We start from the raw sequence: 54,139 nt of genomic DNA on the forward strand, positions 1-54,139 counted from the left end.
TGCGGCCTCAACCACGGTGATCTCGCTGCGATATACTCGTTGAATTATGTCTAGTCGTTTCTCGTCTTTCATTGTCAGGGTTGTCATCCTTCCACCCTGACATAATTACGTTGCCGTTAACCCCTGACATAATCACTTTGCTACAACAGTTAGCAAAACCTTACGTTGACCCCCTGTGGTTAGCGTGTTAGATTTTGCCACGATGAGTACAGGCATTTTACGGACAGTCGGCTTGCTTACGGTGCTGTCCGGCTGCGCTACGGCGGTGCCTGAGCTTGTCGTTCCTCCCGACGGTATCTCCTGGTCTCCCAACGCGCCGTTCCGCGATCAGCCTAAGGCTGAAATATCCGCCGAAGCGCGCGCCTTCAACCATTTTCTCCGCGGCCATCAACTGATCAGCGAGGGCAACTTCGACGGCGCGCTCAAAGAACTCGAAGCGGCGGCGGCGGCGAACCCGGACGAGGCTTTTTTGCAGTTCCGTCTGGCGTCGTTTTATCTCCGTCGCGGCGAGATGAAAAAGGCGCTGGTGGCGGCTGAAGCGGCTGCCAAGCTTGAGCCCAAGAGCGCCGAGCATCATCTGCTTTTGGCCGGTCTCTATTCCTCCCTTGGCGAGACCCAAAAGGGGCTGAGCGAATATAACGAAGTGCTCAAGCTCGACGACAAGAATCAGGAAGCACGCCTGTACTTGGGGGCGTTGTACTTGCAAATCGAGGACTATGCCCGGGCCACTCAGAGGTTGGAGGAGCTGTTAAAGCTCGATCCCGATTCGGCGCTGGGCCACTATTATCTCGGCCGGGTGCGCGCTAAGAGCAAGCTTTATCTAGCTGCCGAGCAGAGCTTTCGCAAGGCGCTGGAGTTCAATCCCAAATCCGAAGCGGTTTTGATGGACTTGGCGTTGGTTTACGAATTGGAAGGCAAAACCGAGGACGCGATTCAGACCTATCAGCGCTTGCTGCAGGTGAATGCGCAGAACGGCTGGGCGCGCAAACGGTTGGGTGAGCTGTACGTTGGGCAAAATAAACTCGACGACGCCATGCGCCAGTTCGAAACCCTTCAAGGTTCCGAGAGCGATCCGCGCGAAACCCGCATTAAAATCGGTCTGATCTCTTTTGAGAAGGGCGATTTCGAGCGCGCCGCCACCGAATTCAATCTTGTCCTCGCCGGTGACCCCGACAACGACCGGGCGCGCTATTATCTCGGCGCCACCTACATTGAATTGAAATCCGACGACAAGGCGCTGGAGGCCTTTGAGCGGGTGCCGGAAAAAAGCGAGCTCTACGCCGACTCCCGTCTGCAAGCCGCTTATCTGTACGACCGCAAAGAGCAGATTCAAAAAGCCATCGAAGTATTGCAGCCGGCGCTCAAGAAACGCAACGACCGCAAGGAGCTATACGCTTTTCTGAGCGCGCTCTATCGTAAGTCGAAGGACTTTCCGAAAGCGATTCAATCCATGGAACGGGTCGTGGTGCTCGATCCCAAAAGCGATGAAGCGCATTTTCAGTTGGGCGCGCTTTACGACGAAGTAAAAAATAAAGACAAGTCGATCGCCGCGATGAAAAAAGCCATCGAGATCAATCCTAAAAACGCCCCGGCGCTGAATTACTTGGGCTACACCTGGGCCGAGATGGGCGTGCAGCTCGATGAGGCCGAAGACTTGATCCAGCGGGCGCTCAAGATTCAGCCCGACGACGGTTTTTACATCGACAGTCTGGGCTGGGTGTACTACCAGCGCGGCGATTATCCCAAGGCGGTGGAGCAGTTGGAGCGCGCCGTAGAATTGACTGCCGACGATCCGACCATCATCGAGCATCTCGCCGATGCCTACGATAAAGCCGGCAAGTCCGATCGCGCGCTGACGCGCTATCGTGACGCGCTCAAACGCACCAAGGAAGCCGAGCAGAGCAAGCGCATCCGCGACAAGATTTCCCGCCTGGAGAAAAAGGCTTGATCCCGTTTCACCGGCACGGGGCCGCGATTTCACTTCGCACCCGGCCAATTTTTTTATCCATCACGTTCGCGGTTTTATTTTCAGCGTGCACCACTACCGTGGCGCCGCCGATCATGCCGCAATTGCCGGCGCCGCGCTGGGAATCGGCGAAACTGATCGAAGCCCTCGGCCAGCGCCGCGCGCAGTTCAGCTCGCTGCGTTCTTTAGCGCGCATCAACTACGTCGGTCCCGAAGGCAAGCATGGCTTCGACGAAGCGGTGCTCGTGCAGCGCCCGGACCGATTGCGTTTGGAAACCTTGTCGATGTTGGGCGCGATCTTGATCGTCACCGCCAACGATAAAGAAATGATCGGTTATCATCCGCGCGAAGGCGTGCTGGTGCGCGGCCAGAGTTCGAAAGCGAACCTGCTGCGCTACACGCAAATCCCGCTGGAGTTGGACGAAATCACCGCCTTGCTCGCCGGCTTGCCGCCGGTGGACGGCGCGCTGGCGTGGCGCCAAGAGGGCAACGCGTTGATATTCTCCGCCAACGGGCTGCGCAAAGATAGCGTAGCTTTTGAATCCCAGTTGCTGGTGCCGACCCAGTGGCAGCGCTTCGACGGCAACGGCGCGGTGGAATTGACCGCGCTTTTTTCCGACTACATTTCCACGCCGGCCGGTTTGTTTCCGTCGAAGATTAATTTGGATGCGCCGCTGCAAAGTAAGAAGCTGGAAATCCGCTTTCAGGAGCCGGAACTCAATCCGACGATTCCGGCCGACTCCTTTTCCCAACAAAAGCCGGCTCATGTGCAAGAAATCCCCATCGAGATGATCGGTAGTTAAAAATGTTTGCGCGACGTTGGTGTTTCATTCTTGCAATTCTGTTTGTCACCGGCTGCGGCGACAAGAGCGAAGTCAAAGTCGCCGACGCGCCGACCACCGCGAGCGCGAAAGAAACCGGCAAGCCGGTCACGGGAGATTGGCTGGTCGCTCATAGTCTTAGCGATCCTGAACAATTGAATCCACTGACCAGTAACGATGCCTCTTCCAACGAGGTGTTGGGATTTATTTTAGAGAGCCTGCTGACTCGAAATCCGCGAACCTTAGAGATCAAACCTCTGATCGCCGAAGCGCGCCCGGAAATCGCACAAGATAAACTGACTTACACTTTTCGCATTCGGCAAGACGCCCGCTTTCAAGATGGACGCCCGCTTACCGGCGAAGACATCTTGTTTAGCGTCAAGGCTATCAAGTGCCCTTTTGTCAATGCGCCGTTTCTGCGCGTCTACTTCAATTCTCTGGTCGACGCTCAACTGATCGATCCCTATACGATTCGCTTCATCACCAAGGAACCCTACTTTCTGAACGAAAGCGTGCTCGGCGGAGTCACGGTGTTGCCGCGCCACTACTACGATCCGGAAAATCTCTTGCAGCGGGTGGCGGTGCGCGATCTCGGCCAAGATCCAGCCAAGTTGCCCGGCGAGGTAAAAAGATTCGCCGATCAGTTCAACAAAAACTATAGCCGCAACCCCATGGGGAGCGGGCCGTATAAGTTTAACCTCTGGAAAACCGGCCGCGAGCTTGGATTGCAGCGCGACAAAAATTATTGGGGCAACGGCAAGGCGGGGATAGATCAACCCCATTTGGATCGCCTCAAGTTTCGCGTGGTGAACAATTTTGATGCTGCTTTGGTCAGACTCAAAAGCGGCAGCATCGATTTTATGGAGGCGCTGCAACCGGTCCAAGTGATGCGCGGCACTGACAGTGAAAGATTCAAGCGCGAGTTCAAAAAGTACGAGTACTACGCGCCGACCTATTCCTACATCGGCTGGAACAACGACCATCCGATCTTTCGCGATAAGCGGGTTCGCCAGGCGATGACCTATTTGACCAATCGCGAACAAATCGTCAAAAGCGTTTTGTTCGGCCTCGGCGAAGTCGTCAACAGCCATATTTATCTATTCCGACCGGAGTACGACAAAACCCTGCCGAGTTATCCCTTTGATCCGGCCAAGGGGATGGCGTTACTTGCCGAAGCGGGCTGGAAGGACACCGACGGCGATGGCATTCTGGATAAAGTCATTGATGGCAAAAAAGTTCCATTTAGTTTCGAGATCAAAATCAATTCAGGTAATGCGGTGCGTAAAAGTGTTGCCTTGGTGCTCTTGGACGAGTTAAGAAAACACGGCATCGATGCGAGAGTTCGTGAGTTGGACTGGACGATATTTCTAAATGACGTCAAGAACCACCAATTCGATGCGATGGTGCTCGGTTGGCAGATGTCGACCACCGAGCCCGATGCCTATCAGGTTTGGCACTCGTCGCAAGCAGCTAACAAAGGCTCCAACGCGATCAGTTATAAGAACTCGCGGGTGGACGAAATTTTGGAATTGTATCGGCGCGAGTTCGACGCGCAAAAACGAATTAAGCTATACAATGAGTTTCAGAAAATTATCAGCGACGAACAGCCCTACACGTTTTTATATCTGCCGAAGCGGGTCTCAGCGCTGCAGCGCCGTTTCGCCGGCGTCGAGATTTTCCCCGACGGACTTCGACCGGTCGACTGGTGGGTTCCCTTGGCAGGACAAAAGTACGCGACGACGGCTACCGCCAATTAAGCGAACATGGGTCATTATTTAATTCAACGCACCCTATTGATGATTCCGACCTTCATCGGCATCACTTTGATCGGTTTTTTGATCATGCGGTTAGCGCCGGGCGATCCGGCCGAGTTGCGCGCCGCGGGCGGTCTTGGCGCCGCGGCGGGCGGCGGTATCTCGGTCGAGAAACGCGGCTCGGTGGATGAGGCCGTTGCGCAATGGCGCGCCCAGTACGGGCTCGATAAGCCGCTCCACGTTCAATATGCGGTGTGGCTCAAAAATCTTTTCACCTTGAATTTTGGCGAGTCGTTCAAGGACAATCAATCGGTCTGGGGAAAGATTCTTGAAAGACTTCCGGTCACCGTCAAATTAAATCTTTGGTCGATTCTGGTGGTTTACTTGGTCGCAATCCCGTTGGGTGTTTATTCGGCAACCCATCCAAATTCATTCGGCGATCAGGTCACGACATTGGCGGCGTTTGTGCTGTTTGCGGTGCCGCTGGTTTGGGCGGCGACGATGGCGATTGTGTTTATCTGCGGCGGCGATTTTTACTACTTGTTTCCGCCCGGCGGGTTGGAGTCGCTCGATTTTACCGATGATTGGCCTGTTTGGAAGCAGCTTAAAGACCACGCCTGGCATCTCTTTCTGCCGGTGGTGTTACTGTCATATGACGGTTTTGCCGGTATGTCGCGCTACATGAGATCAAGCATGCTCGAAGTGTTGGGCCAAGATTACGTTCAAGTCGCCAGAGCTAAAGGCTTGCCCGAGGGCATTGTCATTGCGAAACATGTGCTGCGTAATTCGCTGATCCCGCAGGTGACGATTCTGGCGTCGATCCTACCGGGAGTGATTGGCGGCAGCGTCATCATTGAAACGATTTTTTCCATCCCTGGTTTGGGACAGCTCGGTTTCGAATCGGTGCTGGCGCGCGACTATCCAACCGTGCTGGCGCTGTTCACGGTGAGCGCGGTTTTAACTCTTTTTGGTATTTTGCTTTCCGATATCCTATTGGCGGCCGTGGACCCGCGCATCGCTTTCGGACGTCGCCAACAATGAGCGCTACGCAATCGAACAACGCCGCGGAAACGGCTCAGGGGTTGTGGTCGGACGTTTGGAAACGCTTCAAGCGCAATCCCATCGCGCTGGCGGGTTTCTGCGTCGTTTGCATCCTCGCGCTCATGGCTTTGTTTGCCGATTTTCTTGCCAACGACAAGCCTTACTATACGGTATACAAAAGCAAGGCGTACTTTCCGATCCTGCGCGACTATCTTGTCGAAACCAAGCTTAGCCAGTGGCCCGCGGAGCTTTTGAACGTTGAATTTAGAAAACTTGAAGGCGCCAAATCATTTTTTCCGCCGATTCCGTACCGTCCGAGCAACATCAACCTGCTCGAACCGCTGGAGCCGCCATCGGCGAAACATTGGTTTGGCACTGACAAGCTCGGCCGCGATGTCATGGCAGGCATGATTCACGGTTCGCGAGTCTCGTTGTCCATCGGTTTCGTCGCTGTCGGCATCGCGGTCGCCATCGGCGTGGTTCTCGGCGCCATCGCCGGTTATTTCGGTTCATGGATCGACTTGATTGTTTCTCGGTTATTCGAGGTAATGCTGTCGATCCCGACATTTTTTCTGCTGATAACGATCGCGGCGCTGCTGCCGCCGAGCATTTTTTTGACTATGGCGATCATCGGCCTGACCAGTTGGGTCGGCATCGCGCGCTTCACGCGTAACGAATTTCTGAAAATTAGGAACCTGGATTACGTCACCTCGGCGATTGCGCTCGGCGCTTCCGACCGCAAAGTCATGTTCCGCCACATTCTTCCCAACGCCCTGGCGCCGGTGATCGTCTCGGTCGTGCTCGGCATCGCCGGCGCGATTCTGGTCGAATCGAGTTTGAGTTTTCTCGGCATCGGCGTCCCTGCGGAATTGGTGACCTGGGGCTCGATTCTCCACGAGGCCAGTAGCACGACCTTCGCCTGGTGGCTGGCGGTGTTTCCCGGCTTCGCCATCTTCATCACGGTGCTGGCCTACTATTTGGTCGGCGAAGGTTTGCGCGAAGTGCTCGATCCCCGTCTACGCGGCTTGCGTTAGTCCGGCGCTTTCTGTTAATTCGAATATCCACTATTTGTCGTCGGAGAATTCTCTATGATGCGCAGTCGCATGATCGCCGCGTTGCTGGCGCTGTTGCTCAATCCCAATTCGCTGTGGGCGCAAATCACCAAACCGATCTACGTTTCCTTGCCCGGCCCCGGCAATGTCCAGCATCTCGCTTACGCCGTCGCCAAGGAGAAAAAATTCTACGAAGAGATGGGCTTGAGCAACGTCAACATCGTCGTGCTGCGCGGCAACGCCATGAACGTGCAGGCGTTGATGTCGGGCAGCGTGCACTATTCGTCCGCTTTCGGGCCGTCCATGCAGGCGATGTTCAAGGGCGAGCAGATTCGCGTGCTGCTGCAAATCTTCAGTCAGATCCCCTTCGGCTTGATCGTCAACCCGGAGATCAAGCGGCTCGAAGATTTGAAAGGCAAAAAGCTCGCCGTCACCTTCGGCGGTTCCACGTATAGCGTCTTGCAGGCGCTGTTGGCCAAACATGGCTTCAACGAAAAGTTCGCCGAGTATTTGAACATCCCCGACAACGAAGGCAAGGCGGTGGCGCTGGTGCAGGGCCGGGCGGCGGGCGCTTTGTTCGCGCCGCCGACCGATCGGCCGTTGTTAAAAGCCAGCTTCAAGCGGCTGCTCTACATGGGCGACGAGTTCAAAAATATTCCCTTCAGCGCGCTGCAAGCGATGAACAAGCAAGTGCAGGACGAACCGGAGATGACCCAGCGCATGGTCAACGCGGTGCTGAAAGCGCTCTACTGGATTCGCGCCAATCGCGAGGGCGCCATGGACATCATTATGAAAACCGGCCGCTTGAACGAGCGCGAGATCGCCGCGTCGCTCTACGATCTGATGCGCGATGCCTATATTCCCTCGCTCAGCCCCGAAGGACTTTATAAGCGCGCCGAATTGGAATTTGCCGTGCTTAAAGAAAATCCGAATTTCAAGCCGGAACAGTTTGTCGACGACCGCTTCTACAAAGCGGCAGTGAAACTTTTGGCCAAGGAAGCCGGCGTGAAATTGTAGGAGCAAAAAATGGCGGAAAAAACTCTCGACGAAATCAAAGCGGAAATTTTTCATCGCGCCGGACGGATCAATCCGTTCGAGCGGGTGAAAAAAGCTGACGTCGAGCAAGTGATGAAGAGTTTGAGCAGCCTCGATTCAGATCTCTGGGGGCGCGAGTGGGGCAAGTTCGGCGCGCAGTACGAAGCCCAAGGCGACGAACAAGAGAAGCAAGGCAACAAGAAAGAAGCCGGCGAAACATTTTACTTGGCCTACGAATATTACCGCATCGGCCGTTATCCGGTGCCGAGCAGTCCGGAGAAAATGACTTGCTACAAAGGCGCGCTGCGGACGTTTCTCAAGGCCGCGCCATACATGGACCCGCCGTTGGAGCGCTGCGAGATCCCCTTCGAAGGAAAAAAAGTTGTCGGTTATCTGCAAGTGCCCAAAGGCGTGAGCCGTCCGCCGGTGGTGATGCACTGGGGCGGCGTGGATGGCTGGAAAGAAGATCGGCGCACCAACAGCGACGTGCTGCTCGATAAGGGGTTGGCTTGCTTCACCATCGACATGCCCGGCGCCGGCGAAAATCCTTGCCTTGGGAATGACCCCCACGCCGAGCGGACATTTTCCGCGGCGATGGATTATCTCGAAAGCCGCGCCGACATCGACGGCAAGCGCATCGCTTGCATGGGCGGCAGCTTCGGCGGCTACTGGGCCGCCAAGCTCGCGCATACCGAACCCAAACGTCTGCGCGGCGCAGTTAACTGGGGCGCTGGCATACATCGGACGTTTCAAGAAGAGTGGCTGCGGCCGGCGTTGACGCTGACGGCGTCGCAATATTTGATGGGGCCGGCGAGTCTTTTGGATGCGCGCTCCTACATTTTTGGTGTAAAGTCGCTGGAAGAAGTGCTCAAGATCGCGCCGACGCTTTCGCTGGTGGCGCAGGGTTTGATCGACCAGCCCTGCGCGCCGCTTCTCTGCATCAATGGCAAAGAAGACGACCAGCATCCGATCAGCGATCTGTATCTGCTCGCCGAGCACGGCAGTCCGAAGGATCTGCGCATCATCCCGGCGCCGGCCACATGGGACGCAAGAAGGGCGAATCGAACGACGAAGTGGTGCGCATCGTAACCACTTGGCTAAAAGAAAAACTAGCGTAGTGTATTTGAAATCTGAAATCTGGAATTTGAAATTCCGAACAAAGTGAGGATGACATGGCACGTATCGCAACGATTACAAAAAAAGAGCAACTCGACGAGGCTGGGCAGAAAGTTTATGACGCCATCGCGCAAAGCCGCGGCGTGGTCGGCGGGCCGTGGCTGGCGCTGCTGCATAGTCCGGAGATGGCGCAGCGGACCATGCATCTTGGCGCCTATGTGCGCTTCGAGTCGACTCTGGATCACAAGGTTCTTGAGTTCACGGCGTTGGTCGCGGCGCGGGAGCTTGATTGCAAACATGAATGGGCGGCGCATATTAATCACGGCACCAAGGCGGGCATTGCCATGGAAACCATCCGCTTGGTCCATGCCAAGAAAGGCGCGGAGAGTTTTTTCTCCGAAGACGCCCAGATCGTCAGCTTCGTGCGCGAGATGATTCATAACCATCGAGTCAGCGAGCCGACCTTTCAGGCAATCTATAATCGCTTCGGCGAGAAAAGCATGGTCGAGTTGACCGCCACCGTCGGCTACTACGCGATGCTCGCCTGCACGCTCAATACTTTCGACGTTTACACGGCTACGCCACCCGATGATCTCAAGATTTAAGCTGGAGAATTTCCGTGCGTGTTGTCGGTCTTGAAGATTGTAGTCAGACAAATTAATTACCTGACTCAATCGAAGAGTCGTCTCAAAAATCGACCAGGGACAATGCACCGAGCGGTAGAACCAGCGTCAGGCGACGCATCTGGTCTAGGCACCAATGTCCGCACTAGACAGGTGTTGAACTTTTCGCATTGAGCCAAGCGAGTTCCAAAACGCCTCGTCAACGACCACCGCCATCTTCTTACCCCAACGGCGGAGGGTTGGAACTTTGATTTGAAGCTGTGGCATCAAGCGTTTTGGACCAGACGAGCGGAAATCGGGTCGCCTGTGAACGGCAGGGAAAGGCAAGCCAGGTCCGCTCCAGTTACGCATTATGCGAAAATCGTTCTCCATACTCTTGCCGGAGAAATACACCGCTTGCATCTCCAAGGCACACCACTCAAGGCGCTGACTCGCTGTGTTAACGAGCACACTATCAATACGCCCCACTTCATTTTCCGTCGAGCTTTCTTTGCTACCCGAATCGGCCATCAGGAAAGACACTTCGTTGACCACTACGGGCGATTTGGTTCCAATTAAAGTTTCACCAACCCAGCTATGGACTATTCCCGCCTCATAGAAGCGGGTGGGGCACGTGGTTACCGGCTTCGCCGAAATATTCACAGCACCACCTACTTCTCTTTCGAACTCTACCAGCGAGCAAACTCCCCATTTTTTGTGGCATGAAGTTCCCTTGCTTTTGTAAGGACAACCGATGGTTTTGTGGTCTGCGCTCGCCGCCTGACGCAAAGCTGAAGTCGTCATTTGCTGAATCGCGCGTCCAAAAATCTCGGCGGCGCCGTATCGCATCGTTGCTGGCATTGCGGCAATCTAGCCGAAAATCATTCACGAGGAAAGGCAGACTACAGATTCGAGATTGGCTCATGGCCGTTGACAGGGCGTGCGCGGGACGGATAGTCTCGGGCACAAATTGATTCGGCAGGAAGGGATTCGGACAATGAAACTTAAAGATCAAGTGGCGCTGATCACCGGCGCGGGCAGAAACATCGGCAAGGCGATGGCAAAGCTTTTCGCTTCGGAAGGGGCGAAGATCGTCGTCGCCGAGATGCATGAAGGGCGCGGCCAAGCGGTGGTCGATGAGATCAACAAATCCGCCGGCCAAGCGGCGCTGGTGCTGGGCGATGTTTCCAAGTCGGCTGACGTGCAGCGCTTGGTGAAAGAAGCGGCGAGCAAGTTCGGCGGCATCGATATCCTGGTCAATAACGCGGCGCTCACCGATCACGCCAATATTTTCGATAGCACCGAAGAAGAGTTCGACAAGATTATCGCCGTGAGTTTGAAGGGACCCTATCTGGTAACCAAATACGTCGCGGTGCAGATGAGGGACCAGGGACGTGGCGGCAAGGTTTTGAACTTCGGTTCAACCTCGGGCTTAGTCGGCCGCTTCGACGGTATCGCTTACGCGGCAGCCAAAGCCGGCGTCATCAACATGACCCGCGCCATGGCGGTGCAGCTGGCGGAGTACAACATTCGGGTCAATTGCATCGTTCCCAACCGTTCCGGTTCGCCGGTGGGTTATGACGACGACGTGGCCGGCAGCCGGACCTTTCAAAACCTCGCCGGACGGCTCGGCACCGCCGACGATCAAGCCAAGGCGGCATTATTTCTAGTTAGCGACGATTCCAGTTTCATCATCGGTCATCCGCTGATCGTCGACGGCGGCGTGATGGCGACGGCTAATTTCCCGCGCGAACAGTTTCAGAAGTAAATCTGAATTCGTTCGAACCGTTCCAATCGTTCAAAACGATTGAGTAGGATGCCGACTATGCGCAAGCTTGTTTCAGCCTGGTTGACGATCATTCTCGCGTTGGCGATTAGCTCCGATTCCCATTCGGCAACCCCGCCGCGCAGAGCGGTTATCGGCCACGCGGCGCTCAATGCCCGCTTGGCGCCGCTGTGGGTGGCGGAGGATTTCGGTTTTTTCGTTAAGTATGGCGTCAACGCCAACGCGATCTTCATCCGCCAAGCGCCGGTGTTAGTCGCGGCGCTCACCGCCGGCGATGTCCACGCCGCCTACACCGGCGGGACTACCGTGCTAACCGCGGTGACCGGCGGCGCCGATCTGAAAACCGTCGCGACGCTGACCAATAAAATTGGCTACGACGTGGTGGCGGCGCCGAGCATCAAGACGGCGAAAGATTTGCGCGGCAAAAAAGTCGGTGTGCAGACCCTGGCCGGTACCGTCTGGATGGGCGCGATGCTCGGGTTGGAATACTTGGGGTTAGATCCCGAGCGCGACAAAATAACTTTTCTCGTCATCGGCGATCAGACCGTGGCGACCCAGGCTCTCGAAGCGGGGCAGATCGACATGACCGTGCTCGACGGCGTGTTCAGCCGGCGGCTCAAGCAAAAAGGATTTAATATTCTCGCCGAGCTCGGCAAGGCGAACATTCCATTTTCCTCCCAAGGTTTGGTGGCGCGCGGCGCGACCTTGCGCGATCAGCGCGATTTGATCGAAAGCCTCCTCAAGGGACTGCTCGAAGGCATGGTTTTTTGTTTGTCGCCGCGAAACAAGCCAGCGGTGGTGGCGACGATCATGAAGCGGTTGAAGCTCAACGACACCGCCTCCGCTGAAGAAGGTTATCTCGACGTGATCAACGGCGTCGAGCGCAAACCGTTTCCGACGCTAGATGGCCTGCGCAACATTCAGCGCTTGATGAAGCTGCGCAATCCAGCCATCGAGAAATTCAAAGTCGAAGAGATGATCGACGATCGGATATTGCGCCAGTTGGACGCCAGCGGGTTCATCGACGGTTTGACGAAAATTTACCCAGCAAAATAGTTTTTAAGGAATCTGTTTCCCCTGCCGTCATACCGGCGCAGGCCGGTATCTATCCTCAACCGCCCAACCTGGATACCGTTCTCCAACGGTATGACGGATTCTGTCCGTCACCTGGATGCCGGCCTGCGCCGGCATGACGGCATTTTTTATTGTGACGCATAACCAGGTACCGTCGCTTTTCTATCGAGAGATCAAGCGTCGCTAGCGAAACAGCGGTAAGGCGGCGATGCGTCGGTCGATGTCGGCCATGATCTTTTTGTATTCCTTGCTCTCCACGCTGTCGAAGCGGCGCTTGAAGTCTTCCGCCGACAGGAACGGCGGCAGGTCGGCGGTGGCGGGCAGGATATCTTGTTCGCGTAATCCATTGCCGAGCTTTTCTTGCAATTTTTTCGCGCTGGCGCCGTAGGCGCCAAATCTTTTGCCGGCGCGATCGGCGGCAAAATTTTTGATCGCGATGCCGTTCTCGGCGCGGGCGTCTTCGATTTCTTTGTACACGCCGACCGCTTGCGCGAAAGCGCCGCCGGCGTTGGCGGCCAAGGATGCGGCGGTGATGAAGTGGCGGGGGAATTCTTCCGGGGTGTCGAGCACGACGCGATGTTTGGCCGGTGCCGGCCAACTTTTCGCGTCGGGGAGGATAGCGTCCAACGGTTTGGCGGTGACGTAGTGCATGAGAATAAATAATGCGGCGCGATTTTCCACTGCCGCGTCGCCGCTCGCCGAACGCTCAGCGGCGAGTTTTAACATCGCCACGAGCAAATCGGTCAACGGCAAATCAGCTTTTTTCGCTGATTGGACAACCTCCGCCAAGCGTTCTTGATAGGCGCGCAGCTGCTCTTGATTCTTGCGCGGGATGAGCACGGCGCGCAGTTGATCGCCTAGATTAGCTTGCCACTGATAGGTCACCGCCATCCGGGCTTCGTTAATACTGACTTTTTTCACCGCGTCGATGAACGCCTGGTAATCAAGATCCGGTTGAAACCACGACAAGATTCGCGGCGCGACCCAGCGCGCCAGCCACGCCGGCACCGTCAGCTGGCCGATGCGCAGAGACTCCAAGTCGGCGCTGGGATCGTTTTCCGCCAGCGCCGCGTCGACATTCACAAATAGTGGAATCGGGATCAGCGGCAGGCGCAGACTCGCGCCGGCGTTAAAGTTGGCGCGGCGCAATTCGACGCGCGCGCTGCCATGGGCAAACTGCTGCGCCAAGTAGTTGGCGGCGAGGTCGAGGTCGGCGGCGCTGGTGGCTACAGTTCTCGTCTCACCGGACTTGAGTTTGCGCGGATCGTTGTTATCGAGAATGCGCTTGGCGCGCTCGACGCTCGCCGGCGTGACCGACGCCGCGCGCTCGATGGTCGGATGACCGTCGACGGCGAGATAGAGCGCGAAGGCGAGGGCCACCGGGGTTAGAAAAATCAGCAGGAAGATCAGCTTGAAGAAAAATCGCATCTTGTTGCCTCGGCTGAAATTAGGCGATCTGAAGAAAATTTGCCAGAAAAAAACTGGCTCAGTGGATTGCTTGAGTCCGTTCTTCAACCAATGGCTATCCTGCCGGTTATGATCTAATCAGACGGCGCGCAAGGAGAGACGGAAAATCTCGACGGCCATCGGCGATTAGATAGATGTAGACTTGTTTCTCGATAACTCGGTAGATGATTCGATAGGGTTTGAAGAATAATTACCGATATTCCCGTATCCCGAGCGCGGAAAGCTCCTTTGGGTAAGAGCCTCGGTCCAGGCGGTTATTCAGGCTCTCGATAACATCGGCGATGCGGTTAAGTAGGTTTTCGGCTCTGCCTGGAATGTCGTGTTCGACTACGTACCTGTAGATTTCTTCGAGATCGACATTTGCATCGTCGGTGAGCAGCACTTCGAAGCTCATCAGTCACGCGCCTTCAGTGTCCTCAGCCGCTTGATCGCGGCCTGCGCTGATATCACCTTGCCGTCCTCGATCTGCCGGTTTCCCAGGGCGAGAATTTTCAGCAGCGCCATGGTGTCTTGGGTTTGTTCGTAGGACGCAACGTCCTGGATGACCGCCGTGGCGACGCCGTTCTGAGTGATCACCAGCGGCTCGCGCCGTTCGGTCATCTGGCGAATCACTGCCGCGGTATTGGCTTTCAAATAACTGATGGGTTTAATTTGATCGGACAATTTCATCGAAAGTACCTCATTGCGATAAACCAAATATAGACTGAATTCAGTCTGATCTCAATCTTTCTTCCGCTCAAGCCAGCTCAGACTTCAACCAATTGACGATGGTCGGAAAGGTCTGCGGCGTTTGGCCCATGTGGCCGCCGGGGAAGACCCGCGCTGATTTTGGTGTGCCGTATTCCAACAAAATGTAGAGATCGGCGATCGGCGTTTGCAGGTCGTCTTTGCCGTTGACGATGAGCATGGGGCAGGACGGTTTGTCGAGCCAGCCTTGATCTTTCAATCTAATATTCTCCGCTGCTTGCGGCGGGCACAACTAAATGGGGTTTCCAAAGGGGGCGAGCATCCCCTTTGGTCGCGAGCGGGGTTCATACCCCGATCGCGAAATGCCGAGTTGATAACTCGGACCAGGGTTTGAACAGGTCGGTGAATTTTTCCACGCCGAACAGGCGGCAGCGGGCGATGTCGTGGTCCATCAAATAACTTTCCGCGTTGGTCGATTCGCGCAGCCATTCTTCTTGGAAAAAATAATGCACGCCGCCGCCCCAGACGATCGCCGCGCGCAACCGTTTGGCTTCGACGTGGGCCATCTTGGCCGACCAGTAGCCGCCGAAGCTGCGGCCCATGATGGCGATTCTTTTCGCATCGACATCAGGCCGCGTTTCCAAAAAATCGATCACGGCGCTGAAGATCGACTCGGCGGTGGGCGAGGCTTTGATCGGACACTCGCCGACACCGGGCATGTCGACGGCGCAACTCGCTATTCCCGTCTGCTGCAAGCCTTCGTCGTATTCGTAGCTTTCCGCTTTGAACGAATCGATGCCGCCGAAGTTGATCACGATCGCATGTTGCTTGCCGTCTTTCGGCACGCGCACGTAGATGGGAATCTTGCCGACCTTCGAGTCGATTTCGATTCTTTCCAACACCGGCTCGAAATATTTGCCGGCCTTTTCATAAACTTCTAAACTTTTGCGGAAGCACTCCATTTTTCCCGGCGTGTGCGGCGTCGGGTAGCGGCCGGTGGCGTAGTAAGCGTAAGCTTGTACATAGGCTTCGCGGGCTTCTTTGAACCTGCCTTCCTTCTCGAACTGAATGCCCTGTGCTTCGTAGGGCCGAGCGACGCGCGACCACTCCTTGGCCCAGAGTTCGGGATCTTTGCTGGTGAGATTGGCGAGCACCGATTCGACGTCGGCGCCTTTGGCGTGACGAAAAGTGTTGCGCTTGCCGGTGCGCGAGCGGATCATCGCTTTGATTTCGTCGAGATTTTTGCCCCGGCCCATGAATGCCTCCTTGGCGGTCGTTCAATAAACTAAGTCACTTCGCGGCCGGGGTATGGATCCTGGCCTTGATGTGTAATCTCCTTTGGATAGCCCATTTGATGATTCCACCCTGCTACCAGCGTAGTCGATAACAAAATGGTTCGAACCGTTCAAACTGTTTATGTTGGCAGTTTGACGATTTAATGCTATGGGAGATGCAATTCGTGAAATTTCGCCTCCACACAGGTTGAATCAAGTGTGCGGAGGCCGTAAAACGTGAAGAGCAAGCAGCGGCGACATTGCCACCATGGCTGATCTAATCCAAGTCAAAAATCTCCAGACCTCTTTTTTCACCCCCGAGGGCGAAGTGCGCGCCATCGACGGGGTGAGCTTCGAGATCGCCGAAGGCAAGACCCTCGGTCTGGTCGGCGAGTCGGGCTGCGGCAAGAGCGTGACTTCGCTGTCGATTATGCGCTTGATTCAGTCGCCGCCGGGGAAAATCGTCGGCGGCGAGATTTTTTACCGCGGCAAGGATCTGCTTAAGCTCGGTAACGAGGAGATGCGCAAGATCCGCGGCAACGAGATCTCGATGATCTTCCAAGAGCCGATGACTTCGCTCAACCCGGTGTTTACCGTCGGCAATCAGATCGGCGAAGCGATCAAGCTCCATCAAGGTCTCAACAAGCGCGACACCCGGGCAAAAACCATCGAAATGCTGCGCTTGGTCAATATCGCCGACCCGGAGTCGCGCGTCGATTCCTATCCGCACCAATTAAGCGGCGGCATGCGCCAGCGGGTCATGATCGCCATGGCGTTATCGTGCAATCCGGCTCTGTTGATCGCCGACGAGCCGACCACGGCGCTCGACGTGACGATTCAAGCGCAGATTCTCGAATTGATGAAGGCGCTGCAGCAAAAGATCGGCATGGCGCTGCTCTTGATCACCCACGATCTCGGCGTGGTCGCCGAGCAGGCCGACGAAGTGGCGATCATGTACGCCGGCAAGATCGTCGAACGGGCGAACACCGCGGCGATCTTCAACCGGCCGTTTCATCCATACACCGTTGGCTTGTTGAACTCCTTGCCGAGCGTCGGCGGCGCCAAGAAAAAACGGCTCGACGCGATTCCCGGTGTGGTGCCCAATCCGCTCAAGTTGCCGAGCGGCTGCCGCTTCCGCGATCGCTGTCCGAAAGCGGCCGACGCCTGCGCCCAGAGCGAGCCGCAACTGGTGGAGAAAGAGCCGGGCCATTCGGTAGCGTGTCATTTTCCGCACACGGAGCTGAGACAGAGTTAGAAATGATAACAATGCATATTGCAGATTGCAGAATGGAGAATGCAAAATTGGGGAGCGGGGATTCGGATTTTGCCTTATGCATTCTGCAATCTGCATTTTGAGTTGAGTTTATCGATGAGCCTATTAGAGATTCGCAACCTGAAAAAGCATTTTCCCGTCGGCGAAGGTTTGTTCTCGCGCGGCAAGGGCGCGGTCAAGGCGGTGGACGGCGTTAATTTGACGATCAACGAAGGCGAGACCGTCGGCTTGGTCGGCGAATCGGGCTGCGGCAAGTCGACTTTGGGCCGGGCGATTCTGCGCTTGATCGAGCCGACCAGCGGCGAAGTGTTGTTCCAGGGTAAAAATATTTTAGCCATGGGGCCGCGCGAGCTGCGCAACATGCGCCGCGAGATGCAGATCATCTTTCAAGATCCCTACGCTTCGCTCAATCCGCGCATGCGTGTCGGCGATATCGTCGGCGAGGGTTTGGAGATCCACAAACTCGCCAAGGGCAAAGCCAAGCGCGACCGGGTCATGGAACTGCTCGGGCAGGTCGGCTTGCGCGAAGATCACTTCGACCGCTATCCGCACGAGTTCAGCGGCGGCCAGCGCCAGCGCATCGGCATCGCCCGCGCCCTGGCCGTCAGTCCCAAGTTCATCGTCTGCGACGAACCGGTGTCGTCGCTCGACGTATCGATTCAAGCGCAGATCATCAATTTGCTGCAAGAGTTGCAGGAGAAGATGCATCTGACCTATCTGTTCATCTCCCACGATCTGCGCGTGGTCGAGCATATCAGTCACCGTGTCGCGATCATGTATCTCGGCAAGGTCGTCGAGATCGCCCAGGGCGACAAAATTTATCACGGCGCCAAACATCCCTACACCAAGGCGCTGTTGTCCGCCGTGCCGCTGCCCAATACCAGCCAGAAAAAAGAGCGCGTGGTGCTGGAGGGCGACGTGCCCAGTCCGGTAAACCCGCCATCAGGTTGCGCCTTTCATCCGCGTTGTTCTTTTCGCGAAGCGCTGTGCAGCCAGAGCGAACCGCCATTAGATTTCGCCGCCGATGGCCACGGCGCGGCCTGCCATGTGTTTGGGCCGAACAAGCGCGCCTGACCGCGCTACGCTCGGAATTTGGATTCCAAATTCTCACACAGACCAATGCGGGTAGGTTTTTGATTGAGTGCGCAGCGTGAGGGGGACGCAAAGTAAGGCATCGCTCCCGATCGGTCTCGCACAGGCAAAACTACGAACCTTCACTACCGCACGGAAGGCAAAAAACTCGCAATCAATGTCGGACGGCTGGACCTGAACGAAAATTCGTCGATTGATCTCCGCTGCGTTCAGGTTACACGCCCGAGAAGTAGAAGCTAAACAACGGCAGGCGTTTTTGTTCGCCGGTCCTTTTGGCGCTTGCGCTGACGTTTATCCGGGATGGTGTGTTTTGCGGATGAGCGGATGAGAATTTCAGCGGCGGTAACGATGACTTCCAGCCGCTCGGCCATATGGCGAAAATATTTGGTCGGGAGAAATAGACCCTTGGGAGTGATCTTTATGCCGTCTTTCGTTTCCATGGTCGGATCGACGCGGGATTGGCCACTTCAATTGTTTTTAAGTGACGCAGCGCGCCCCTTTCAATGATCAACGGGGTCGAGTCTTCGGCAAGGTCGAGGTCGACCAAGCTATGGTTGGACCAGAACTCATCCTCCTGTTCCCAGGAATCGAACTTAGGAATGGCCCGCATTTTTTTTCTCATATCGCGTTCTCTCTTTACCAGTTAAATCCATGGCGGTGACCAAAAAATAGCGTCCTCTGCCTTGGAACTGTAAAACGATCTTGAGCAATCGGCGCGCCTGCGTTCGTCCAATGACGACAACTCTAACGGGATCTTGTTTGTGCCTAAGACGGATCGCCTGACGGTGCGCCAGCACCTCCTCGACTTCGTAGCGCCGAACTCGATGTTTTTCCCAAATTTTCTCCGCGATGAACGCCGTAACGATGAGCTGGTTGAGCCACAGTTCGGCATAGTAGCGCAAGTTTTCGAGAAAACAACCGGCGGCCAGCAGGTAGAATGAGCCCCGTAGGATCGGTTGGGTCCGTCGATTGAACTCCGGACCGATTCCGACGGAACCCATCGGCTGGGGCCGGAGGCAACTTCGGACGGCATGGGTATCGCTGGCTCCACCCATTCTACAAACTGATGTAATTCGTTCCGGGTTTTCGAACGCGAAACACAAAACTCGAAACCCGAAACTAGAGCTGCCGCCACCCCTCCTACCAACCGCCAACCGCGACAGATCGCGGCAGACCCGGACAATTTAAATCCGAAGCTCCGCGCTCAAGCAGATTTACGGAAACTTCATCCATGCTCTTCTTGTCTGACTACGGCGAAATCGATATTCATCGCGCTCGCAACAACGTTAGCGAGAGTTTTTTAGAGGCGTAGTAAGAGCAGGCGAAAATATCAACGCAGTGGAAGAGAAAGGGGCAACGGATATGAAACGGATACTCAGTACAACGGTGGCGCTCGCGGTGTTGGCGATATTTATATCGTCGGCGCAGGCGGCGATCACCATCAACAAAGCGGAAATCAATCAGGGTGCTGTTGTGGTGAACGGCAAAAGAGCAGCAGCCAACGCCGACATATTCTGGGAGGGCGACCCTACCAAAGTTGCGACGGCAAATGGAAAAGGTGCTTTCAATTTTACGACGACGAATCTACCGGCGGACTGCGTTGGACGGCTGAAGATAGGGACCGAGGAGAGAGACGTGGTGATTGCCGGTTGCGCACACCCGCTCAAGACGGGGCAGACAAACGACTTTGGAGTTACTGGTTCCGACGGTGATCTTGAGAAGGGCACGGCGCGGAGCTACACGGACAACCTTAACGGAACGATCACGGATAATTCGACGGGGCTTGTCTGGGAAAAACTTACGAGCGACAACGTAGGCAATTTCTACACCTGGGCAGACGCCTTTGCGGTAAAGATCGCGGCGCTGAACACCGTGCCTTGCTTCGCGACTCACTGTGACTGGCGGCTGCCGAATATAAACGAGCTTCAATCGTTAGCGGACTACGGGCATGTTTTGCCGGCCATCAACCCTGTGTTTAACAACGGCGTGGACAGCTTCACGCAATCGTCCGTCTACTGGTCGTCTACTACGTACCAGAGCAACCCGAACGACGCGTGGAACGTGAGCTTCTTCGACGGTTTCGTGTTTCCGTTCAACAAGAACTTCAACTTCAGCTACGTGCGCGCAGTTCGCGGCGGCTCTTAATCCTTCGGTACGCGCGTTGCGCTACTCAGGACAGGACTTGGTTATTTGGTGATTTGAGTATTTGTCCCTCGATACGCGCTTCGCGCTACTCGGGATAATCCCTCGTTACGGTTCCTGCGGAACCTACTCGGGACAAACGGATGTTGGAATTCCGTTGATCCTGAGTAGGCCTAGAAGGCCGTACCCCTCGATACGCAACCTGAGAAGGTTGCTACTCGGGGAAACGGGGTATGCATGCCGACTGCCCCGAGTAGCCACCGTTGCGGTGGCGTATCGAGGGGTGGGGCTATGCACTACTCAAGGTGGGCTGCGCGCTGGTAGCGGAGCGGCTTTTAGCCGTGCGGACCTTAGATCTGCATTCTGCGGCGCTCCCTCGCGTGGGCTACGTGTTCACCGCCGGTTTTCCGACACACCTCTCAGGTTTTTACATTAGAGCGGCAATAAATCGGGGCCTGATCGTGGTTGAGGCGAGCCAAGCCTTTAATCCGTCAGCCGGTGCAATGCGGCGAGTCCCTCGCACCGTGTCCATACCCGCGCGCGACCTCGCTGCGCTCGGTATGGCAGATTCCAAATTCCAGATTCCAAATTGACGGCCCAACATAGCAGTTGATTTAGGCCGTGCCGATGGTACAATTGCCTCAGTACTAAACAGCTTGACAGGACCGGCAGTCTTTTGAAGGCCTCTCGGGAGCGATTCCGAGGGGTTTTTATTTTGTCTGGGAGTTTTACTTATGGCAGACGCCAGCGTGCCGATGACGGGTAAGGGCCACCAGTTTTTGGTGGAAGAGTTGAAGCGCTTAAAGAGCGTCGAGCGGCCGAAGAACGTTCGTGAGATCGAAGAGGCGCGCGAGCATGGCGATCTTTCGGAGAACGCCGAATTTCACGCCGCCAAAAATCGCCAATCCTTGCTCGATCTGCAAATCCGCGACACCGAGGACAAGATCGCGCGGGCCCAGGTGATCGACATCAGTAAACTGTCCGGAGACCGCGTGGTGTTTGGCGCCACGGTGTCGTTGGCCGATGGTGACATCGGCGATAAGGTGGTATATCAAATCGTCGGCGATCACGAAGCGGAACCGAAGAACGGTAAAATTTCGATCAGCTCTCCCATCGCGCGCGCCTTGATCGGCAAGAGCGAAGGGGATGAGGTTCAGGTCCAAACCCCGACGGGCATTCGCACGTTCGACATTCTCAGCGTCGAATACATCGAATAGATCGCCACGCCGCTCGGGACGGACCTTTCTGGAAAGGAAGCATGTCCTTTTCGGCGCACAAGGCTGCCGCCAAGTTTCTCCGCCCACCGCCTGTTGGCGCATCGGTGCATCATTTCTTTAAATTCTCGACCATCCGCGCGGTTCGGTTGATCGCCGCGCTTTTCTGGCAATTGATTTTTTTCTCCGCGGCCGGCGCAGAAATATTCATCGAACCACGAGTCGGTTTTCACGGCGTGTTTCAACTTGGCCGGCCTTTTCCCTTGGAAGTCGAGCTGACCAACAGCGGCCGGCCCGCTGAGGGGCTACTCGAAGTCCAAGTCTGGAAAGGCGGCGCGACCAAAGGCGGGGCGCCCTTCGCGGTCAATTATCGGCGCTAAGTATTTCTCGCCGCCCAGGCGCGCAAGTCCGTGCAATTGACCGTCGATCCGGATTTCATCAGCCGGCCGTTGACGATCTCGTTCGTCAGCGCGGCGGGCCGCGCCAATAAAGATCTCGACCTGCGCCGCTACTTCGCGCCGGGGCCGGTGCTTTTACTGTTGAGCGAGAGCCAGGTTTTTACGACGCTAAGCGGGATGCCCAACAACCGCTTGGTTGCGCTCGCGCCGGCGGAACTGAGCGCTGATCCGCGCGCGCTGCTCGGCGTCTCCCATGTGATTGTCTACGATCAGTCGCTGCGCGATTTGGCGCGCGGCCAGCTCGCCGCGCTCGATACTTGGCTAAGCGCCGGCGGCAAGTTGATCGTCATCGGCAGTTTGAACTTCGCCCTCTATCAAGACGCGGCCCTCGGCCGCTTCTTGCCCGTGCGCGTCACCGGCACCAAACGGATCGCTTTTACTCCAGCGGTTGGCAAAGGCGAGCGCGCGATTACTCTCGCCGGCGTTTGGGCTCAGGAGTCGAAACTTTTAAATGGTAAAGCGCTGCTGGAAGCGGACGGCTTGCCGCTGCTGGTCGAAGCGAGCCGCGGCCGGGGCCGCATCGTTTATCTCGCTCTGGATATCGGGCGAGCGCCGTTGGCGCAGTGGCAGGGTTTGCCGAAGTTTTTGCAAAGCGTGCTCGGACCCCTCGCTGGCAACGATCAGCCACTGCCCCATAGCGAGTGGAGCGACGCGGTCTTCAACCAGCTGGTCGCCAGTCCGACCTTTATTTCGACCTACGTGCCTTTCGTTTCACTTTTGCTAGCGCTAGTTGGTTATCTGTTCGCCGTCATCGTCCTGCCTTGGCTGGCCCACCGTCGGCGCTTGACGCTGCGCGCCATGATTGTCGGTCTGTCCGCGCTGGTCTGCGGCGCGGCGCTGGCCGGCTATTTTCATTTCGATCGCGGCGGCCATATACCGGATGGCGTGTTGATGTCGTCGACGGTGTTGGAAAGCAGCGGCGATGGTTATGTCGACGCCCAGGCGAACTTGGCGCTGTTCTCGACCCAGTCGCGGGTCTTCGATCTCGAGATGGCGCGCGGTTGGATGGATCTGACGCCGGTCTCCAGCCGGGCGCGGCTGAATGCCGCGCCGGCGCTGGTGGAGCAAGACAGCGGCGGCGGCAGCCGCTACCATTTGCCGCTGCGTGAGTGGGACTACCGGCTGTTTCGTTTGCGCTCGGTGGAGCGGTTTCCGCTGCGCGCCGAGTTTGAAACCCAAGGCGATCAGTTGGTCATGAAAATGAATAATCAGAGCGAGCACGAGCTGACCGATTGCTGGCTGCTCTTGCCGGGACAACGCGTCGATCTCGGCTCGATTCCGCGCGGCGCCAGTTGGCGCCGAAGCTTTTCGTTAACTGCTCCGAAGCCGCCAACTGACGGCGCGCCGAACCGCGCCGAGGTCGTAAATTTCCGCGATCTCAAATTCGCCGACAAGACCCGCGAGATTTTGTTTCACTCGTCGTTTTTTCCGCGTGACGGCGAAGCCCGCTGGGCCGGCGATGGGGCGCTTTTTTTCGGTTGGCTGAAAAATCCCCGGCCGCGGGTGCAACTTCACGACCCACGCATTCAAACCCAAGACTACGCGCTGTTTCGCGCCGCGATCCCGCTCAACCGTGGGGAGGACGAATGAACGGCAACCCGGTGTGGCGCGAAAGCATCGAAGTGTATTTCGCCGAAGGGCACGGCTTTCAGGTTTATTTCTATTTACTGGCGATTCTCGCGCCGGTGGAGTTCTTCGCCCTCTATGTGCCCTCCATGGACGCGCAAATGTGGAGCGGCTCGGCGAGTCTGTTCAAAGTCTGCACCGTCACGGCGCTGATGTTGATGGTTTATTTTTCTCTGCGCGTGGCGAACCAGGAGTTCGCTCCCTGGCGCTTTCAGCGCCTCAGCCATTGGCTGCATCAACAGGGACAGACGGCGGCGGCGGTCAGCCGGGCGCGGTTCGGTTTTTTGCTCGCCCATATCGGTCTATCGCTGCTGGTTGCGGCGCCGCTGTTGGTTTGGGCCGGCGCCATCGCGCGCACACCGTTGGCCACTATCGCCGCGGTGTTTTTGCTCTTGCCGTTTTATTCTTTGAGCTACGGCGTCTGGGGGCTCGTGGCCTTGGCGCTGTGGGAACGCAAGCCCGAGAACCGGCAAGTTTTCATCCGCTGCTTTTTTGCCGCCCTGGTGATTCTCTCGGCGTTGCTCTACCTGCCGCTCAACCCCATCGCGTTTTTACTCGCCAGCCAGTCGAGTCTGGAATTGTCGTCCCTGGCGCGCTTCGGTTGGCCCTGGCCGGCGGCGTGGATTCATTTAATTTTTCATCTTGGGCTCGGCGCGGCTGGTTACGTTTTGCAGCGTTGGGCCTTGCGACGGGAGAGTTAGCCGTGAGCGCCGCGCAAAAACTATTGGAAGAAAAGTTCGCCGCCGTGCTCGCCTGGGAGCGGCGCAAACGATGGGAGCAGATTCTTGGCAACGCGGCGGCATCGGCGTTGCTGCTGGCGCTGCTCTTGCTGCCGCTCAATGGCTATCTGCCGAATTTTGAATCGCGCTGGTTCGTTGTCGCTGCACTGCTGCTCATCGTCGCGCCCTATTTTTATTACCGGCAGCGTTGGCGCGGGCAGGACGACCGGCGCGCGCTAGTGCAACTCGACAAAGCGTTAAATTTAGACGAGCGCGCCAGCACGGCGTGGGAATTAGCGGCTCGCGGCGACGGCGGCGCCACGGCTGAGTTGGTATACCAACAAGCGCAGGAGCGCCTAGCGACGATTGAACCGCGCACGCTGCTGCCGCGCCAGTGGAATTGGCCGGCCTACACGGTGCTGCCGCTGTTCGCTCTTTGGTCGGCGCTGCTTTGGTTTGACAGCGAGGACTGGTTCGTTGAGCGGCAGCGCGGGCCAAAAGTTTTGGCCCATCAGCTGCGTGACTATGCCCGTGAGATCCAGGAAAAAGCTAAAAGCGAATCCCTTCGTGAGAGCCTCAAAGCCGGCCAGGAATTGGAAAAGCTGGCGCAAAAAAATCTCGCCGCGAAGGACGGCGACGAACAGTTGAAAAAAGAGTTGGCCGGTGCGGCGCAAAAACTAGCGGCGGCGGGCAAGTCGGCCAGCGATAAAAATTCTTTCGCGGCGGGGGAGAGCCAGCAAAGCTTGCAGGATCTCAAAGCCGAGTTGGAAGCGGCGCGGGATCTGTTCAATGACGGCGCCAAAGGCGGCCAGGAGTTGCCCAAACAGTGGATGGATCGCCTGGCAGGTTTGCCGCAGCTCAAGCGTCAGATGGACAAGCAAGCCCAGGGCGATCGCGGCGGGGGCGCCAACGAACTCAAAGCGTTTCTCGACCGCTTGAATCAACAGACCACCGGCGAGCTTGACCGGCGCGCCTTGCTCGACGCTCAACAATATCTCGAACAGATGATGCAATCCGGCCAGGGACAGAAAAATCAAAGCAACATGGCAAGCGCGGCGCGCGGCGAGCAAGAAGGCGCCGGCGACGGTGAGCGGGAAAAAAATTACAACAACCGGCCCGGCAGCGAGCCGGGAAAAAACGACGGCGGCAAATCGTTGCCGGAGTTTCGCGGCGGCGCGCAGACGCAAGTGAAAAGCTTAATTGGCGCCGGCGACAGCAGCGCGGTTTTTTTCAAAGGCAAGCCGACCACGGGCAAGAGCGAACTTGACCAGCAGGAAGTGGTCGCCAACTACCGGCGCCAAGCCGAGCAGGAACTTAACTCCGAGCGCGTGCCGGAGGCGTTGAAAGAGACGATTAGGAATTATTTTATGTCCTTGGAGAAAACTAGGAAGTGAGTTTTTAGTGTTTAGTTTTTAGTGTTTAGTTGTCGGAGGGGATTTCCGGTTCTTACTAACTACTGACAACTGACAACTGTATTGAGGAGCTGCATCATGGAAACGGTTGCGGATATCGAACAGCGCATCGCGAAGGCGCGGCGCGCTTTCGACGAAGTGAAAAGCGAGATGGGGCGGGTCATCGTCGGCCACTCGGAATTGATCGAGCAGGTTTTTATCGCCCTGGTGTGCGGCGGCCATTGTTTGCTCGAAGGCGTGCCCGGTTTGGGTAAGACTTTGCTGGTGCGCAGTTTGGGTGAGATTTTGAATCTCAGTTTTTCGCGCATTCAGTTCACTCCCGATCTGATGCCCGCCGATATCACCGGGACGCATATGCTCACCGACGATCCGTCGGGACGCAAGGTCTTCGACTTCCAACGTGGGCCGGTGTTCGCCCAGATCGTGCTCGCCGATGAGATCAACCGGGCGACGCCCAAGACCCAATCGGCGCTGCTCGAGGCGATGCAGGAACAAGGCGTCACCGTCGGCGGTAAGCTGCACCTGCTGGAAAATCCCTTCATGGTTCTAGCGACCCAGAATCCCATTGAAATGGAGGGCACCTATCCATTGCCCGAAGCGCAAGTGGACCGCTTCTTTTTTAAATTGATTTTACAATATCCCAACCACGCCGAGCTGTCGCGCATCGCCGATATCACCACCGCGGCGCCGCCCGCGGCGTTGCGCGAAGTTTTGGACGGGCCGGCGATTTTGCAAATGCGTCAGTGGGTGCGCGAGGTGCCGCTGGCCGAAGTCGTCAAGGATTATGCTGTGCGCTTGATCCTGAGTACCCATCCCAAGTCCGACGGCATCAACGGCGACGAGTCGTTGGCGCGGCGATTTGTTCTCTACGGCTCCAGCCCGCGCGGTTTGCAGAGTTTGATTCTAGCCGCCAAGGCGCGGGCGCTGCTGGCGGGCCGGCCCAATGTTTCTTTCGACGACATTCGCAGCATGCTCATGCCGAGCCTACGCCATCGCTTGATTCTCAATTTGGAAGCCGATGCGGAAGGGATTGGCGCGGAGAAAATTTTAGCTGAAATCGTCGAGAAAGTAGCGGAAGTATGAGTTTCGAATTTCGGTCCGCGGGGCCGCTTTCGAGATTCGCATCGGAGCGGCGGCGCATCGTTGGCGCCGTGTCGAAACTTTTTCGCCGTGCTCGGGTGAACCCACAAAGAAAGATGCCGCGGCTCGCGAGCTCTAAACCCGAAACTCTAAACTCGAAACCCGAAACATTCTTCGACACCGCCTTCCTGCGCAAGCTCGAGCGTTTGCACTTGGTCGCCAAGCGGCTCAATTGGGCCGGCGCCAAGGGCGAGCATGCGGTGTCGCGCAAAGGTTTCAGCCTGGAGTTTTCCGACTATCGCCGCTATCAGCGCGGCGACGATCTGCGCTACGTCGACTGGAACGTTTACCGCCGTCTCGATCGCTTGCTGCTAAAGATTTTTACCGCCGAAGAGGAGATGAATATTTATCTGCTGGTCGACACCAGCCGCTCCATGGCTTTTGGCGTCGAAGGCGCGCCGGCGAAGCTCGACTACGCCAAGCAAGTCGCCGCGGCGCTGGGTTACATCGGCCTAAAAAATCTCGACCGAGTCGGCGGCGCGGCGTTCGCATCGTCGCTCTACCAACCGTTTCGCTTGGGGCGCGGGCGCAAACAGATTCTCAGCATGTTCAGATTCCTCAATAAATTATCCGCCGGCGGCGAAACCAATCTGCGCGCTGCGCTGCACTCGTTTACCAGTGTATTTCCCCAACCGGGTTTCGTCGTCATCGTCAGCGACCTGTTCGATCCCGCCGGCTGGCGCCGGGCGTTGGAAGAGTTGACCGCCAAAGGTTACCAGCTACTGGTGATTCACGTCGTCGACGAGCAGGAGCTTTCGCCGAAAGCCTGGGGCGACGTGGCGCTGATCGATGTCGAAGGCGGGCGCGAGCGTAAATTTTTTCTCGACGACGAAATGCGTCGCCGTTTCGAAATCGAGCTGGCCAGCTACTTCAAAGAAATCGCAGCTGTCTGCGCCAGCCGGCGCATCGACTATCTGCGCACTTCCACCCAAGTGCCCTTCGATGAGTTCGTGCTTCAGACCCTGCGCCAGGTGAGCAGCGTCGCGTAATCGCGGCCGGGGTAATTTATGTTGTGGACGCTGCCCTCCGCGCTCTTGTTGCTCGCCGCGGCGCTGCCGCTGATCGTTTTTCTCCATAGTCTCAAACCGCGCGGTGTGAAGCTTGGCACGACCACGCTGTTTATCTGGGAGCGGGTGTTGCGCGAGCGGCCGCTGCGCACGCGCTTGGGCTGGCTGTTGCGAAAAAATCTACTGCTGATCTTGCAACTGCTCGCGGCCACGGCGTTGATCGCGGCGTTGGCCGATCCTTCGCTGATTCACTTCGGTTCGCAGTCCGGCGATCTGGTCGTGGTCATCGATCTGAGCGCGAGCATGAAGGCCAAGGGCAGCAAGGGAATGCGTTTCGACGCCGCGCGCCGGGAATTTGTTGCGCTGGTCGACGGCATGTCTAGCGGGCAGAAGATGTTGGTGATCGGCGCCGGCGCCCAGCCGCGTTTGCTGGTGCCGTTCAGCGCCGACCAACGGCGCTTGCGCGAGCTTGGGCGCAGTTTAACCGCCACCGATGCGCCGGGGCGGGTCAAGGAGGCGATTCTTTTCGCTCACGCCTTTGTCAAGCGCGCCAGCGCCGACCGCGTGGTCGTGATCAGCGACGGCGCTTTTAGCGGCGCCGAAGAGTTCGCCAAATCGACTGCCCAGGTCAAGTTCATCAAAGTCGACGGCGGAGAAAATAATCTCGCCATCGTCGGATTCGAAGTGCGCCGCCCACTCGATCATCCGGCCAACGGCGAAATTCTCGTTCATGTGCGTAACTTCACCGCTAAGCCGATGCGCGTGCCTTTGACGTTAAGCGTGGGCGCAAAAGTCTTGCGCCGGGAAATCATCGACATCGGCGCCGATGGCCGGCGCGTGCTGATTTATCCGCTGGAGCAAAGCTGGTCCGGCCCACTGACCGCGGCGCTGGAGGTCGACGACGATTTCGCCACCGACAATCGCGCTTACCTAGCCGTCGACGACGCGCCGCTTTTGCATTTGCTTTACGTCGGCCCGGGCAATCCTTATTTGAGTAATCTGCTGCGTTTCTTTGCCCACGTTGAATTGACCGCGGCACCGGCTTGGGACGGCGAAATGGCGCGGCAAAACTATGACGTGATTATTTTCGATCGCGTCGCCGCGCCGGCATTGACTCAGGGAAATTTTATTTTCATCGATACGCTGGCGGCCAATTTGCCGCTGCAAGGGCGCGGCAAGAGCGACCACCCGCGGTTGAGCGCGCCGTTGGCGAAGCATCCGATCACCGAAGGATTGGCATTGGGCGAACTGCGCGTGCGCCAAGCGCTGCGCGTGGCGCTGACAGGTTCAGCTACGGTTTTGGCGCAGTCCAGCGACGGACCGCTGATGGTCGCTGTGGAACGCGGCCGGCTGCGCGCGGTTTTTATCGGCTTCGATCTCATGGAGTCGGATTTGCCTTTGCGCGTGGCGTTTCCGGTGTTGCTGCATAATTTACTCGAATGGTTTCAACCGGCGCGGTTAGAATTTCCCGGCCAAAGCGCGCCGGCGGGAACGGCCTTGGCGCTGCGTTTGCCAGCGAGCGACGACAGCGTCGAAATCACCTCACCTTCAGGCAAGAAAGAAATATTGCCGGCGGCGGCGCGGCCGCTGCGTTTCGCCGACACTGTCGAGAGCGGTTTTTACAGTTACAAAAGCGCCAGCCGCACCGGCCGCTTCGCGGTCAATCTGTTGGACGAGAGCGAGTCGAATATTTCGCCGCCAGCTAACTTGACCGGCGCCAGGGAGGCGAACTCGGCAGGTAGCAGCACCGCGGAGAGCGGTTTTTCACTGTGGCCGTATCTTCTCGCGCTCGCGTTGCTGGTGCTGGTCGGCGAACTATTGTTCGCGTATCGCCAAGGCTTGGCGCTCTATCCGCTGCTCTTTCGCGGCGCCGCGCTCGCGGCGCTGGTGTTCGCCGCGGTCAATCCGCGGATTTTCAAATCGACCACCGCGCTGGATGTGATTTTCAGCGTCGATCTGTCACGCAGCGTCGGCCAAGAGGGTAGGGAGAAGGCGCGCGATTTGCTCGCCGCGGCGCAGGGTTGGGAAAATCCTCACACGCGCACCGGCCTGCTCGCCTTTGGCCGGGCGCCGGAGTGGGAGTTTTTACCGCGGGATAAAATGATTCTCAGCGACCTGGGCGCGCGCATGGACCGGGAGGAAACCGATATTCAAGCCGCGCTGCAAGCGGCGGCGGCGCAGGTCGGTGAAGGACGCCAGGGGCGCATTCTCTTAGTCAGCGACGGCAACGAGAATCGCGGCCAGACCGCGCGGGTCACGGACTTGCTGCGCAGCCAAGGGATTGCCATCTGGACATTGCCGGTCGGTTTGGCGCGCGGCCGCAACGAAGTATTTTTAAGCGATCTGACTCTGCCGCGCCAAGTCGATAGCGCTGAAGGTTTTGAAATTCGCGCCGTCATCGAAAGCGGCCGCGAAGCGCCGGCGCGCATTCGTTTACTGCGCAACGGCACATTGCATAGCGAGCAAGACGTGCGTTTGAAAGCCGGCAGCAACCGATTCAGTTTTCGCGACAGTTTGACCGAACGTGGCAATCACAGCTACGAGCTGCTGGTCGAGTCGGCGGACGATACTCTGGCCGAAAATAATTTGTTACAGGGTGTGGTCGAAGTGAAAGGGCCGCCGCGGGTATTGCTGCTCTCGTCCCAACCGGAAAGCCAGCGGGTGCTCGCGCGCGTGCTGCAGGTACAAGGTTACGCTGTGGTCGAGTCGGCGCCGCAACGCCATGGGCTGTCGTTGGCTGAGCTTTCGGCATTCGATCTGTTGGTACTCGATAACGTGCCGGCGTTTCAACTTTCCTACGCTAAAATGGAAACTATCGAAAAGTACGTGCGCGATCTGGGCGGCGGTTTGTGGGTGGTCGGCGGCTCGCAAAGCTTCGGCGCCGGCGGTTATTTCCGGACGCCGCTGGAGCGCATTCTGCCCGTCGACATGCGTCCGCCGGCGCGCTTGGAAATGCCCCATGTCGCGCTGCTGTTCGTGATCGACAAGTCGGGCAGCATGGGCGCCGGCGCCGAGGGCAGCACCAAGCTCGATCTCGCCAAAGCGGCGGCGATGGCGGCGGCGGACATCATGAATCCAAGCGATCAGGTCGGTATTCTCGCCTTCGACGCCAACTGGGATTGGGCGCTGCCGTTTCGTCAAGTCGGCAAAGGCGAGTGGCTCACCTCGGGACTGGCCGGACTGCAATCGGACGGCGGCACCGATATGTACAAGGCGATGGTCGAAGCCGAGCGTGCCATCGCCGCCATGCAGGCGTCGATCAAACATGTCATCGTGTTGTCCGACGGCTTGACCGACAAGGCGGACTTTCATTCTCTCGTAAGCAAGATGGCCAACGCGGGGGTGACCGTCTCCACCGTGTCGGTGGGCAACGATGCCGACGTGCAGTTGATGGCCGACATCGCCAAAAACGGCAAGGGGCGCGGCTACGTGGCTCTCGATCCGCAGACTATCCCGCAGATTTTTACCACCGAGACGCTGCTGATCTCGCGCGATCTGCTGATTGAAAAACCGGTGACGCCGACCATCGTCGCCGCCAGCGGGCCGCTCAAAGGCATCGGCCAAAATAATTTACCGGCGCTGCGCGGCTACGTGCTGACCTATCCCAAGCCGCGCGCCGAGTTACTCATGCGCGCGGACAAAGATCCGCTGCTGGTTTCCTGGCGTTACGGCCTCGGCCGGGTGATGGCGTTTACTTCCGATCTGAGTGGACGCTGGGGCAAAGAGTGGGTCGGCTGGCAAAATTTTAGCCAATGGACGAGTCAGATCGCCCGCGACACCATGCGGAAAATTCTCGATGCGAAATTGCGCGCTGATTTTCTTGCCGACGGCGATGCGGTTAAGATCGTTGCCGATCTGGCAGCGCGCGACGGAAGCTTTCTCAATCATCTAAAGCTCAAGGCCAACATCAGCGCGCCGGATCGCGGCACCAGCGCGCAATCGCTGCAACAAAGCGCGCCGGGGCGCTATGAAGGAAAATTCAACTCCGGTCAGCGCGGCATTCACTTCGCCACGCTCTATGCCGAAGCCGAGGGTGGCGCGGCGCCGCTGGCGGTCGCCACCTTGCCTTATATCGCGCCCTATCCGAAGGAGTACCGCGAATTGAAACCCAACTTGGCGTTGCTCAGCCGTCTCGCCGAGGAGACCGGCGGCGAAATGCTCGACGGGGAAAATTTCGCCGCCGGATTACAACGGCTCTACACGCCGACGCCGGGCAAAGGCAGCCAAGGCAAAGACACCTGGTGGCCGCTGGCAGGCGCGGGGCTGTTGCTGTTTCTCGCCGATCTCGTGCTGCGCAGTTGGCCGGTGCGGCGCCGCGCCGTAGTATGAGCCATTTGCTTGAAAGGCTCCCGCTCGCTACACTCGATCTGCGCCATCAATTAGCTAGCTCGATCGATTTGGAGGTTCTAGTTTGAAGTCGTTATTCATAATGTTTTCGTTAATCGTCTCGGCGCTGTTTTTCTCCTTGCCGTCCGATGCCCAGCCCCTGCAACGGGTGCGCGTGGCGCTGTCGACGCCGACGCCGCACATGGCGCCGCTGTGGGTGGCCAAGGATCGGAAGTTTTTCGAAAGACATGGGCTCGCTGTTCAGCTTATTTTGGTCAACAGCGGTTCGCTGGTGGCGCAGATGTTCGCCGCGGGAGAGTTGCAAATCACCGCCAACGCGCCGGCTTCGCTGGTCAGCTTAGTCGCCGCCGGCGAGAAGATTTCGTTTTTTTTCGGTCTCAGCAACACCTCGCCGTTCAGCGTGGTGACCCAGCCGAACATTCGCCGGGCGGAAGATCTCAAGGGCAAGAAAATCGGCACCGCTCGTTTCGGCGGCTCGTCGCATATCTCGGCGTTGATCGCCCTGGAACATTTAGGACTGGACCTCAATCGCGACCGCATCACTTTGATTCAAACCGGCGTCGATCCCGATCGTATGGCGGCGCTAGAGGCGAAAGCGATCGATGCGGGTATGCTCCAGCGGGTGGCGACCAAGGTGATGACCGGTAAGGGGTTTTACAATTTGCTCAACATGTTGCAATCGAAGATTCCCTACCAGAACACCGGCCTGGCGATGAAACGGGAATACGCCGCGGCCAATCCCAAAACCATCGATGGTCTGGCCCGGTCGATGATCGAAGCCTACGGCTATATTTTTCACCGGGAGAATAAACCGGCAGTGAAGGAGATCATCGCGCGCAATCTGCGCCTGCCGAACTCGGAAGCCGCCGAGGACTTTTATCTCGAAGCGCAAGAAGAGCTCGACCGCAAACCCTACCCAACCTTGGAGGGCATGCGCATCGTCATCAAATACGTCGCCGAGCAAAACCCCAAAGCCGCCGGCATGAAAGCGGAAGAGATCGTCGATGCGAGCTGGTTGAGGAAATTAGAGAGCGAAGGATTTTTTGACAAGGTGTATGGCGGCAAGTAGTCGCGACCGCTGCAATCGTGGTTGTCCCCTCCAGTAATATCGTCCCCTTCACTTGCGCGATCTGTGGCGCGAAGTTCGCTGCGCGCGACGGCGGCAAGTGCCAGCAATGCGGCAAGCTCGCTTGCCGGCGCCACTTCAAGAGACATTGGTTTGCCGCGCCGAGCCGCACTTGTTCAGAGTGCGCTAGCTCCAGCGATGCAAAGTAGACAGGGTTGCTTCTGCCATTTGAGATTTTCTACCCCATGGCACCGAGTTGGGGTATAATTACCAGGTCGGCGTTGGGCCGAATTGAATGGATTTATGGGTTTTGGACGTCTAACCGACGAGGGTTTAATCAATTGATGAACGGGCCGATAGTAAAGATAAAAAAGCATCGCAGCGGCGAGAGTCGCGCAACCAAGATTAGCTCCGAAGAGGTGGCTATGAAACCGGGAGATAGTCTAAAAACTACCAGACCGATTCGCTCGCAGAAAACCGGCACAATCCTGCCGCGGGAAGGGACCTTTGTCCGCTCCGTCGAGAATATGGGACGGCAGTTGATTCTCGTCAACTTCGGCGCGGAGTGTGAAGAATATCTCTTTCCCGATGAGATCATGCCCGATCCTTCCAAGCGCTAAGATTTCTTTCATTAGGTTCGCGCCGCTCGACTGACCCGCAGCGAAATAAGTAAGATAGTATTCACCACGAAGGACAGGAAGGTTTCGGATAATTAATATTCCGAACTTCGTGCTCTTCGTGCCTTCGTTGTGAGATCGGATTTTCCGATTGAGCACGGCTATCACTGCCTCTGGCATCATCGCGCAGATTTGATAGAAGGTTAGGGCGTTAGCCGGAGGTGCGCCATGAGCGAGCGGGTGGTCAAGGATTATCACGCCCATATTTATTACGATCCAAAAACGACGCGCGCGGCGGCGCAGAAGGTGCGCGCTGGCTTGACGCAGTTCAACGTTCAGCTCGGTAGCTGGCATGATGAGCCAGTGGGGCCGCATCTCGATGCCATGTATCAGGCGGTGTTTACGATCGATGAATTCGCCAAGGTCGTGCCCTGGCTCATGGTCAACCGCGAGGGATTGTCCGTGCTAGTTCATCCGACCACCGGTGGCGACGGTTACGGCGATCACATGATTCGTTCGCTCTGGCTCGGTGAACGGCTGAAACTTAACGAAGCGGTGCTCAAGCGCCACCAACAAAATTAGTTTTATCCAGGACGGGATTGTCAGCGATTCAATCGCCCGAAACTTTCCATGCAACGTATTTACAGCAGCAAAGATTCGCTGATGATCGGCCACTTGAAAAATGTCATGGCGAGTTTCGGTATTCAGTGCGTGACCAAGAAGCTCGATCTGATCAGCGCGGCCGGCGAGCTGCCGCCCATCGAGTGTTGGCCCGAGCTGTGGGTGATTGAAGATAACAAAGCGAACCGCGCTAAATCGATTCTAAAAAAAGCTCTAGCGCCGCTCAGTTCGGTGAAAAAGCCCTGGAGCTGCCTCGGTTGCGGTGAAAACATCGAAGGACAATTTTCCGAATGCTGGAACTGCGGCTGTGACCGCGCCGGCGTCAAATCTCGCGGCGTGATCAAATTCGCCGCGCCTTCACGTCGCCGTTAAATTCATTTATTCAACGTCAGTAAAATCGTCCCACCGACGACGGCAGAGCTGCCCAGCGCGGTTCTGAGCGTCACTTTTTCCAGATCGCGCAATAGAATGATCGAGCCGAGCAACACCCACATGGGCGTGGTCGCCATGATCGGCGCGATCAAAACCACCGGGCCGAGACTGACTGCGGCGCTGAACAAGAGAAAGCCCACGGTTTCGAGCAGGCTCGCGGTGACGAACGGAATCAGCGCCGCGCGCGACGGCCAGACGTCGCGTCGCACTTGTCCGGTTAGGACGAAGTAAGCGCTCAAACAAAGCAACGAGACCATGCCAACGATGGCCGAATAAGCGATCGGCTGGTTGGCGCCTGTTAAGGCAAAACGTGTCGCTGGATGGATCAGCCCCGACATCAACGCGGCGGCCAACGGATAGAGCGCGTCGGTTGGTTTGGCATCAACATTATTCTCGCGCGGTTCCCAACAGGTAAAAAAGATGCCGGCGACGATCAGTAAGGTGCCGAGCATGACGTTATGTTTGGCCGGCTCGCCGAGGAATGCGATCGCCAACGCGGCGCTGAAGAACGGATGGGTGGAGCGTAGCGACGACGAACGCGCCGAGCCGATGCGGGCGATGCCGATGTAGCTGAGCAGGCGGACGATCGGCAAGACGGCGCCGACGGCGATGAAAATCATCAAAGCCCGCGAGTCGATGGCCGGCACGCCGCCTCTGGCCAATAGGATCGTCCATACCACGACCGTTTGCACGATCAGCGATATCAACGTGACGATGAGCGGCGTCGAATGAACCAAGCCGACGCGGGCGTAGAGATTGCCCGCGGCGTAGACGGCGGTGGAAGCGAGGGCGACGAGTTGCGGGGAGAAGTCCATGGCGATGATGGGTTGGCTTGCGGTACATGTATCTGAAGCGGCGTCACAGTTCCATTCGCCGGTGGTTTGACCCACGGATGAGCGGATGTTAGAAGTCGCGAGAGTTTGCGGTTCGAATCAGAAAAATAGTTCGCTGCGGAAGTATCTGGGCAAAAAATTAGCAGGGAGTGTTCATGGAGTATCGTCAACTGGGCAATGCCGGTGTGCGGGTTTCAGTGGTCGGCTTGGGTACCAACCGTTTCGGCTCACCGGACATGCCGCAAGCGGAAGTCAACAAAGTCATCGACGCCGCGCTCGACGGCGGCGTGAATTTTTTGGATTCGGCCAACGTTTATAACGATGGCCGGTCGGAAGAAACTTTAGGCGTGGCGCTCAAAGGGCGCATGGACAAGGTCGTGCTGGCGACCAAGTTCAACTTTCCGCGCAAGACCAGCGCCAACAGTTGGGGCTCGTCGCGCTATCATATGATGCAGTCGGTGGAGCAGAGTTTGCGCCGCTTGCAGAGCGATCACATCGATTTGTACTACTGCCATCGCTGGGACGACACGACGCCGATCGAAGAAACCCTGCGCGGTTTGGACGATCTGATTCGCATGGGTAAAATATCTTACATCGGCGCGTCGCTATTCGCTTCGTGGCAATTGGCCCACGCCAATCTGTTGGCAGAGTTGAAAGGCTGGAGCCGCTTCGCGGTTTTGCAGTCCGAATACAACCTGCTCAACCGCGGCGTCGAGCGCGAAGTCTTGCCCTATTGCCAAGCGCACAACGTCGGCTTCGTGCCCTATTATCCATTGGCAGGCGGCTTTCTCACCGGCAAATATGAATTCGGCAAACCGCCGCCGCCGGGTTCCCGCGGCGAGTCGGTGAAGCTGGTGCAGAATCTCATGACCGAGCCTAATTATCGCGTTGTCAGCAAGCTCAGCGAGTGGTCGAAGGATCACGGCCGCGGCGTCAACGAGTTGGCGCAAGCGTGGCTCTTGGCTCAGCCGAAAGTTTGTTCAGTAATCACCGGCGCAAAGCGAGTCGATCATGTGACCAGCAACGTCAAAGCGGCGGATTGGCATCTAACGAGCGCTGAGCTGAAAGAGATCGAGGGGATTTTGAAGGCGTAGGAAATTTTACCACAGAGGGCCTAGCGCGGCGAAGCCGCAACCGAATTTCGGAACAACTCTCGCAAAGGCGCAAAGGCGCAAAGGTTTTAAGAAATAAATTCTTTTCCGAACTTGGCGCCTTTGCTCCTTGGCGAGAGGAATGCCCGAGTCCGAAATGTTTTGTCTGTCGGAAAATTTGCGCGTGACGCGCAAATTTTGAGATATAGTAGTACAGAGATTACGGAGAAAAATAGCCGGAATCGGATAATCCACCGCACAAAAATATTTCATCTTCGCTTCGTTTAAATCTATCGCGATCCATTCTATCGGAGCGCGGTTTTTCTAATCCGCGAATGAATAGACGCGGACAGGAATGTCCGTACTCCTGTGATCGGAATGACGGTGTGCGTTAGGGCGTAATGGATTGCGCCCGTCCGGTCCGGGCGCGATAAATCGCGACCCTACAAAAAGTCCATCGGACTCCGCTCGCATCTGGCGTTGTCGGAGGCCCCTCGCTACGCCCGTACGGGCTACTCGGGGAATCGGAAAATCCAATCCACACACCAAGTCGCGGTCGACCGCCGCCGGCTTTTTTGGCGGCGCTATGGTGTCAGGTATTTTCGAAAGCCTCTCGCTACGCCCTGCGGACTACTCGAGGAATCGGAAAGTCCAAACCGACTCCCCGAGTAGCGGCCGTCGTCGGTCGCGTATCGAGGGGTTCACGCCCGCTACGTCGGATTGCGTCAGATTATGAACGGTAGAAATAGTTGCGCTGGGCCGGTTGTTTTCTCGCGCTTAGGCGCTTTCGCCAATTCACGTATTTCCTGCTCTAGCCAGCGGATGTATTGGCGCTGGGTGTGGCGTTTATCGATGGCGGCGATGCACAGGTCGCGCACTGACTCAGCGTAATCCGGCCAGCGTTCGCGCATCATGCGCGGCATTTTTATATAGGTCGGCGGATCGTCGAGGAACAGCGGGTCGCGGGCGAGGGTCCAGATGTCGCATTGGGTTTCGCCGCTGGGAATTCTATCCGGATCGGCATCGCGCGGCGCGGTGAGATTGCCGCGGCCTAAGCCTTGGATCAAATGGGTCAGCTCATGGCCGATGGTTTGATAGGTGAGCTTGCACACTTTGAAGCGGATGATCAGCCGCGAAATAATTCCCTTGCGATAGACCACCGTGGCGCTGCCCAAATGCTTGCGCGTGTAGCCGATCGTGATCGTCTGATCTTTCAATTCGGGAAAATAGCGCAGCGTCTGCTCGATCATTTCAGCGGCGCGGCGGTTCAGGCGCTGTTTCATCAGCGGGGTGAATTTAAGCTGCATTTAACGCTAATTTGCCGCGAATTGCGGCTACCTTGATCCAATCGTCGAGAGTGTCATAATGGCCGTCACTTCAAGTAGGATTTATGGCAGAGGCAGAAACCGATCACAAGGAAAAAAGCGCGGCGCCGTTTCGTTCGGGCTACATCGCCATCGTTGGCCGGCCCAACGTCGGCAAGTCGACGTTGCTCAATAAAATTCTCGGCGAAAAAGTAGCGATAGTTTCGCCCCGGCCGCAGACCACGCGCAACCGCATCACCGGCATCCGCACGACGGAGACGTCGCAGATTGTGTTTCTCGACACGCCGGGTATTCATCAGGGCCATTCGATGATCAACCGGCGCTTGGTCGACACCGCGCTGCAGACTCTCGACGAAGTCGACGGCGTGCTCTGGCTGCTCGACGCCCACGATAAAATCAAGCAGGAAGAAGAACGCATCGCCGAGACCCTGCGCGGCGTCGAGACACCGGTGCTGATTCTGATCAACAAGCTCGATCTCGTGTCGAAAGGCAAGTTACTGCCGCTGATGGACCGATTGTCGCAGTTACTTCCCGGCAAAGATATTGTCCCGATCAGCGCGCTCACGGGCGACGGTGTGCCGTTGGTTTTAGAGATCGTCGAAAAATGGCTCGCCGAAGGCGAGAAGTTTTTCACCCAGGGCGAATACACCGACCAGAGCGAGCGCTTTCTCGCCTCGGAAATCGTCCGGGAAAAAGTTTTCAATTTAACCCGCCAAGAAATTCCTTACGGCGTCGCCGTGACCATCGACGAGTTCACCGAGAAAGAAGAAAAAGGTTTGATCGTCATCGGCGCGACGATTCACACCGAGCGCGATTCGCATAAAGGCATTCTCATCGGCAAACGCGGCGCCATGCTCAAAGACATCGGCCAGCAGGCGCGCGAGGAATTGGAAAAAATCTTCGGCTGCCGGGTTTTTCTCGAACTGTTCATCCGCGTCGATCCCGACTGGACGCAGAATCCAAATTTACTGAGCGAGATGGGTATATGACTCAGCCGGCGCTGGCGCCCTCGCCGTTCATGCGCAACCGGCCGGACAAGCTGCCGGTGGTGGCGATCGTCGGCCGGCCCAACGTCGGCAAGTCGACTTTGTTCAATCGCCTGGTCGGCGAACGCCGAGCGATCGTCGACGATTTGCCGGGCGTGACCCGCGACCGCAACTACGCCGAAGCCGAATGGGACGGACGAAAATATTTACTGGTCGACACCGGCGGCATCGAGTCGGCCACCGAAGGACAGTTGGAAGAGAACGTCCAGGCCCAGAGCCGCTTGGCGGTGGCCGAAGCGGACGTGGTGGTTTTTCTCTTCGACGGTAAGACCGGGCTCAATCCGCTCGATCGCGAAGCGGTGGATCTCTTGCGCCGGGCCAACAAGCCGGTGCTATTCGCGGTCAACAAGCTCGACTCGCGCCAGCGCGGCGACAATTTATACGATTTTTTTTCCCTCGGCATCGAGCCGCTTTATTCGATTTCCGCCGAGCATGGGCTCGGCATCGGCGAGCTGTTCGATGCGGTGGCGAGCCAGTTTGCCGAGCGGCCGGCGGTTGTTGAAGAACTCGAGCCAGAAGAGCCGGCGAAAAAAAATGATCGGCCGAAAGCCGATGAAACTCTGCGGGTCGCGATTGTCGGCCGGCCCAACGTCGGCAAGTCGACTCTGATCAATCGTTTGCTCGGTTTCGAACGTTCGGTGGTCGATTCGACGCCGGGGACGACGCGGGATTCTTTGGACACGCCTTTCGATTTACTCGGCGAGCCCTGCGTGTTGGTCGACACCGCCGGCATCCGGCGCAAATCACGCATCGACGATCGGGTCGAACGCTTTAGTGTCAGCCGCTCGTTGAATGCCGTGGAGCGCGGCGATCTGGTGCTGCACGTCATCGACGGCATCGAGAACGTCACCGATCAAGACGCGCAGATCTTGAGTTACGCGGCGCAGCGCAACAAGGCGTTGCTGCTGGTGGTCAACAAGTGGGACGCGATCGAAAAAGAAAATAGCAGCGTCGACAAGTATCGCGAGGAAATCAAATATCGGCTGGCGTTTTTAGAATTCGTGCCGATCGCGTTTATTTCCGCTGCCACCGGTTTCGGCGTGCGCAAGATGCTCGAAAGCGCGGCGCGAGTCGTGAAAGCCTACCGGCGCAAGGTTACCACTTCGCAGCTCAACCAATCGCTGCAACGGGTCGTCAAGAGTCATCCGGTGCCGCTGTTCCACGGCCGGCCGGTGAAATTTTACTACGGCACTCAGACCGGCACGCGGCCGCCGACGTTTACCTTCTTTGTCAATTTGCCGAACGCGGTGCCGGAAAGCTATCAACGTTATTTAGTCAGCCACCTGCGCGAAGCTCTCGGCTTGGATTTCGCGCCGATCAAAATGTTTTTGCGCGCGCGCCGCGAATCGGAGCCGGGCAAAAAGAAACGCTCATGAAAACCCAATGGCGAATCGCCGCCAACCCGCGTGGCGTGACAAAGTTGGCGCTCGACAGCGGCTCCAGATCTCGTTCAGCGCTCTCTCAACATTATAATGAAGCGCGCCGGCGCGCCGTCAAAGAGTTGCGCGACTATTTCGCCGGTCGGCGCCAAGCGTTTTCCGTCCCTTGCGATCTTAGCGAATTGACGCCGTTTACCCAGAAAGTGCTGAGCGCCGCGGCGAAAATCCCCTACGGCCAAGTGCGCAGTTACAAATGGTTAGCCGAGCGATTGGGCAAGCCAAAAGCGGCCCGCGCGGTGGGCAACGCCTTGGCGCGCAATCCCGTGCCGATCCTCATCCCTTGCCATCGGGTGGTGCGCCGCGACGGCGCCATCGGCCGGTTCGTGCTCGGTTCGGGGTGGAAAAAAAGATTGTTGGAATTGGAAAAAAGATTTGCAAAAACAGAAGCTTCGTTAAACTGCGGCGTCTGAGTTTGAGGCCCCGTTGAATTTCTCTGCTGGCCTTCGCTAAAATTTTACCTTATCATTTCGAACTTGACTTGGGCCGGCGTTGACGATTGTCGCGCGCGGCCGAGTTTGACGACTATGAATGAGGCAGCTTCGACTTCAGCTCGAGGTACTTCCGCGGCAGCGCCGGCTCGTGACCGGCATGCGCCTTGGCTCGCCTTGCGCCGGGTCAAAGGTTTGGGCTGCGTCGGCTGCAAAAGACTGCTGGCACATTTCGCCGAGCCGATAAAGATATTTTCCGCGTCGCGGCTGGAGCTCGAACAGGTCGAGGATTTGCGCGCCGATGCGGTTGACGGCATTCTCCGTTTCAATGAATGGGCCGAAGTCGATGACGAGCTCGCGCGGGTGCGTGCCGCGGGCGTCACGTTGGTCGGCTTCAACGACGAAAAATATCCGGCGCGCTTGCGCGCCATCGCCGATCCGCCGCCGCTGCTTTACCTCAAAGGTGAACTGACCGCGGCCGACGACAAAGCGGTGGCCATCGTCGGTTCGCGCAGCGCCAGCGATTATGGCCGGCGCGTGACGCGGGATTTAGCGCGCGGCTTGGCGAAAGTAGGATTCACCGTGGTCAGCGGCATGGCGCGCGGCATCGACGGCACGGCCCATGAAACGACTTTGAATAATGGTGGCCGCACCATCGCGGTTTTAGGTTCCGGCGTCGAGCGCGCCTATCCGCCGGAGCATGACAAACTGTATCAACGTATCAGCGATGGCGGCGCGGTGATTTCCGAGTTGCCGCTCGGCACCAAGCCGCTGGCGTTCAATTTTCCGGCGCGCAACCGGCTGATCAGTGGTTTGTCGCTGGGTGTAGTGGTCGTCGAAGCGACGGAGAAAAGCGGGTCGCTGATCACCGCCTCCATGGCGGTGGAACAGGGGCGAGAAGTTTTCGCCCTGCCCGGTGAAGTGGGATCGAGCCGCAGCCGCGGCGCCCATCGGCTGATTCGCCAGGGCGCCAAGCTGGTGGAAAACGTCGACGATATTCTCGAAGAGATCGCACCGCAATTGTTGCCGGCCAGCGGCGCTCGGCATGCCGCGCCGTTGGCGCTGCCGCAAAACACCGGCGCCGAGGCGCGGAAAATTTTCGCTTTACTGCAAGACGGCCAGCTGCAAGTCGACCAAGTGATTGAAAAGAGCGGCCTCGCAGTAGCGCAAGTATTACAAATACTACTCGAGCTCGAGCTGCAAGGTTACGTCCGGCAGTTGCCGGGACAAAAATATGTCGCGGAACGAGCCAACTAAAACTACTTCTGAAGGCTACAGGAATGAATTGAAATTATGGCAGCAAGGAATTTAGTCATCGTCGAGTCACCCGCCAAGGCGAAGACCTTGGAAAAATATCTAGGCCGCGATTATCAAGTCAGAGCGTCGGTGGGCCATGTGGTCGATTTGCCCAAGAGCAAGTTGGGCGTCGATGTGAAGAAGAACTTCGCGCCGGATTTCACCGTCATCCTCAATAAGAAAAAAGTCATCGACGATTTGAAGAAGGCGGCCAAGGGCAAAGAGCATATCTATCTGGCCTCCGACCCGGATCGCGAGGGCGAAGCGATCGCCTGGCATATCGCCGATCACGTCGTCAAAAATCATAAGAGCGTGCGCCGCGTGCTGTTCAACGAGATCACTAAAAAAGCGGTGCTTGAAGCGATCGCCCATCCCCAAGCACTGGACCGCGACAAGTTCGATGCCCAGGTGGCGCGCCGGGTGCTCGATCGCTTGGTCGGCTACAAAATCAGTCCGATCCTCTGGACCAAGGTGCGGCGCGGCTTAAGCGCCGGGCGGGTGCAGTCGGTGGCGGTGCGCGTGGTGTGCGACCGGGAAAAAGAGGTGCGCGCCTTCGTGCCGGTGGAGTATTGGTCGCTGACTGCGTCTTTGGAAGGGCGCTTGCCGCCATCCTTTAAAGCCAAGTTGGTGCAGTGGAAAGGTCAGAAGGTCGACAATAAAAAATTTCGCTTGGAAAATGAAACCGGCGTTCAGCAGATCGTCAAGGCGCTGGCAAGCGCGCCGTGGGTGATCGGCGCGGTCGAGAAAAAAGAACGGCGCCGTTATCCGACGCCGCCTTTCGTCACCAGCAAGTTGCAACAAGAGGCGGCGCGCAAATTGGGCTTTCAACCCAAGCGCACCATGCAGTTGGCGCAGCAGCTCTATGAAGGCGTCGAGCTTGGCAGCGAAGGCTCGGTGGGCTTGATCACTTACATGCGTACCGACTCGATTCGCATTTCGGCCAACGCCCTGAGCGCCGTGCGCGAACATATCAACAGCCAGTATGGCAAAAATTATCTGCCGGATAAGCCGAATGTCTTTCGTTCCAAGAAAAGCGCCCAGGACGCCCATGAGGCGATCCGCCCGACTTCGGTCGAGTACACGCCCGAGCGCGTGCGCCGTTTTCTGCGCCGCGACATGTTTCAACTCTATTCGCTGATCTGGGATCGTTTCGTCGCCAGTCAAATGGTGCCGGCGGTGTACGATCAGACCGCTTTCGAGATTCCCGTCGGCGAAGCACTGTTTCGCGCCAACGGCCAGCAGGTCAAGTTCGACGGCTTCATGAAGCTCTACATCGAAGGGCGCGACGAGCGCGCGCCGCAAGCCAACGGCGAAAACAACGAAGAATCTGAGGAAGAGGCCGACGACGCTCAAGAACAAGAAGGCGTGCTACCGAATTTACAAAAGGGCGATGCGTTAAAACTTTTGGCCATGGACCCACGCCAGCATTTCACCCAACCGCCGCCCCGTTTCACCCAGGCTTCGCTGATTAAAGAATTAGACGAGAAGGGCATCGGCCGGCCGTCGACTTATGCGGCGATCATTTCCAACATTCTCGACCGCGAGTATGTGGCGCAGAACGAAAGCCGCCAATTGGTGCCGACGGACTTGGGTTTTTTGGTGACCGATTTATTAGTAGAAAGTTTTCCCGACATTCTCAACGTCGAGTTCACCGCCGGCATGGAAGACCAGCTCGATAAAATCGAAGAAGGCAAAGAGAAGTGGACCAAGACGATGAAGCGCTTCTACACGCCCTTCGAGCGCGATCTCAAGAAGGCCGCCAAGGAGATGCGCGACGTCAAGCGCCAAGAGGTGCCCACCGACATCGACTGTGAAAAGTGCGGCAACAAGATGGTGATAAAGTGGGGGCGCAACGGTGAGTTTCTCGCCTGCCCTCAATATCCCGAGTGCAAAAGCACGAAAAACTTCAAACGCAGCGACACCGGCGAGATCGAAATCGCCGTCGAGGAAGTGGTCGACGAGGCCTGCGAGAAATGCGGCCGGCCGATGCTGTTACGCTTCGGCAAGTTCGGCAAGTTTCTCGGCTGCAGCGGCTATCCCGAATGCAAAAACATTCAGCCGCTGCAAAAGCCGGTGGACCTGGGCATCAAGTGTCCCGAGTGTAAAGAAGGCGACATCAAGGAACGCAAATCGCGCTGGGGCAAAATGTTTTACGGCTGCGATAAATATCCCGCTTGCAAGTTCGCTTCTTGGGACAAGCCGTTGCCGACGCCCTGTCCTGACTGCGACAGTCCGATATTGGTCGAAAAAATTCTCAAGCGAACCGGCCGCACGCACCGTTGTTACAAAAAAGAGTGCGGCTACTCGATCCAAGTCGTTGAGCAATAGCCGCAACAAAATAGGCGAAGGATAATTTTCACCACGAAGGCACGAAGGACACGAAGGTTTAGGAAAATATGTTTTCGAACTTCGTGCTCTTCGTGCCTTCGTGGTGAAACCATTTTTTCACGGTGATCTTTTAAGAAATATTAAATCCATGCAGCCCATTGTACGGATCATCGGCGGCGGCCTGGCCGGCAGCGAAGCGGCGTGGCAGTTGGCGCGGCGCGGCGTCGCCGTCGAGCTATTCGAAATGCGGCCGGTGCGCAAGACCGAGGCCCACGCCACGGCATATCTGGCCGAGGTGGTGTGTAGTAATTCTCTCCGTTCCGATTCGCTGTCGGCGCCCGCCGGTTTGCTTAAGGCGGAAATGCGCCAGCTCGACTCGCTGATCATTCGAGTCGCCGAAATCCATCGGGTGCCGGCCGGTTCGGCGTTGGCGGTCGATCGCGAGGGCTTCGCGCGCGGCGTCACCGAGGCCGTCGAAGCTTTGCCCAATGTCAAAATCATTCGCCAAGAAGTTGAAACGATTCCTACTGACGGCGTGGTCATTCTCGCCACGGGGCCGCTCACATCGCCGGCGTTGTCCAAAGACCTGACCGCCAAGTTGGGCGAAGAGCATCTGTATTTTTACGACGCGATCTCGCCCATCGTCACGGCGGAGTCCATCGACATGAGCGTGGCCTATCGCGCCGCGCGCTACGGCAAGGGCGGCGACGACTATATCAACCTGCCGTTGTCGCAGGAGGAATACTATCGCTTCATCGCCGCCTTGGTCGCCGCCGAGCGAGTGGCGACGCACAGCTTCGAGCGCTTCGTGCCCTTCGAAGGCTGCATGCCCATCGAAGAGATGGCCGACCGCGGCAAAGAAACCCTGGCGTTCGGGCCGATGCGCGCGGTGGGGTTGATCGATCCGCGCACCGGCCGGCGGCCCTATGCCGTGGTGCAGTTGCGTCAAGAAAATCGGGAAGGATCGCTTTATAATTTGGTCGGTTTTCAAACTAAGATGACTTACGGCGAACAGCGCAAAGTGTTCGGGCTGATTCCCGGATTGGCCAACGCCGAGTTCGTGCGGCTCGGCAGCTTGCATCGCAATACTTTCATCAACGCGCCGCAACATTTGTTGCCGACTTTGCAATGGCGCAGCCGGGAGACGCTCTTTTTCGCCGGGCAAATGACCGGAGTCGAAGGTTACATAGAATCGGCGGCCAGCGGATTGCTGGCTGGTATCAACGCGGCCAATTTGTTGCAGGCTAAGCCGTTGGTGATTCCGCCGGAAACCACCGCGCTGGGCGCGCTCTTGCGTTATATCGCCGATCCCGAGCGCAAACGTTTTCAACCCATGAACGTCAACTTCGGCTTGATTCCACCGCTGGCGGCGCGCTTCCGCGGCCGGGCAAAAAAGGAAATGATGGCGCGCCGCGCCTTGGCCGATATGGCGGCGTGGCTGGATGAAACTCACTGCGGTGTCAAGGTTGTTACCGCCGATGGTCCGCCAACTTTAGAAACTATCGCTTTGCCATGAGTCCACGCCGGAGCGCGTTCATCGATATCGGCACCAACGCCGTGCTCTGTTTGATCGCCGACTTGCGCGACACCGGCCGCTTTCGCGTGCTCGACGATTTGGCCGAAGTCGCCGGCTTGGGGCGCGGCGTCGATCAAAGCGGTGCGATCAGCGCCGCCGGCGAGCAGCGCTGTCTGGAAACTCTCGAACGCTACCGTGACCATTGTCAAAACCTCGGCGTCGACGAGATCGTCGCCGTCGGCACCAGCGCGCTACGCGATGCGCGCAATAGCGCCGAGGTGCGTGAGCGCTTGCGCGCGCGGCTCGGCTTCGAGATTCGCGTGATCTCGGGGGATGAAGAGGCAGCTTACTCTTTTCTGGCGGTGGAGCGCGGATTGTCTTTGATCGGCGAGCTTTTGGTCATCGACATCGGCGGCGGCAGCACGGAATTTATTTTGGGCAACAGCGCCGGCGTGACATTGGCCGAGAGCGTCGATATCGGCTCGGTGCGGCTCACCGAACGGTTTCTCCATACCGATCCGGTGGGCGCCGATGAAATCGTTTCGATGAACCGCGCCATCGATCGACAATTGATGCCGCTACTGGCGCGCTACGGGAATTGGCAAACGCCGCCGACTCTCGTCGGCATCGCCGGCACGTTTACGACGCTCTCTTCGGTGGAAAAACAAATGGCGCGCTACGTCCATGCCGAAGTTCACGGCTGTCGATTGAGCCTGGCGGAAGTGCGGCGGCAGATAGGTTTGTTTAGTGAGTGCACGCTCGCCGAACGTCAGCGCATCGTCGGCCTCGAAGCCAAGCGCGCCGACGTGATTCTCGCTGGCGCTTGTTTGATCGAACGGATCTTAATTTTGTTGGGTAGCGACAGTGTTGTCGTCAGCGATCAAGGCGTGCGCTATGGTTTGTTACACGAGCGCGCGCAAAGTCTGTAAATCCAGTTGACATTTTCTTGAGAATTCGGAATGATCGCGCCTTACGTTAAGACAACATGCGGCAATAAAATTTCACCGCGAGTTGGATGTGAAATACCGAGGGAGGCGCGTAGCACATGACGAAAGCAGATCTTATCGAAGCGGTGGCGAAGGCGGCGCAGTTGAACAAACGGACGGCGGGCGAAGCGGTGGATGCGACCTTCGAAGGCATCGTCAAGGCGATCAAGAAGAGCAAACGTTTTCAAGTTCCCGGCTTCGGCACCTTCACGTTGCGCTCGCGCAAGGCGCGCAAGGGGAGAAATCCCCAGACCGGCGACGTGATCATGATCAAAGCGAGCCGCACCGTCGGTTTCAAACCGGCGGCGGATCTGAAGCGAGAGTTATAACCATCGACAATTCTCGTATCAGGCCACCGCGGGCGACCGGGTGGCCTTTTTATTGCCCTACTTGATGCCGCGGACCTAGGCACGTAAAATAGTCGAAACTTGAAAATCGTTAGCGGCTGCGCGGAAAGAAAACCTATGTCCATCAAAACTGAAAAAATTTGGCTCGACGGCGAACTCGTGGCCTGGGAGGACGCCAAGATCCATGTGCTGTCCCACGCGCTCCATTACGGCACGGCGTATTTCGAAGGCATTCGCTGCTATGAATTGGCTGACGGCCGCTCGGCGGTGTTTCGTCTCGAAGAGCATATGCGGCGTCTGGCCGATTCGGGTAAGATTCTCGGCTTTCCTCTGCCCTATTCAGTGGAGCAATTGTGCGGCGCGACTAAGGACGTCATTCGCGCCAACAAGCTCAAGGCTTGTTACATTCGTCCTCTGGCTTTTCTCGGTCTCGGCGAGCTCGGCGTTTACGCGCCGCAAAACCCGGTCAACGTGTGCATCGCCGTGTGGCCTTGGGGCGCCTATCTCGGCGACGACGGGATAAAAAATGGCATTCGCGCCAAGGTGTCATCCTTCACGCGCCATCACGTCAACGCGACCATGACCAAGAGCAAGACCTCGGCGAACTATGTCAATTCGGTGCTCGCCAAAGCGGAAGTGAAAAAAGCCGGCTACGACGAAGCGATCATGCTCGACACCGAAGGCTATGTTTCGGAAGCGAGCGGCGAAAATATTTTCATCGTGCGCGGCGGCAAGATCAAAACCACGCCGCTGACCTCGATCCTGCCCGGCATCACCCGTGACTCGATCATCACCTTGGCGCGGGACAAAGGCTATGAAGTGATCGAGGAGCGTTTCACTCGCGACGAACTTTACATCGCCGATGAAGCTTTCCTCACCGGCACGGCGGCGGAGCTGACGCCGATCCGCGAAGTCGACGACCGCCAGATCGGCGCCGGCCGGCGCGGTCCGATCACCGAGGACGTGCAAAGTACTTTCTTCGAAGTGATCAAAGGCAAAGCCGGGGAGAAGTACTCCAAGTGGCTGTCGCTGCTGTGATCGCGCTGCGTTTAGCTTGACCCACCACAGCTGCGATTGGATCTCGGAATATCTCGCGCTAAGCTCGCAAAGGACGCCAAGGAAAATAGTAAAATCCTACTTCGCGACCTTTGCGTTTTTTGCGCGAGAAATATCCTAACAACTCCATGACTGAAACCCTCGATCCGACGCTGCGCGTCACCATGCTGCCGCGCGATACCAACGCGCGCGGCACGATCTTTGGCGGCGTGATCTTGAGCCACATCGACTTGGCCGGCGGCATCGCGGCGTCGCGCTGCGCGGCGCGCAATTTCGTCACCCGGGCGATGCGCGAGGTGGAATTCATCGCGCCGGTCTATCTTGGTGACGTGGTGAGTTTTTACACTAAGGTGCTGCGCGAGGGGGCGACTTCGGTGACGGTCAAGGTCAGCGTCGAGGCCGAGCGCGGCAAGGAGCCGCGCCATCGGGTGAAAGTCACCGAAGCGGAAGTTATTTACGTCGCCGTTGATGAAGCCGGTAAACCGATTACTTTGAAATAGCAATGCTGCACCGATCCCTTCGTCTGATTACTTTTATCGTGGCGTGGCTGAGTCTTGCTGTTGTCCCGACGCGCGCCGCCGACGAATCGGCGACACTGGCTGACATTGCGCAGCTGCACAAAAATGCCGAGCGACTGTATTTTCAATTCAAGCCCAAAGAGGCCGCCGCCGATTTACAAAAAATTCTTCAAGCCGACGGCCGCAACTTCGAAGCTCTCATCAAACTGGCGCGCGCTCATATCGACATCGGCGACATGATCGCCGAGAGCGGCGGCAACTGGAAAGAACGCAGGCTCAAAGAATACCGCACGGCGGAAGAGTACGCGCGTAAAGCGCTGAAGCTCGATCCGAACTCTAGCTGGAGTTATTTTTGGGTCGCCGCTTCGGTGGGCAGCGTCGCGGAGATGGCGCCGGTGGCCAAGCAAGTCGAGTTGGCGGCGGAGATTCGCGACGCCGTGGAGAAGTCCTTGGCTCTCGATCCCAAGAATGGCGCGGCCTGTCATCTCTACGGCGTGTGGCATCGCAAAGTTGCCGAGATCGGCGGCGCCAGCCGCATGTTCGCGTCACTATTTTTTGGCAAGAGCGTGCCTCAAGGGAGTTTGGACAAATCCATCGAGTACTTAAAAAAAGCCGTGGCGCTCAATCCCACTTATGTCGCTTCACGTTTGGATCTCGCGCGCAGTCACGCGGCGAAAAAAGAATGGCCGGCGGCGCGCGCGCTGCTCAAATCTATCCCGGAAATTGCCAATCAATATTTCGAAGACGCCAAGCACAAGCGTGAAGCGGAAGAGTTCTTAGACGAGATCAAGGAGCGCTGAGCGCGCAGGCCGAGCCGCCGTTGTCCTTGAGGAATTGCAGCGCGCTGTCTTTGACTTCGGCCAGCGGCAGGCGATGGCCGCGGTCGGGAAACAGCACCAAGCGGTGTGGTTTGCCTAAACTTTGCAATTGATCGCGTAGGCCCGTGGCTTGGGACACCGGGATCAGCGTGTCCTGTTCGCCATGAAGAATCAGCGTCGAGGATTGCCAGGTCGCCGCGTCGGTCAATAGATTTCGCAGTTTGGGATCGGCGGCGTCTTGCGGATTGAGCAATCGTCTTAGCCAGAAGCTCGAGGTGTCATGATAGAGCTGTGGCAAATCGTAGGCGCCCGAGTGCAGCAACGCGCCTTTGATGCCGGCAATCTGGCCGATCATCGCCGCGGCGACCACGGCGCCGCGGGAAAAACCGTAAAGATAAATTTTCTTGCTGTCGATCCAGGTCATGTTTTTCGCAGCCGCGATGGCGTCAAGCACGACGCGGCGGGTGACTTCATCCACCGGGCCGGCGCTGATGCTGGTATCGCCGTAGCCGGGCAAGGAGACTGCCAGACCAGCGTAGCAAACTTCGCTAGCGAAGGCTTCGGCGGCGGGCAACACCCGGCGCGCGCCGATGCCGACGAAGCTGTGGCCATGCAACAACACCATTAAAGGATAAACGCCGTCGCCGCGCGGTCGCACGAGAAATCCTTCGGCGCTGCCGCCGGCGCTGGGAAACAAGAAACGGGCCGTGCTGTTCGGCGCCAGCGCCGGCAGGCCGTTCAATGGCATGGTTGTCACCGTGGCGCAGCCGCTCAGAACGATCAGCAACAGCGGGGCGACGAATCGTTGCAATCCCATCAATCTTTACTACCACCGCCGGCCGGCAAAGCCAAAACGTTTGCACCCATGGGCGCCTTTCAGTATCACTTGAGTGTATGAAAAAAAATTTACTTCGGGCTTGTCTATCTTTATGGCTCTCGTGCGTCTTGTTAGCTTGCGGCGACGCGCCCAAGGCGGTGAAAACGCTGCGCGTCGGTTTCGTGCCCGCTGAAGACGCCCAGCAGGTAATGCAAAACGCCCAACCGCTGGTGGAGATCCTGCGCAAAGAATTGGGCATGGAGATCCAACCTTTTGTCGCCACCGACTACACCGGCATCGTCGAAGCGCTGCGGGTTAACAAACTCGACGTGGCGTTTTTGGCGCCGGCGTCTTACGTGCTCGCCAAGAGCGAAGCGAATATCAAAGTCGTGCTCAAGTCGGAGCGCAAGGGCATTCCATTTTACTACGCGGCGATTATCGTGCGCGCCGACAGCGGCATCACCAAGCTCGAAGACTTGCGCGGCAAGACGTTTGCCTTCGGCGATTCGCTGTCGACCACCGGTCATGTCTTTCCGCGTAAAATGTTCAAAGAGGTCGGCATCGATCCGGTGCGCGACTTCAAACAGATTCTCTACTCCGGCGGCCACGACGCCACGGTGTTGTCGGTATTAAATGGCAAGGTCGACGCCGGCGCCACCTACGCCAACTCGCCGGACAGCCAGGACACGGCGTGGATGCGCTATCTGAAAACCCCGGAAGAGATCAAAAAAATCCGCGCCATCGCCTTCTCGGAGCCGATTCCCGCCGACAATCTGGTGATCAGCAACGCCTTGGATGAGCGAGTGGCAAAAAAAATCGTGGAGGTTTTTCTTCAACTGAGCAAAGATCCCGCGGGGAAAAAGATGTTACGCGATCTGTACCAGATCGACGGCTTCGTGCCGGCCACCGATAAAGACTACGATATGGTGCGCGAGGCCTTCGTCGGCGCCGGCATTCAGCTCAAAGACGCGCTGCAGAAAAAGAAACCGTGACGATCCTCGAAATCATCGACTTGCAGCAATCCTTCAGTGTCGCCGTGCCGGTGCTGCGCGGTATTAGTTTCAAGGTCGCGCAAGGCGAGTTCGTCGGCATCATCGGCCTGTCCGGTTCCGGCAAGTCGACGCTGTTGCGCTGCATCAACCGCTTGGTCGACGCCACCTCGGGAAAAATTCTCGTGCCGGCGGCGCTCGCCAACGGCGCGGCCAGCGGCGCCATCGACATTCTCAAACTCAACTCCCGCGACCTGCGCCATGTGCGGCGCAAGATCGGCATGATCTTTCAGCAGTTCAACATCGCCAAAAGATTATCGGTGATCGAAAACGTTTTGTCCGGCGGGCTGGGCTACCAGCCGACGGTGAAGAGCACGCTGCGGATTTTTTCCCAGGACGAACAGCGCCGCGCTCTGACAAACCTCAAGCGCGTCGGCTTGCTCGAACACGCTTACAAACGCGCCGATGAACTCTCCGGCGGCGAGCAGCAGCGCGTCGCCATCGCGCGCACGCTAATGCAGCAGCCGGCGATCATCCTCGCCGACGAGCCGGTCTCCAGCCTCGACCCGAAACTTTCGCGCGTCGTCTTGGATATTCTCAAACGGGTGTGCCGTGAAGACGGCATCACCGCGCTGGTGAGCCTGCACACTCTTGAGCTTACCCGCGAGTATGCCGACCGCGTGATCGGGCTCAAAGCCGGGCAGATTTTCTTCGACGGACCGATTCAGGAACTTTCTAAGGTTGTCGTGGACTCGGTTTATGGGCAGAACGAGTAGCGGGCCCCACGCGGGGGATGAAGCCCTACATGTTTAGAGACTCGCCTTTTGCTTTTTCGTCCAGCTTCTCGATCGCGTAGCGATAACCGACCTCGATAATTTTCTCGACGCTCTTCCATTCGAAAACACCGAACTCACTGACCGGCGGTTCGAAGTATAGGTCGGCTTGAGCTTTGGCGTTCTCGCTGGCGCAGATGCCGCCGACGGTGGTGGTGCGGTAGAGGGTGTTTAAAATATTCGGGATATCCGGTTTTTCGGTGAAAGGATTGAGTTGCTGCCACAGTAGTTTCCAGCCAGAGACGGTGTAGCTTTCTGTGAGCTTGCTCTTGAACTCGACTTGTTCGCTGACATCGACGGCGTAGACTTTGCCTTGGCAAAGTTTCTTCATTGTCTCGACTGGTAAGTTATCGACTAGGCCGCCGTCGACCAAGATCTCGCCGTTGTCGATGGCCGGCGGGCCGATGCCGGGGATCGAGGTGCTGGCGCGCACTGCCTTCCACAACGTTCCTTCACGATGGATTTTCGCCGCGGCGGTGGTGAGATTGGTCGATACGCAGAAATATTTCGTACGCAGATTCTCGATCGCAACTTCGCCAAACATTCTTGCGAGCATTTGATCCATGCGCCGGGCAGAGTTCAATGCCACCAGCGGCAGGGTATAATTTTTCTGCGGTTCGCAGCGCGGCCACTCTTCTCGATTGACGCGCGCCATGGTTTGCCAATCCCAACCGAGCGCGTGCTGGGCGGCGATCACCGCGCCCATGCTGGTGCCGCCGATGTAGTCGATGGGAATATTGCGCTCGTGCAAGGCGCGGATGATGCCGATGTGGGCAAAGCCGCGGGCACCGCCGCCGCTTAGCACCAAGCCGATACCGTTGCCGGTGATGAGCCGCACCAGCCGCGCGACATCTTCGGCGACATACGGCACGAGGTGATGGTGCGCGGCGGTACGCAATGCGGCCAACCATGGCGCCATCGGCAAACCGGTATCGAACTCGCGCGCATGGAGCAGCACGAGCTCGATGCGCGCGGTGATCGCGCAGGAAGCGAAATAGTCTTGCAATCGCGCGATCGCCGCATGAGGCGGGATCGCTTCGGCGCGGGCGACGAGCAAAATGAGATCGGCTTGGCGCACGCAGCGCTGGGTCCACGGCGTGAGTTCGGCGGCGGCTTGGTAGACGACGGCATGCTGGCCGATTTCCAATGCGTCCAACTTTTTCGCTAGTTCTTGCGCGCCCGCTTCGATCCCGTTCAGGCGCGCGACGGTTTCTTCATCGAAGCGCAACGTCGGCCCCAGCCGCGCCAACCCCTGCTCGAGCAAATCCGCGAAGGTGACGGCTTCTTGGCTGCGGTCAAGCGGCAGCACGGCGACGGTTCGTACGTTGCTCGGCGCTGTGCCGTGGGCGCCTTGGCGTTGGCGTGCCGCCAGCTGCACGGCGAGCTGGCGGATCAGCGTGGGATCGGATTTGATCGCGCGCTCAAACGCATCGCGAGAGAGCATGGCGAGTTCGCTGTCGCGGATCGCGCGAATGGTCGCCGAGCGCTGTCGTGGCAACGTCAATATGTCATGTTAACAGCAACGCGATTATGTCAGGGTAGTGCGTTGGGTTGAGGTCGTAAGTTAGAAACCTGGCCATAGCGGAACCCCACCTTGTTGGAGTTGGTTCGATATAGGCCAAGTGTGTGCGT

At 57.5% G+C, this 54,139-nt stretch carries 50 protein-coding genes and 1 pseudogene; 39 read left to right on the forward strand and 12 right to left on the reverse strand.

The annotated features are described in order from the left end of the window. Positions 1 to 202 precede the first annotated feature (202 nt). The 8 genes from EXR70_07335 (at position 203) to EXR70_07370 (ending at position 9,390) form a co-directional block, all read left to right on the forward strand. Positions 203 to 1,948, forward strand: coding sequence for a tetratricopeptide repeat protein (locus EXR70_07335; protein ID MSP38287.1), 1,746 nt, complete (start codon positions 203 to 205; stop codon positions 1,946 to 1,948). A 113-nt stretch (positions 1,949 to 2,061) separates the two neighbouring features. Continuing rightward, on the forward strand, positions 2,062 to 2,769 hold the full coding sequence (locus tag EXR70_07340; GenBank protein MSP38288.1) for a DUF4292 domain-containing protein: 708 nt from the start codon (positions 2,062 to 2,064) through the stop codon (positions 2,767 to 2,769). Positions 2,770 to 2,771: 2 nt separating this feature from the next. Further along, positions 2,772 to 4,544 carry a hypothetical protein gene (locus EXR70_07345; GenBank protein ID MSP38289.1) on the forward strand — a complete coding sequence of 591 codons (1,773 nt, stop codon included), beginning with the start codon at positions 2,772 to 2,774 and terminating at the stop codon, positions 4,542 to 4,544. Positions 4,545 to 4,550: 6 nt separating this feature from the next. Then, a complete protein-coding gene (locus tag EXR70_07350; GenBank protein ID MSP38290.1) occupies positions 4,551 to 5,582 on the forward strand; it encodes an ABC transporter permease in 1,032 nt (343 codons plus the stop codon). Beyond that, positions 5,579 to 6,616: an ABC transporter permease gene (locus EXR70_07355; protein MSP38291.1), complete on the forward strand. Its 1,038-nt coding sequence runs from the start codon at positions 5,579 to 5,581 to the stop codon at positions 6,614 to 6,616. Before EXR70_07350 ends, EXR70_07355 begins: the two co-directional genes overlap by 4 nt. Positions 6,617 to 6,670: 54 nt before the next feature. Next, a complete protein-coding gene (locus EXR70_07360; GenBank protein ID MSP38292.1) occupies positions 6,671 to 7,651 on the forward strand; it encodes an ABC transporter substrate-binding protein in 981 nt (326 codons plus the stop codon). 9 nt (positions 7,652 to 7,660) lie between these two features. After that, positions 7,661 to 8,758: an alpha/beta fold hydrolase gene (locus EXR70_07365; GenBank protein MSP38293.1), complete on the forward strand. Its 1,098-nt coding sequence runs from the start codon at positions 7,661 to 7,663 to the stop codon at positions 8,756 to 8,758. An 83-nt stretch (positions 8,759 to 8,841) separates the two neighbouring features. After that, positions 8,842 to 9,390 carry a carboxymuconolactone decarboxylase family protein gene (locus tag EXR70_07370; protein MSP38294.1) on the forward strand — a complete coding sequence of 183 codons (549 nt, stop codon included), beginning with the start codon at positions 8,842 to 8,844 and terminating at the stop codon, positions 9,388 to 9,390. A gap of 144 nt (positions 9,391 to 9,534) precedes the next feature. Here EXR70_07370 and EXR70_07375 read toward each other — a convergent pair whose 3' ends face one another. Further along, positions 9,535 to 10,248, reverse strand: coding sequence for a hypothetical protein (locus EXR70_07375; GenBank protein ID MSP38295.1), 714 nt, complete (start codon positions 10,246 to 10,248; stop codon positions 9,535 to 9,537). A gap of 136 nt (positions 10,249 to 10,384) precedes the next feature. Between EXR70_07375 and EXR70_07380 the strand changes: the two genes are divergently transcribed. After that, entirely contained in the window at positions 10,385 to 11,155 is a 771-nt protein-coding gene (locus EXR70_07380) for an SDR family oxidoreductase (protein ID MSP38296.1), read from the forward strand. A gap of 48 nt (positions 11,156 to 11,203) precedes the next feature. After that, positions 11,204 to 12,229: an ABC transporter substrate-binding protein gene (locus EXR70_07385; GenBank protein ID MSP38297.1), complete on the forward strand. Its 1,026-nt coding sequence runs from the start codon at positions 11,204 to 11,206 to the stop codon at positions 12,227 to 12,229. A 201-nt stretch (positions 12,230 to 12,430) separates the two neighbouring features. On the opposite strand, the gene EXR70_07390 is transcribed toward EXR70_07385, so the two are convergent. From EXR70_07390 to EXR70_07410, 5 genes and pseudogenes are all read right to left on the reverse strand, one after another. Then, positions 12,431 to 13,675, reverse strand: a complete 1,245-nt coding sequence (locus EXR70_07390; GenBank protein MSP38298.1) for a hypothetical protein — start codon at positions 13,673 to 13,675, stop codon at positions 12,431 to 12,433. 106 nt (positions 13,676 to 13,781) lie between these two features. Beyond that, positions 13,782 to 14,108: pseudogene (locus tag EXR70_07395) on the reverse strand (type II toxin-antitoxin system RelE/ParE family toxin). Continuing rightward, complete coding sequence (locus EXR70_07400; protein MSP38299.1) at positions 14,108 to 14,383, reverse strand: type II toxin-antitoxin system Phd/YefM family antitoxin; 276 nt, start codon at positions 14,381 to 14,383, stop codon at positions 14,108 to 14,110. Before EXR70_07400 ends, EXR70_07395 begins: the two are co-directional and overlap by 1 nt. A 67-nt stretch (positions 14,384 to 14,450) precedes the next feature. Continuing rightward, positions 14,451 to 14,660: a hypothetical protein gene (locus tag EXR70_07405; GenBank protein MSP38300.1), complete on the reverse strand. Its 210-nt coding sequence runs from the start codon at positions 14,658 to 14,660 to the stop codon at positions 14,451 to 14,453. 85 nt (positions 14,661 to 14,745) lie between these two features. After that, positions 14,746 to 15,657, reverse strand: coding sequence for an alpha/beta hydrolase (locus EXR70_07410; GenBank protein MSP38301.1), 912 nt, complete (start codon positions 15,655 to 15,657; stop codon positions 14,746 to 14,748). 286 nt (positions 15,658 to 15,943) lie between these two features. Between EXR70_07410 and EXR70_07415 the strand changes: the two genes are divergently transcribed. Together EXR70_07415 and EXR70_07420 are read left to right on the forward strand one after the other, a co-directional pair. Continuing rightward, on the forward strand, positions 15,944 to 16,930 hold the full coding sequence (locus tag EXR70_07415; GenBank protein ID MSP38302.1) for an ABC transporter ATP-binding protein: 987 nt from the start codon (positions 15,944 to 15,946) through the stop codon (positions 16,928 to 16,930). Positions 16,931 to 17,044: 114 nt separating this feature from the next. Beyond that, positions 17,045 to 18,022, forward strand: a complete 978-nt coding sequence (locus EXR70_07420) for a dipeptide ABC transporter ATP-binding protein (protein ID MSP38303.1) — start codon at positions 17,045 to 17,047, stop codon at positions 18,020 to 18,022. 254 nt (positions 18,023 to 18,276) lie between these two features. Here EXR70_07420 and EXR70_07425 read toward each other — a convergent pair whose 3' ends face one another. Together EXR70_07425 and EXR70_07430 are read right to left on the reverse strand one after the other, a co-directional pair. Continuing rightward, complete coding sequence (locus EXR70_07425) at positions 18,277 to 18,480, reverse strand: hypothetical protein (GenBank protein ID MSP38304.1); 204 nt, start codon at positions 18,478 to 18,480, stop codon at positions 18,277 to 18,279. Positions 18,481 to 18,633: 153 nt separating this feature from the next. Next, positions 18,634 to 19,041 carry a hypothetical protein gene (locus EXR70_07430; GenBank protein ID MSP38305.1) on the reverse strand — a complete coding sequence of 136 codons (408 nt, stop codon included), beginning with the start codon at positions 19,039 to 19,041 and terminating at the stop codon, positions 18,634 to 18,636. A gap of 361 nt (positions 19,042 to 19,402) precedes the next feature. On the opposite strand from EXR70_07430, the gene EXR70_07435 reads away from it, so the two are divergent. The 13 genes from EXR70_07435 (at position 19,403) to EXR70_07495 (ending at position 34,781) form a co-directional block, all read left to right on the forward strand. Then, positions 19,403 to 20,185, forward strand: a complete 783-nt coding sequence (locus EXR70_07435) for a DUF1566 domain-containing protein (protein MSP38306.1) — start codon at positions 19,403 to 19,405, stop codon at positions 20,183 to 20,185. Positions 20,186 to 20,916: 731 nt separating this feature from the next. Continuing rightward, the gene (greA, locus tag EXR70_07440; protein MSP38307.1) at positions 20,917 to 21,399 is read left to right on the forward strand and encodes a transcription elongation factor GreA; all 483 of its coding nucleotides are present in this window, start codon (positions 20,917 to 20,919) and stop codon (positions 21,397 to 21,399) included. Between the two features lie 41 nt (positions 21,400 to 21,440). Beyond that, positions 21,441 to 21,776 (forward strand): hypothetical protein, encoded by a 336-nt coding sequence (locus tag EXR70_07445; GenBank protein MSP38308.1) that lies wholly within the window; start codon positions 21,441 to 21,443, stop codon positions 21,774 to 21,776. 30 nt (positions 21,777 to 21,806) lie between these two features. After that, a complete protein-coding gene (locus EXR70_07450) occupies positions 21,807 to 23,444 on the forward strand; it encodes a hypothetical protein (GenBank protein MSP38309.1) in 1,638 nt (545 codons plus the stop codon). Continuing rightward, positions 23,441 to 24,181, forward strand: coding sequence for a hypothetical protein (locus tag EXR70_07455; GenBank protein ID MSP38310.1), 741 nt, complete (start codon positions 23,441 to 23,443; stop codon positions 24,179 to 24,181). Before EXR70_07450 ends, EXR70_07455 begins: the two co-directional genes overlap by 4 nt. 2 nt (positions 24,182 to 24,183) lie before the next feature. Continuing rightward, positions 24,184 to 25,593 carry a hypothetical protein gene (locus EXR70_07460; protein MSP38311.1) on the forward strand — a complete coding sequence of 470 codons (1,410 nt, stop codon included), beginning with the start codon at positions 24,184 to 24,186 and terminating at the stop codon, positions 25,591 to 25,593. 96 nt (positions 25,594 to 25,689) lie between these two features. Next, complete coding sequence (locus tag EXR70_07465; protein ID MSP38312.1) at positions 25,690 to 26,694, forward strand: AAA family ATPase; 1,005 nt, start codon at positions 25,690 to 25,692, stop codon at positions 26,692 to 26,694. Then, positions 26,691 to 27,740: a DUF58 domain-containing protein gene (locus EXR70_07470; protein MSP38313.1), complete on the forward strand. Its 1,050-nt coding sequence runs from the start codon at positions 26,691 to 26,693 to the stop codon at positions 27,738 to 27,740. The genes EXR70_07465 and EXR70_07470 overlap by 4 nt, the downstream gene beginning before the upstream one ends. Before the next feature lie 18 nt (positions 27,741 to 27,758). Continuing rightward, the gene (locus EXR70_07475) at positions 27,759 to 32,087 is read left to right on the forward strand and encodes a VWA domain-containing protein (protein ID MSP38314.1); all 4,329 of its coding nucleotides are present in this window, start codon (positions 27,759 to 27,761) and stop codon (positions 32,085 to 32,087) included. Between the two features lie 100 nt (positions 32,088 to 32,187). Further along, on the forward strand, positions 32,188 to 33,174 hold the full coding sequence (locus tag EXR70_07480) for an ABC transporter substrate-binding protein (GenBank protein MSP38315.1): 987 nt from the start codon (positions 32,188 to 32,190) through the stop codon (positions 33,172 to 33,174). A gap of 422 nt (positions 33,175 to 33,596) precedes the next feature. After that, entirely contained in the window at positions 33,597 to 33,791 is a 195-nt protein-coding gene (locus tag EXR70_07485) for a hypothetical protein (protein MSP38316.1), read from the forward strand. A gap of 225 nt (positions 33,792 to 34,016) precedes the next feature. Continuing rightward, the gene (locus EXR70_07490; GenBank protein ID MSP38317.1) at positions 34,017 to 34,370 is read left to right on the forward strand and encodes a 4,5-dioxygenase; all 354 of its coding nucleotides are present in this window, start codon (positions 34,017 to 34,019) and stop codon (positions 34,368 to 34,370) included. 48 nt (positions 34,371 to 34,418) lie between these two features. Continuing rightward, positions 34,419 to 34,781 (forward strand): DUF2007 domain-containing protein, encoded by a 363-nt coding sequence (locus tag EXR70_07495; protein MSP38318.1) that lies wholly within the window; start codon positions 34,419 to 34,421, stop codon positions 34,779 to 34,781. Positions 34,782 to 34,783: 2 nt separating this feature from the next. Here the strand turns inward: EXR70_07495 and EXR70_07500 are convergent, their stop codons facing one another. Then, the gene (locus EXR70_07500) at positions 34,784 to 35,656 is read right to left on the reverse strand and encodes a DMT family transporter (protein MSP38319.1); all 873 of its coding nucleotides are present in this window, start codon (positions 35,654 to 35,656) and stop codon (positions 34,784 to 34,786) included. Positions 35,657 to 35,829: 173 nt separating this feature from the next. Here EXR70_07500 and EXR70_07505 point away from each other — a divergent pair, with 173 nt between their 5' ends. After that, complete coding sequence (locus EXR70_07505; protein MSP38320.1) at positions 35,830 to 36,768, forward strand: aldo/keto reductase; 939 nt, start codon at positions 35,830 to 35,832, stop codon at positions 36,766 to 36,768. 722 nt (positions 36,769 to 37,490) lie between these two features. On the opposite strand, the gene EXR70_07510 is transcribed toward EXR70_07505, so the two are convergent. Continuing rightward, positions 37,491 to 38,072 carry a hypothetical protein gene (locus EXR70_07510; GenBank protein ID MSP38321.1) on the reverse strand — a complete coding sequence of 194 codons (582 nt, stop codon included), beginning with the start codon at positions 38,070 to 38,072 and terminating at the stop codon, positions 37,491 to 37,493. A gap of 83 nt (positions 38,073 to 38,155) precedes the next feature. Between EXR70_07510 and EXR70_07515 the strand changes: the two genes are divergently transcribed. The 11 genes from EXR70_07515 to EXR70_07565 all read left to right on the forward strand — a co-directional run bounded on the left by EXR70_07515 (position 38,156) and on the right by EXR70_07565 (position 49,850). After that, a complete protein-coding gene (locus EXR70_07515; GenBank protein MSP38322.1) occupies positions 38,156 to 39,079 on the forward strand; it encodes a GTPase Era in 924 nt (307 codons plus the stop codon). Further along, complete coding sequence (locus EXR70_07520) at positions 39,076 to 40,512, forward strand: ribosome biogenesis GTPase Der (GenBank protein ID MSP38323.1); 1,437 nt, start codon at positions 39,076 to 39,078, stop codon at positions 40,510 to 40,512. The genes EXR70_07515 and EXR70_07520 overlap by 4 nt, the downstream gene beginning before the upstream one ends. Further along, positions 40,509 to 40,985, forward strand: coding sequence for a methylated-DNA--[protein]-cysteine S-methyltransferase (locus EXR70_07525; protein ID MSP38324.1), 477 nt, complete (start codon positions 40,509 to 40,511; stop codon positions 40,983 to 40,985). Before EXR70_07520 ends, EXR70_07525 begins: the two co-directional genes overlap by 4 nt. 114 nt (positions 40,986 to 41,099) lie before the next feature. After that, positions 41,100 to 42,260 (forward strand): DNA-protecting protein DprA, encoded by a 1,161-nt coding sequence (gene dprA / locus EXR70_07530; GenBank protein ID MSP38325.1) that lies wholly within the window; start codon positions 41,100 to 41,102, stop codon positions 42,258 to 42,260. A 36-nt stretch (positions 42,261 to 42,296) separates the two neighbouring features. Beyond that, positions 42,297 to 44,627, forward strand: a complete 2,331-nt coding sequence (gene topA / locus EXR70_07535; protein MSP38326.1) for a type I DNA topoisomerase — start codon at positions 42,297 to 42,299, stop codon at positions 44,625 to 44,627. A gap of 148 nt (positions 44,628 to 44,775) precedes the next feature. Beyond that, a complete protein-coding gene (locus tag EXR70_07540; GenBank protein ID MSP38327.1) occupies positions 44,776 to 46,143 on the forward strand; it encodes a methylenetetrahydrofolate--tRNA-(uracil(54)-C(5))-methyltransferase (FADH(2)-oxidizing) TrmFO in 1,368 nt (455 codons plus the stop codon). After that, the gene (locus EXR70_07545) at positions 46,140 to 47,072 is read left to right on the forward strand and encodes a Ppx/GppA family phosphatase (protein ID MSP38328.1); all 933 of its coding nucleotides are present in this window, start codon (positions 46,140 to 46,142) and stop codon (positions 47,070 to 47,072) included. Before EXR70_07540 ends, EXR70_07545 begins: the two co-directional genes overlap by 4 nt. Positions 47,073 to 47,188: 116 nt before the next feature. Further along, positions 47,189 to 47,458, forward strand: coding sequence for an HU family DNA-binding protein (locus tag EXR70_07550; GenBank protein MSP38329.1), 270 nt, complete (start codon positions 47,189 to 47,191; stop codon positions 47,456 to 47,458). A gap of 135 nt (positions 47,459 to 47,593) precedes the next feature. Beyond that, positions 47,594 to 48,514 (forward strand): branched-chain amino acid transaminase, encoded by a 921-nt coding sequence (locus tag EXR70_07555; protein ID MSP38330.1) that lies wholly within the window; start codon positions 47,594 to 47,596, stop codon positions 48,512 to 48,514. Positions 48,515 to 48,660: 146 nt separating this feature from the next. Further along, positions 48,661 to 49,032 (forward strand): acyl-CoA thioesterase, encoded by a 372-nt coding sequence (locus EXR70_07560; GenBank protein ID MSP38331.1) that lies wholly within the window; start codon positions 48,661 to 48,663, stop codon positions 49,030 to 49,032. Positions 49,033 to 49,034: 2 nt separating this feature from the next. After that, positions 49,035 to 49,850 (forward strand): tetratricopeptide repeat protein, encoded by an 816-nt coding sequence (locus EXR70_07565; protein ID MSP38332.1) that lies wholly within the window; start codon positions 49,035 to 49,037, stop codon positions 49,848 to 49,850. Here the strand turns inward: EXR70_07565 and EXR70_07570 are convergent. Then, positions 49,837 to 50,685 (reverse strand): hypothetical protein, encoded by an 849-nt coding sequence (locus EXR70_07570; protein ID MSP38333.1) that lies wholly within the window; start codon positions 50,683 to 50,685, stop codon positions 49,837 to 49,839. The genes EXR70_07565 and EXR70_07570 overlap by 14 nt on opposite strands. Between EXR70_07570 and EXR70_07575 the strand changes: the two genes are divergently transcribed. Further along, complete coding sequence (locus tag EXR70_07575; GenBank protein ID MSP38334.1) at positions 50,610 to 51,677, forward strand: phosphate/phosphite/phosphonate ABC transporter substrate-binding protein; 1,068 nt, start codon at positions 50,610 to 50,612, stop codon at positions 51,675 to 51,677. The genes EXR70_07570 and EXR70_07575 overlap by 76 nt on opposite strands. Before the next feature lie 2 nt (positions 51,678 to 51,679). Continuing rightward, positions 51,680 to 52,450, forward strand: a complete 771-nt coding sequence (gene phnC / locus EXR70_07580; GenBank protein ID MSP38335.1) for a phosphonate ABC transporter ATP-binding protein — start codon at positions 51,680 to 51,682, stop codon at positions 52,448 to 52,450. A 25-nt stretch (positions 52,451 to 52,475) separates the two neighbouring features. On the opposite strand, the gene EXR70_07585 is transcribed toward phnC, so the two are convergent. After that, positions 52,476 to 54,011, reverse strand: a complete 1,536-nt coding sequence (locus EXR70_07585; protein MSP38336.1) for a hypothetical protein — start codon at positions 54,009 to 54,011, stop codon at positions 52,476 to 52,478. Positions 54,012 to 54,139: the final 128 nt, after the last annotated feature.

This window comes from Deltaproteobacteria bacterium (genome assembly GCA_009692615.1).
Classification (GTDB): domain Bacteria; phylum Desulfobacterota; class Binatia; order UBA9968; family UBA9968; genus DP-20.

Coding starts and splice junctions, on each gene's coding strand:
- EXR70_07415 (MSP38302.1), top strand. CDS start 15,944: ATGGCTGATCTAATCCAAGTCAAAAATCTCCAGACCTCTTTTTTCACC.
- EXR70_07370 (MSP38294.1), top strand. CDS start 8,842: ATGGCACGTATCGCAACGATTACAAAAAAAGAGCAACTCGACGAGGCT.
- EXR70_07510 (MSP38321.1), bottom strand. CDS start 38,072: ATGCAGCTTAAATTCACCCCGCTGATGAAACAGCGCCTGAACCGCCGC.
- EXR70_07435 (MSP38306.1), top strand. CDS start 19,403: ATGAAACGGATACTCAGTACAACGGTGGCGCTCGCGGTGTTGGCGATA.
- EXR70_07560 (MSP38331.1), top strand. CDS start 48,661: ATGACTGAAACCCTCGATCCGACGCTGCGCGTCACCATGCTGCCGCGC.
- EXR70_07480 (MSP38315.1), top strand. CDS start 32,188: ATGTTTTCGTTAATCGTCTCGGCGCTGTTTTTCTCCTTGCCGTCCGAT.
- EXR70_07385 (MSP38297.1), top strand. CDS start 11,204: ATGCCGACTATGCGCAAGCTTGTTTCAGCCTGGTTGACGATCATTCTC.
- EXR70_07425 (MSP38304.1), bottom strand. CDS start 18,480: ATGGAAACGAAAGACGGCATAAAGATCACTCCCAAGGGTCTATTTCTC.
- EXR70_07355 (MSP38291.1), top strand. CDS start 5,579: ATGAGCGCTACGCAATCGAACAACGCCGCGGAAACGGCTCAGGGGTTG.
- EXR70_07505 (MSP38320.1), top strand. CDS start 35,830: ATGGAGTATCGTCAACTGGGCAATGCCGGTGTGCGGGTTTCAGTGGTC.
- topA (MSP38326.1), top strand. CDS start 42,297: ATGGCAGCAAGGAATTTAGTCATCGTCGAGTCACCCGCCAAGGCGAAG.
- EXR70_07495 (MSP38318.1), top strand. CDS start 34,419: ATGCAACGTATTTACAGCAGCAAAGATTCGCTGATGATCGGCCACTTG.
- EXR70_07470 (MSP38313.1), top strand. CDS start 26,691: ATGAGTTTCGAATTTCGGTCCGCGGGGCCGCTTTCGAGATTCGCATCG.
- EXR70_07565 (MSP38332.1), top strand. CDS start 49,035: ATGCTGCACCGATCCCTTCGTCTGATTACTTTTATCGTGGCGTGGCTG.
- EXR70_07380 (MSP38296.1), top strand. CDS start 10,385: ATGAAACTTAAAGATCAAGTGGCGCTGATCACCGGCGCGGGCAGAAAC.
- EXR70_07375 (MSP38295.1), bottom strand. CDS start 10,248: ATGCCAGCAACGATGCGATACGGCGCCGCCGAGATTTTTGGACGCGCG.
- EXR70_07575 (MSP38334.1), top strand. CDS start 50,610: ATGGCATGGTTGTCACCGTGGCGCAGCCGCTCAGAACGATCAGCAACA.
- EXR70_07430 (MSP38305.1), bottom strand. CDS start 19,041: ATGGGTTCCGTCGGAATCGGTCCGGAGTTCAATCGACGGACCCAACCG.
- EXR70_07335 (MSP38287.1), top strand. CDS start 203: ATGAGTACAGGCATTTTACGGACAGTCGGCTTGCTTACGGTGCTGTCC.
- EXR70_07515 (MSP38322.1), top strand. CDS start 38,156: ATGGCAGAGGCAGAAACCGATCACAAGGAAAAAAGCGCGGCGCCGTTT.
- EXR70_07390 (MSP38298.1), bottom strand. CDS start 13,675: ATGCGATTTTTCTTCAAGCTGATCTTCCTGCTGATTTTTCTAACCCCG.
- EXR70_07465 (MSP38312.1), top strand. CDS start 25,690: ATGGAAACGGTTGCGGATATCGAACAGCGCATCGCGAAGGCGCGGCGC.
- EXR70_07350 (MSP38290.1), top strand. CDS start 4,551: ATGGGTCATTATTTAATTCAACGCACCCTATTGATGATTCCGACCTTC.
- EXR70_07545 (MSP38328.1), top strand. CDS start 46,140: ATGAGTCCACGCCGGAGCGCGTTCATCGATATCGGCACCAACGCCGTG.
- dprA (MSP38325.1), top strand. CDS start 41,100: ATGAATGAGGCAGCTTCGACTTCAGCTCGAGGTACTTCCGCGGCAGCG.
- EXR70_07570 (MSP38333.1), bottom strand. CDS start 50,685: ATGGGATTGCAACGATTCGTCGCCCCGCTGTTGCTGATCGTTCTGAGC.
- EXR70_07360 (MSP38292.1), top strand. CDS start 6,671: ATGATGCGCAGTCGCATGATCGCCGCGTTGCTGGCGCTGTTGCTCAAT.
- EXR70_07365 (MSP38293.1), top strand. CDS start 7,661: ATGGCGGAAAAAACTCTCGACGAAATCAAAGCGGAAATTTTTCATCGC.
- EXR70_07525 (MSP38324.1), top strand. CDS start 40,509: ATGAAAACCCAATGGCGAATCGCCGCCAACCCGCGTGGCGTGACAAAG.
- EXR70_07490 (MSP38317.1), top strand. CDS start 34,017: ATGAGCGAGCGGGTGGTCAAGGATTATCACGCCCATATTTATTACGAT.
- greA (MSP38307.1), top strand. CDS start 20,917: ATGGCAGACGCCAGCGTGCCGATGACGGGTAAGGGCCACCAGTTTTTG.
- EXR70_07485 (MSP38316.1), top strand. CDS start 33,597: ATGAAACCGGGAGATAGTCTAAAAACTACCAGACCGATTCGCTCGCAG.
- EXR70_07455 (MSP38310.1), top strand. CDS start 23,441: ATGAACGGCAACCCGGTGTGGCGCGAAAGCATCGAAGTGTATTTCGCC.
- EXR70_07520 (MSP38323.1), top strand. CDS start 39,076: ATGACTCAGCCGGCGCTGGCGCCCTCGCCGTTCATGCGCAACCGGCCG.
- EXR70_07475 (MSP38314.1), top strand. CDS start 27,759: ATGTTGTGGACGCTGCCCTCCGCGCTCTTGTTGCTCGCCGCGGCGCTG.
- EXR70_07555 (MSP38330.1), top strand. CDS start 47,594: ATGTCCATCAAAACTGAAAAAATTTGGCTCGACGGCGAACTCGTGGCC.
- EXR70_07420 (MSP38303.1), top strand. CDS start 17,045: ATGAGCCTATTAGAGATTCGCAACCTGAAAAAGCATTTTCCCGTCGGC.
- EXR70_07540 (MSP38327.1), top strand. CDS start 44,776: ATGCAGCCCATTGTACGGATCATCGGCGGCGGCCTGGCCGGCAGCGAA.
- EXR70_07500 (MSP38319.1), bottom strand. CDS start 35,656: ATGGACTTCTCCCCGCAACTCGTCGCCCTCGCTTCCACCGCCGTCTAC.
- EXR70_07400 (MSP38299.1), bottom strand. CDS start 14,383: ATGAAATTGTCCGATCAAATTAAACCCATCAGTTATTTGAAAGCCAAT.
- EXR70_07340 (MSP38288.1), top strand. CDS start 2,062: ATGCCGCAATTGCCGGCGCCGCGCTGGGAATCGGCGAAACTGATCGAA.
- EXR70_07445 (MSP38308.1), top strand. CDS start 21,441: ATGTCCTTTTCGGCGCACAAGGCTGCCGCCAAGTTTCTCCGCCCACCG.
- EXR70_07345 (MSP38289.1), top strand. CDS start 2,772: ATGTTTGCGCGACGTTGGTGTTTCATTCTTGCAATTCTGTTTGTCACC.
- EXR70_07550 (MSP38329.1), top strand. CDS start 47,189: ATGACGAAAGCAGATCTTATCGAAGCGGTGGCGAAGGCGGCGCAGTTG.
- EXR70_07410 (MSP38301.1), bottom strand. CDS start 15,657: ATGGGCCGGGGCAAAAATCTCGACGAAATCAAAGCGATGATCCGCTCG.